The following is a 42,829-nucleotide window of genomic DNA, read 5'->3' on the forward strand; positions in this document are numbered from 1 at the left end:
CCGACGACGGCCTGGTCAAGTCCGTCGACGGGCTCAGCTTCTCGCTGGAGAAGGGCCGGACCCTCGCCATCGTCGGCGAGTCCGGCTCCGGCAAGTCGGTCACCTCACAGGCCATCATGGGCCTGCACCGGCTCGGCACCCGCGGCAAGAACGTGCGGATGTCCGGCGAGATCTGGCTGGACGGCCAGGAACTGGTCTCCGCCTCCCCGGACGAGGTGCGCAAGCTCCGCGGCCGGGAGATGGCGATGATCTTCCAGGACCCGCTGTCCGCGATGCACCCGTACTACAAGGTCGGCGACCAGATCGTCGAGGCCTACCGGGTCCACCACAAGGTGACCAAGAAGGTCGCCCGCGCCCGCGCCATCGAGATGCTCGACCGCGTCGGCATCCCCGAGCCGGCCAAGCGCGTCGACGGCTACCCGCACGAGTTCTCCGGCGGTATGCGCCAGCGCGCCATGATCGCCATGGCGCTGGTGAACAACCCCGAGCTGCTCATCGCGGACGAGCCGACCACCGCCCTCGACGTGACCGTCCAGGCGCAGATCCTCGACCTCATCCGGGATCTGCAGAAGGAGTTCGGCTCCGCGGTCATCATGATCACCCACGACCTCGGTGTGGTCGCCGAGATCGCCGACGACGTCCTCGTGATGTACGGCGGCCGGTGTGTGGAGCGCGGTTCGGCCGACGAGGTCTTCGAGCGGCCGCAGCACCCCTACACCTGGGGTCTGCTCGGCTCGATGCCCCGCATCGACCGCGAGACCTCCGAACGGCTCATCCCGGTCAAGGGCTCCCCGCCGAGCCTCATCAACGTCCCCTCGGGCTGCGCCTTCCACCCGCGCTGCCCGTACGCGGACATCCCCAAGGGGAACGTCACCCGCACGGTGCGCCCCGAGCTGGAGCAGGTGAGCACCGGGCACTGGTCCGCCTGTCACCTCTCGGCAGAGGACCGTGAGCGGATCTGGACCGAAGAGATTGCGCCGAAGCTGTGAGTGAGACCAAGAAGACGGACACCGTCGCCGAGGCCACGGTCCCGAAGCAGGCGTCTGCCCCCGAAGAGCGTGACGTGCTGCTCAAGGTCGAGGGACTGACCAAGCACTTCCCGATCAAGAAGGGCATCCTGCAGCGCCAGGTCGGCGCCGTGAAGGCCGTCGACGGCATCGACTTCGAGGTGCGCAAGGGCGAGACCCTGGGCGTGGTCGGCGAGTCGGGCTGCGGCAAGTCGACCATGGGCCGGGTCATCACCCGCCTCCAGGACCCGACCGGCGGCAAGATCACCTTCGAGGGCCGGGACATCACGCGGCTGAGCACCGGGCAGATGCGCCCGCTGCGCCGCGACATCCAGATGATCTTCCAGGACCCGTACGGCTCCCTGAACCCCCGCCACACCATCGGCTCGATCGTCTCGGCGCCGTTCCGGCTCCAGGGCGTGGAGCCGGAGGGCGGGGTGAAGAAGGAGGTCCAGCGGCTTCTCGAGCTGGTCGGTCTGAGCCCTGAGCACTACAACCGCTACCCGCACGAGTTCTCCGGCGGTCAGCGCCAGCGCATCGGCATCGCCCGCGCGCTCGCCCTGAAGCCGAAGCTGGTGGTGGCCGACGAGCCGGTCTCCGCGCTGGACGTGTCGATCCAGGCGCAGGTCGTGAACCTCATGGACGACCTCCAGGAGGAACTCGGCCTCACCTACGTGATCATCGCGCACGACCTCTCGGTCGTCCGGCACGTCTCGGACCGGATCGCGGTGATGTACCTCGGCAAGATCGTGGAGCTGGCGGACCGTACCTCGCTGTACGAGGCGCCGATGCACCCGTACACCAAGGCGCTGATGTCGGCGGTGCCGGTGCCGGACACGAAGCGCCGCGGTCAGAAGAGCGAGCGCATCCTGCTCCGCGGCGACGTGCCCTCGCCGATCGCCCCGCCCTCCGGCTGCCGTTTCCACACGCGCTGCTGGAAGGCGACGCAGATCTGCCAGACGACCGAGCCGCAGCTCGTGGAGCTGAGGCCGGGTCAGCGGGTCGCGTGCCACCACCCGGAGAACTTCGCCGACCAGGCACCGCAGGACACGGTCCTGCTGTCGGTGGCGAAGAAGGCGTCGGAACTGGTGCCGGACGCGGTCGCCTCCGGCGGTCCCACCGGGAAGGAGCCGGTGGCCGAGGAGGCGGAGGCCGCCGAGGAGACGGCTGCCGCCGAAGCGGCCGAGGTCTCCGAGAAGCCCGAAGCCGCTGAGAAGCCCGAAGCCTCCGAGAAGGCCGAGGCTTCCGAGAAGGCCGAGGCTTCCGATGAGGAGCCGGTGGCCGAGAAGGAATCGGTCTCCGAGAAGGAGTCGGTCTCCGAGAAGGCCGAGGCGGTTGCCGCCGAGGAGTCCGCCGCCGAGGCGGCGGCTTCCGGTGCGAAGACCGGTCCGGGTGCGAAGGTTACGGTCGCGAAGCCCGCGGCCGGCGACGACAGCGCCCCGGAGGAGCCCACCGCCTCCGCCGGCGTCGCCGCCGACGCTCCCGCCGAAGGCCCCGGGGACACCGAGGCCGTCGCCGAGGAGTCGGCACGGCAGGCCGGGTCCGGCTCGCAGGAGTCGACCGACAAGTAGCGCATGACGACTGGTTAAGTCATGTACATGCCTTACGGGAGAGCGCAGAGTCGTCCGTGTCAGACCACTGACCGGCACACGTTCGAGAGGGACGACTCATGGCACTCTCCCGTTCGGCACGTCTGGGGACCCTCGCCACCGCGGCGGTCTCCTTCCTCGTCATCGCCGCCTCGTCCGCCCCGATCCAGGGCGCGCCGGGCATCGGCGATCCCTACTTTCCCCGGCTGGGCAACGGCGGCTTCGACGCCCGCCACTACGATCTGGACATCGCCTACGCACCGGACACCGGCCGCCTGGACGGCCGTACGACCCTGCGGGCGCGGGCCACCCAGAACCTCTCCTCCTTCGATCTCGACCTCCAGCAGCTGGAGGTCACGCGGGTCGAAGTGGACGGCAGACGCGCCGGGTTCACCCGTGACGGCGACGAGATCACCGTCACGCCGCGCCACACCCTGCGCCAGGGACACGCCTTCACCGTCACCGTCACCTACGGGGGCGTGCCCGAGGCCCTCGGCGGGCCGATCGTCTTCGGCTCCAAGTACGGCTGGATGAGGACGGGTGACGGTGTCTTCGTCGCCTGCGAGCCCAACGCCGCCTCCACCTGGTTCCCGTCCAGCGACCACCCCGCCGACAAGGCCACGTACGACATCCGGATCAAGGCGCCCGAGGGCCTGACCGCCGTCTCCAACGGCCGGCTCGTGTCGACGTACGACAGACACGGATCGACGTACACCCACTGGCGGGAGAGCCGGCCGATGGCCACGTACCTCGCCACCGCCACCATCGGGAAGTTCGACGTCCGCACCGGGCGGACCCCCGGCGGCACCCCGATCTACGTCGCCGTCGACCCCGTGCTGAAGAACGGCAGCAGTGTCGACGTGTACGCCGTCACCGCCGCCGCCACCGACTACTGGTCGCAGGTCTTCGGGCCGTACCCGTTCGAGGAGACCGGCGCGATCGTGGACGACATGCCCGAGGCCGGGTTCTCCCTGGAGGTGCAGAGCAAGCCGGCCTACTCGGCCGTGCGCAGCGAGTCGACCATCGTGCACGAGCTGGCCCACCAGTGGTTCGGCGACTCGGTGAGCGTGGCGCAGTGGAAGGACATCTGGCTCAACGAGGGCTTCGCCACCTACGCCCAGTGGCTGTGGGCCGAGCACCAGGGCACCCGCTCCGCCCACGACTCCTTCCGCGCCGGCTACGACTCCCGCCCGGCCGACTCCGCCTTCTGGCAGATCAAGCCGGCCGACCCGCAGCGCGACACCATGTTCGCCTCCGCCGTCTACCAGCGCGGCGCGATGACGCTCCAGGTGCTGCGCGAGCGGATCGGCGACACCGCCTTCTTCAGGCTGCTGCCCGCCTGGACGAAGCTCCACCGGTACGGCAATGCCGACACCGCCGACTTCATCCGTCTCGCCGAGCACGTCAGCAAGCGACAGCTGGACGATCTCTTCGACACCTGGCTGTTCACCCCAGGGAAACCCACCCTGTGAGCCTGGCTTTGTAAGGTTCACGCCTCCTGACAGGAGACAATGTCAGGGTGCAGCTCCAGCAACTCTTCAGTCCCTCCGTCCAGCACACGCTCGATGTGATCGGCATCTTCGTGTTCGCGATCTCCGGCGCCCTGCTGGCCGTCCGGAAGAACTTCGACGTCTTCGGCATCGCCGTCCTCGCCGAGGTCACCGCGCTGGGCGGCGGGCTCTTCCGTGACGTGGTGATCGGAGCCGTGCCGCCGGCCGCCTTCACGGATCTCGGGTACTTCCTGACCCCGCTGCTCGCCACGCTCGTCGTCTTCTTCCTGCACCCGCACGTCGAACGCATCCAGACTGCGGTGCTCGTCTTCGACGCGGCCGGCCTCGGCCTGTTCTGTGTCAGCGGCACGACGAAGGCGTACAGCTACGGCCTCAACCTGACCGCCTCCGCGACGCTGGGCCTGGCCACCGCCGTGGGCGGCGGTGTGCTGCGGGACGTGCTGGCCAACGAGGTGCCCTCGCTGCTGCGCTGGGACCGCGACCTGTACGCGGTCCCGGCGATCGTCGGCGCCACGATGATCGTCCTGTGCATCCACTACGACGTGCTGACCCCGCTCACCAGCGGTCTCGCGGTCGTCACGGCCTTCGTGCTGCGCCTGCTCGCGATGCGGTTCCATTGGCGAGCGCCGCGTGCGTGGAACCGCCGGTCGACGGTGACCGAGGAATAGGGGCGCCGGCGAGGGAGGTGTCGCGTCCCTTGGCGCGGCTCTGGCCCATCTGGAGGGTCAGCCACCGGAAGACGGTGTCGACCTGCGGGCGCCACAGCGCCATGGTGTGCCCGCCCGCGCTGCGCGGCAGCAGGACCACGCGCACGGTGGTGGGCGCCTTGGCGACGGACTCCAGGGCCATGGCCGCCTGGTAGCCGTCGCCGGACTCACCGGACAGGTACAGCGCGATCGGGGGCGGCTCGGCCGCCTTGCGCAGCAGCAGGAAGGGGTTGTTCGCGGCGCGCAGGGCGGGGGTCTGGGCGGCGAGGGAGCTGCGTTCGCCGATCGGGTCGTTGTAGCCGGACAGGCTCACCGCGGCCCGGTACCGGTCGGGGTGTGCCACGGCCAGCTTGACCGCGCAGTGCGCGCCGGCCGAGTAGCCGGCCGTCGCCCAGCCGCGGGGGGCCGGCTGGGCCCGGAAGTTGTCCGTGACCATCTTCGGTACGTCGATGCTGAGCCAGCTGTCGGCGTTGACCTGGCCCGGGACGTTGGCGCAGCCGGTGTCCACGGCGGCCAGCAGATTGGTGCGCGGGGCGACCAGGATGAAAGGGGCCACCTCGCCGCTGCTCATCAGCGGCAGCAGCTGCTCGTGGGCCCGCATCGCCCCGAACCAGGCCTTCGCGGAACCCGGGTAGCCCGGCAGCAGCTCCACCACCGGGAACTTCCTGTGCCGGTAGGCGGGGTCGTCGTACTGCGGCGGCAGCCAGACGTAGACCTCGGCGTTCACCCCGGAGACCCGGCCCCTGAGCTGGGTGACGCGCACTCCGCCCGCCGCGTGCATGCCGGGTCCGTCGGCGGCCGTGAAGGTCTGCCGGACCCTGGGCAGCCGTTTCACCGCGATGCCGCCGGTGCCGTCCCGCCCGAGGTCGGCGGCCTGCTGGACGTGGTCGCCGGTGCCGAGCAGGTCGGCCCAGTTGTCGTACAGGCTGTTGCGGTTGTTGACGAGCACGAAGACCAGCGTGACGGCCGTGGCCTGGGCGAACAGCAGCATCAGCACCCGGGCCGCGGCCCGCAGCGCCTTCGGCCCGCGCATCCGCGACCACAGGAGGAGCGGCAGTATGAGGGCGACCGCGGCCAGCACGACGGTCGTGCAGAGGAACGGAGTCCCGGTGAGGCTCATGTCCCCATAGAGGGAGATCGAGCGCCCGGGGTTGGGGACGTGTCCGGACACTTACCGAGAAATTGCCGGACTCTCACCCGTAGGGAAGATCATGTCATCCGCCGGGATCCAAAAAGCTACCGCTTAGTAGTTTCCTGCTGTACGGTTCACGTATGCCAGAAGCAGCTACCGTCTCCACCGTGCGGGCCGTGATCGGCGACAGCGAGTTCGACCGTGACACCGCGGTCACCCGGCGCGAGCCCGGCGTCTACGACCTCGACCTCTCGGCCGGCTGGACCATCATCAGCGCCGTCAACGGCGGCTACCTGCTGGCCGTGCTGGGCCGGGCCCTGGCGGACGCCCTCCCGCACCCGGACCCGTTCACCGTCTCCGCGCACTACCTGACCGCCTCCCAGCCCGGGCCGGCGGTCATCCGCACCGAGACCGTCCGCGCCGGCCGGTCCCTCTCCACCGGCCAGGCCTCGCTCTTCCAGTACGACGAGGAGGGCAACGAGGTCGAACGCATCCGCGTCCTCGCCTCCTACGGCGATCTCGCCACCCTCCCCGACGACGTCCGTACGACGGCCACCCCGCCCCCGATCCCGCCGCTGGAGCAGTGCTTCGGCCCCGAGGACGGGCCCGCCCCGATCGACGGCAGCTCCGCCATCGCCGACCGGCTGATGCTCAAGCTCGACCCCGCCACCCTCGGCTGGGCGCTCGGCGCGCCCTCCGGCAAGGGCGAGATGCGCGCCTGGTTCGGCCTCGCCGACGGCCGCGACGCCGACCCGCTCTCGCTGCTCCTCGCCGTGGACGCCCTGCCGCCCACCGCCTTCGAGCTGGGCCTGAAGGGCTGGGTCCCGACGGTGGAACTCACCGTCCACGTCCGCTGCCGCCCGGCCCCCGGCCCGCTGCGGGTGTCGATCGCCACCCGCAACCTGGCCGGCGGCTTCCTGGAGGAGGACGCCGAGGTGTGGGACAGCGAGGACCGGCTGGTCGCGCAGTCCCGCCAGCTGGCCCGGGTCAGGCTCGGCTGAGCGGCTCCCGCCCCAGCCAGGCCGCCAGCTGCTCGTAGGGGCCGGCGCCTTCGGGCGCCTCACGCCGGGTGCCGAAGGGGGTCTGCTCGTCGCGGGGCCGCGCGTCGGGCAGCACCGCTCGCGCGTTGGCGAGGGCGAACTCGGCGAGTTCCGGGTCGAGCGCGAACGGGCACCCGACGGCCTCGGCCAGGTCCCAGGTGTGGGTGACGATCTCCATGACGTAGCCCGACAGGGCCGCGTGCCCCGGAACCTCACCCCAGGGCACGCGCACCCGGGCCGCCATCCGCTCGTCGCTCTCCCAGGCCTTCAGGGCGCGCACGCGTACCTCGTCGTAGGCCGCCGCCCAGCCGTCGTCCGCGACGCCCTCGGCGGACGGGTGCACGGCGAGTCCGTCGCCGCCCTCGCCGACGACCGCGATCCGCCGGGTACCGCCGACGATGTGGCCGAGCAGGGCCCGTACGTCGAACTCGGTACAGGGCGTGGGATCGCCGAGCCGCTCGGGGCGCACCGTCTTGATGAGCGCCACCGCCTGCTCGGTGGCACGGGTGTACAGCGGGCGCGGGTCGGTGAAGCCGGTGGTGGTCATGGGATGCCTCTCCCTCGTCGGTAGGTGCGGCCAGCATTCAGGGAAAACCTGACAACTTCCGTCAACATTTGCGCGGGCGTCCGCGCGGGCGGGATCCTGACGCCGTGAAGTCCGACCGCCTGCTGTCCGTGCTGCTGCTCCTGCAGACGCGCGGCCGCGTCCCCGCCCGCGAACTCGCCGACCGGCTGGAGGTGTCGGTCCGCACCGTCTACCGGGACGTCGAGGCGCTGTCCGCCGCCGGCGTCCCGGTGTACGCAGAGCGCGGCCGGCACGGCGGCATCGAGCTCCTCGCCGGCTTCCGAACCGACGTCACGGGGCTGACCACCGACGAGTCCCGGGCCCTGTTCATCCTGGCCGCGCAGGGCGCCCATGCCGCGCTCGGCCTCGACGCCGCCCTCGGCTCGGCGCTGCGCAAGGTGATGGCCGCCCTCCCGGAGCCGCACCGTCCCGCCGCCGAGGTGGCCAGCCGCCGCATCCTGGTCGACGCCACCCGCTGGAAGAGCGGCCCGCAGCAGGCGGTCGACCTGGAGGTGCTCCAGGACGCGGTCTTCTCCGACCGGCGGCTCAGGCTGCGCTACCGGCACAGCGGGGAGCGGGAGCGGCGGACGTACACCGTGGATCCGTACGGCCTCGTCGCCAAGGCCGGTGTCTGGTACCTGGTCGCCGACCGGCGGGGCAGCCCGCGGCTGTTCCGCGTCGACCGGGTGGAGTCGGCCCGGCTGCTGGACGAGCCCGTGCGCCGGCGGGCCGGCACCGAACTCGCCGATGTCTGGGAGGTGCTGCGCCGGCAGGTGGAGGAGCGGGAGAACGGGGTCGAGGTCACCGTGCGGGTACCGCGCGACCTGCTCGACATGTTCCGGCGGGTGGCCGCCGCGCAGCTGACGGATCTGCCCGACGACGACGGCGAGAGCGAGTGGGTCACCGCGCGACTGACCTACCCGGTGCTCAGGGCGGTACGCCAGCTCCTCGCCTTCTCCGACCGGGTGGAACTCCTGGACCCGCCCGAGGCACGCGCCGAACTGCTGGCGGCGGCCGGTTCCGTCACCGCCATGTACCGGGATCCGGGCCCGGCCGGCGACTGAAACGGCGGGCGGCGAGACCCACTTGAGCCGCACCCCGCCCCGCGGGAGCGGCTCGGCGGGATCCGGGTGGGCGGGCGCCGGGGCCGGTTCAGTCGAGCCAGTGGCCGCGGCCGATGGTGATGAGCCGCAGCTGGCGGGTGGCGAGCCGGGTCACCCGCTCCCGCTCCTCCTCGGGGCCCTCCAGCGCCTCCAGGAACAGGGAGGCGGTGATGAGCATCTGGTCGACGTAGAGGTGCGCGAGCATCAGCAGGTCGTCGTCGCTCCAGCCCACCGCCTCCGGGTCCTTGGCCAGCTCGGCCTTCACCTCCTCGGCGAACCGCTGGAGTTGGGCGCGGATGGCCTCGCGCACCGGCTGGACCCCGCCGTGCCGCTCACGGGCGATGAAACGGACATGCGCGGGGTGCGCGGCCACATGACCGGCGATCAGCTCGACGGCCCGCGCGATGCGTTCCTCGCTGTCGCCCGTCGTGGACACCGTCGTCCGCACCATCGGGTGCAGGCTGCCCAGCGCCTCGTCGACCAGGGCCACACCGAGGTCGGCGGTCGAACGGAAGTGCCGGTAGAAAGCGGTCGGGGCGACACCGACGGCCCGGGTGACCTCGCGCAGGCCCAGGCTGCTCAGGCTCTGCTCCTCCAGCAGGGTGAGCGCCGCGTCGAGGAACGCCTGCCGGGTCTTCTGCTTCTGGGCCTGCCGGATGCCGAGAGTGTGACTCATGTCATCCAGTTAACAACTGTTCTCTGGAATTGAAAAGCCGTCGGGAGCGCTAGACTCGAAGTCAGTGAACAACTGTTACTACAACTGTTCACCGAAATTTTACACCGGCTGAACACGAGGCTTTCCGGAGGGGGGATCCGATCCCATGCTGTTCCTCGTCGCCGCACTCATGCTGCTCGGAGTCGTACTGGGCACCGTCGCCCACGCGCCGCTGACCGTCACCGGCCTGCTGGCCGCCGTCATCGCCGTCTGGCTCGGCGTTTTCGCGCTCCGCGAGCGCCACGCCCGCCGTCGGCGCACCTCGGTCGACTGACCGCGCAAGGACCTCTGGAACCGACCGCAGGACAGGACCTCAGGAGCTGAGCACCATGCACCTCACCGCACCGGCCGCCGGCCGCACCGACATCCGTCCCCGCACCCGCGACGCCGACGGCATGGCCGTCGCGTCCTTCATCCTCGGCCTCCTCGGCCTGCTCGTCCTCAACCTCTTCCTCGGCCCGATCGCCATCGTGCTCGCCGTGGTCGCCCTCTGGCGCGACACGGCGCGTCCGGGCCGTGCCTACCTGGGCCTGGCGCTGGGCATCGCCGACCTGGTGGTCCTGGTGACGGCGATGGAGATGTCGGGGACGGTTTCCTGGAGCCTGTGAGAACACCCCGGGCGCCGGGGCGACCCGGGGGAACGCCCCAGGTGCCGGGGGCGGCCCGATCGCGGCCCGAGCCGGCCGCAGGAGAGCCGTAGAATCAGCTCACCATGGCTTACCTCGACCACGCCGCGACCACCCCGATGCTCCCGGAGGCGGCAGAGGCGCTCACCGCCCAGCTGAGCATCACGGGCAACGCCTCCTCCCTCCACGCATCCGGCCGGCAGGCCCGCCGTACGGTCGAGGAATCCCGCGAGTCCCTCGCGGAGGCGCTGGGCGCCCGCCCCAGCGAGGTCGTCTTCACCTCGGGCGGCACCGAGGCCGACAACCTCGCCGTCAAGGGCCTCTACTGGTCCCGCCGCGCCGCCGACCCGGCCCGGACCCGCGTCCTGGCCAGCCCCGTCGAGCACCACGCCGTGCTGGACGCCGTGCACTGGCTCGGCGAACACGAGGGCGCCACCGTGGAGTACCTCCCCGTCGACTCGCACGGCCGGGTCCACCCCGAGGCGCTGCGCGAGGCCATCGCCCGCAACCCCGGCGACGTCGCCCTGGCCACCGTGATGTGGGCCAACAACGAGATCGGCACGGTCATGCCGGTCCGTGAACTCGCGGACGCCGCGGCAGAGTTCGGCGTCCCGCTGCACGCCGACGCCGTCCAGGCCTTCGGCCAGGTGCCGGTCGACTTCGAGGCCTCGGGCCTGGCCGCGATGACGGTGTCGGGCCACAAGATCGGCGGCCCGTACGGCATCGGCGCCCTCCTCCTGGGCCGCGAGTACACCCCCGTACCCGTGCTGCACGGCGGCGGTCAGGAGCGGCACGTGCGCTCCGGCACGCTCGACGTCCCGGCCGTGGCCTCCTTCGCCGTCGCCGGCCGGCTCGCCGCCGGGCAGCGCGAGTGGTTCGCGCGCGAGATCGGCGCCCTGCGCGACCAGTTGGTCGACGCCGTGCGCGGCGCCGTGCCGGACGCGATCCTCGGCGGCGACCCGGCCCCCGAGGGCCGGCTCCCCGCCAACGCCCACTTCACCTTCCCCGGCTGCGAGGGCGACTCCCTGCTGCTCCTGCTGGACGCCCAGGGCATCGAGTGCTCCACCGGCTCCGCCTGCACCGCGGGCGTCGCCCAGCCCAGCCATGTCCTCCTCGCCACCGGCACCGACCCGGACCTGGCCCGCGGCACCCTGCGCTTCTCCCTCGGCCACACCTCCACGGAGGCGGACGTCGAGGCCGTCGCCAAGGCGATCGGCCCGGCGGTGGAGCGGGCCCGGGCGGCAGGGCTCACGTAGCCGCCGGGGCCCGGGTGTGCTCGGCGCGGACCAGGCGCATGTACCGGTCCCAGTCCCAGAACCGCCCCGGGTCCGTGTGGTCCGTGCCCGGCACCTGCACATGCCCGATGATGTGCTCGCGGTCCACGGGTATGCCGTAGCGCCGGCAGACGGCCGCGGTCAGCCGGGCCGATGCCGCGTACATGGCGTCCGTGAAGGACGAGGCGTCCTCCACGAAGCCCTCGTGCTCGATGCCGACACTGCGCTCGTTGTACTCCCGGTTGCCCGCGTGGAAGGCGACGTCCAGCTCCCGGATCAGCTGGGTGACCCGCCCGTCCTTGCGCACGATGTAGTGCGCCGCCGCCCCGTGCCCCGGGTCCTGGAAGACCTTGACCGCCGACGCGTAGCCGCCCTGCGTGACATGGATGACCACCCGGTCGACCCGGTAGTCGGCCGGCCGGTCGGCCGTCCGGTAGTTCGCGGCGGAGGCCGCCACCCAGCGCGCGCCCCGGAAGTCCACCGCGCCCGCCACCCGCGGCTTGTCCACCCCCGGCAGCCGCCACCACAGGCGGGACAGCTCCTCGCGGGCCAGCACGGCCGTGCCCAGCGCGGCCGCGGCCCCGCCGACGAGCAGGGCCCGCCGCCCCAGCCGCCGGTCGCCGTCCTTCGCCGTCACCTCTGTGGTCGCCCCCATGTGATCTTCAACGGATATCCGACGGTTCCGGTTCCCACACCCCCGTACCCTGGAAGGGCTATGACTGACACCCCGCAGCGCACCCGCCCCCTCCGCGTCCTCGCCGCCATGTCCGGCGGAGTCGACTCCGCCGTCGCCGCCGCGCGCGCCGCGGAAGCAGGCCACGACGTCACCGGCGTCCACCTCGCGCTCTCCGCGAACCCCCAGTCCTTCCGAACCGGCGCGCGGGGCTGTTGCACCATCGAGGACTCCCGTGACGCCCGCCGCGCGGCCGACGTCATCGGCATCCCGTTCTACGTCTGGGACCTCGCCGACCGCTTCCGCGAGGACGTCGTCGAGGACTTCATCGCCGAGTACGAGGCCGGCCGCACCCCGAACCCGTGCCTGCGCTGCAACGAGAAGATCAAGTTCGCCGCGCTGCTGGACAAGGCGCTGGCCCTCGGCTTCGACGCCGTATGCACCGGCCACTACGCCCAGGTGATCGTGAACGAGGACGGCTCCCGCGAGCTGCACCGCGCCTCCGACATGGCGAAGGACCAGTCGTACGTCCTCGGCGTGCTCGACGAGAAGCAGCTCGCGCACGCGATGTTCCCGCTCGGCGACACGGTCACCACCAAGGACGAGATCCGCGCGGAGGCCGAGCGCCGGGGTCTGGCCGTCGCCAAGAAGCCCGACTCGCACGACATCTGCTTCATCGCCGACGGCGACACCCAGGGCTTCCTGGCCCAGCGGCTCGGCAAGGCCGAGGGCGACATCGTGGACGAGTCCGGCGCCAAACTGGGCACGCACGAGGGCGCGTACGGCTTCACGATCGGCCAGCGCAAGGGCCTCAGGATCGGCACCCCGGCCCCGGACGGCAAGCCCCGCTACGTCCTCGACATCTCCCCGGTCTCCAACACGGTGACCGTCGGCCCCGCCGGCGCCCTGGACGTCAGCGCCCTCACCGCGATCAAGCCCCGCTGGTGCGGCACCGCCCCCACCGGCCCCGGCACCTACACCGCCCAGCTGCGCGCCCACGGCGGCGAGACCGAGGTGACCGCCGAGCCGGTCGACGGCGAGCTGCGCGTGACGTTCACCGAGCCGGTCCGCGGCGTCGCCCCCGGCCAGGCGATCGTGCTGTACGACGGCACGCGCGTGGTGGGCTCGGCGACGATCGCGACCACCACGCGCGCGACGGCGACGGCGGTCTGAGCGGCCGCGGGCCGCCCGGGGTCTTTCGTTCGGATCAGCCCGGCGCGATCCGAACGAGAGGTCCTAGCCCGCGAAGAACTCCGCCAGCACCGGCCCCAGCACCTCCGGCTCCACCATGTGGGTCTGGCCCGCCAGGACCCGGTGCGTGCCCCGGGGCACGGTCTCCGCGATCTCCCGGGCCGCCGCGCGCATCCACTCCGGGCTCGCGCCGCCCGCGACCGAGAGCACGGGCACGGCGACCGCGGCGAGCCGGTCCCGGGGGAGCAGCCCGTCGCCCATGACCGTGTCGTCGTGAGCGAGGCTGGGGGCGACGGCCTCCATGCCGGCCCACATCGGCGACTGACGGGCGCTACGGATCATCTCCTCGCCCAGGCCCGCAAGGCGCAGGAACAGCTCCACCGCGTCCCCGCGCCGGCCCTCGCCGAGCGCCTGGTTCAGCCGCTCCTTGTAGGCGGCCTCCCGCTCGGCGCCGCCCGCCAGATGGTCGGCGTACGGCACCTCGTACACCGCGGCCCGGCGCACCGGCAGCCCGCTCGCCGCCGCGTGCAGGACCAGCGCGCCGCCCGAGGAGACCCCGAACAGCGCCGCGTCGCCGCCCACCGCGTCGATCAGCGCGGCCAGGTCCTCGACCTCACGGGCGACCGCGTACGGCGCCGTGTCGCCGCTCCCGCCGCGGCCCCGGCGGTCGTAGACGACGGCCGTGCAGCGGTCCGCGAGGCGCTGCGCCAGGGGTGTCACGGTGCCGCCGGTGGACATGGCGCCGCTCACCAGGATCACCGTGGGCCCCTGGCCGATCACTCCGTACGCGAGGGAGGTGCCGTCGCGTGAAGTCGTCTTCTTGTCCATGCCCGTGCAGACTGCCGCACGGCGCGGGGGTCACCGGTCACGACACGTCGGGTTCGTAGAAGCAGTAGTGGTCCTTGATCTCGGCCACGCCGGGCTTCGGATCCGGATAGGCCCAGACGAGGTCGGGCGCGTCCGGCAGCGACCAGTAGGACGCCGTGCCCTTGAAGGGGCAGACGGTGTGCGTGCCGGAGGGCGTCAGCAGATCGAGGCGCACGTCCTCGGCGGGGATGTAGTACCGCACCGGACAGCCCGTCTCGCGCAGCTCCAGAGAGCGGTCGGTCTCCGCGAGCACCTGGTCTCCGCGCACCACGCGCACGTGCCGCTCGCTCTTGTCGATCGTGATCGTGTGTCCTTGGCTCATACCGGATCAGCACCGCAGGGGCCGCGCTTCTTCCCGGCCGGCGCGGTGACCGTACGGTAGAGGCCATGAACATCTGCGTCTTCCTGTCCGCCGCCGACCTCGACGAGCGTTACACGCGCCCCGCGCGCGAGTTCGCGGAACTGATCGGCAAGGCCGGCCACACCCTCGTCTGGGGCGGCTCCGACAGCGGTCTGATGAAGGTGGTCGCCGACGGTGTGCAGGAGGCGGGCGGCAGGCTGCTGGGCGTCTCCGTGGAGTTCCTCGCGAACAAGGCGCGGCCCGGCGCCGACGAGATGGTCATCGCGGCCGACCTCGCCGAACGCAAGAAGCTGCTGCTGGAGAAGGCCCACGCCGTCGTGATCATGGTGGGTGGCACCGGCACGCTGGACGAGGCCACCGAGATCCTCGAGCTGAAGAAGCACGGCCGCACCGAGAAGCCGGTCGTGCTGCTCAACACGGCGGGCTTCTACGACGGCCTGCGCGAGCAGTTCCGCCGCATGGAGGCCGAGGGCTTCCTGCCCCGCCCGCTGGCCGAACTGGTCTTCTTCGCGGACCGGCCGGCCGCGGCGCTGGCCTACCTGGAGGAGCAGACCGGCGCGCACTGATGCGAGCATGGCGGGCATGGCTACTCATGTGATCACCGGGGCCGGTTCCGGCATCGGCGCGGCCGTGACCCGCCGGCTGCACGCGCGCGGGGACGAACTCGTGCTGCACGCGCGCGACGCGGGCCGCGCGAAGCAGCTGGCGGCCGAGTTCCCCGGCGCGCGCACCCTGGTCGGCGACCTCGCGGACCCGGACAAGCTGTCCTGGGCCTTCTCCCACCAGAGCCTCCCGGACCGCGTGGACTCCCTGCTGCACATCGCCGGGGTCGTCGACCTCGGCGACGTCGGTGACCTGACCCCGAAGTCCTGGCGCCACCAGCTGAACGTCAACCTGATCGCCCCCGCCGAGCTGACCCGGCACTTCCTGCCGCAGCTCCGGGCGGCCGGCGGCCATGTGATCTTCGTCAACTCCGGCGCCGGACTGAGCGCCAGCGCCGGCTGGTCCGCCTACGCGGCCTCCAAGCACGGCCTGAAGGCCCTCGCCGACTCCCTGCGCCAGGAGGAGCACGCGGCCGGCGTCCGCGTCACCTCGGTCTACCCCGGCCGCACCGCCAGCCCCATGCAGGCCAAGGTGCACCAGCAGGAGGGCAAGGAGTACGACGCGTCGAAGTGGATCGACCCCGAGTCGGTCGCCACGACGATCCTGATGGCCCTGGACCTCCCGGAGGACGCGGAGGTCAACGACCTGACGGTACGGCCGGGGCGCTGACCCCGGCCGAGGGGTTCCGTAGGCTTCCCTGGTGAGCGAAAACAGCCAGTTCAGGTTCGCCGGCGCCACCGGGGTCGGGTCCCTGCCCGGTGGCGACGCCCGCGAGGCCGCCAAGACCGCCACCGGGTCCTTCGAGGACTTCCCCTTCCTTCCGGAGCTGCCCGCGCGCGGCCCCGGCGCCGACATGATCGGCCGCACCGCCGGGATGCTGGTCGAGCTGTACGCGCGCGTGGAGCCCAGCGGATGGCGCATCGGGGACCGGCCCGGCCGGGACACCAAACGGGCACGGTCCTGGCTGGGCGAGGACCTGGACGCCCTGGAGGAGTACACCCAGGGCTACGAGGGCGACCTGAAGGTGCAGGCCGTCGGGCCCTGGACGCTGGCCTCCGCCCTGGAACTGAAGAACGGCGAGGCCGCCCTGTCGGACCCCGGCGCGTGCCGGGACCTCGCCGCCTCGCTCGTCGAGGGGCTGCGGCTGCACCTCGCCGAGATGCGGCGCCGCGTCCCGGGCGCCCGGCTCGTCCTCCAGCTCGACGAGCCCTCCCTCACCGCCGTCCTGCGCGGCCGGGTCCGCACCGCCAGCGGCTACCGCACCCACCGCGCCGTGGACCGGCAGCTCGTGGAGTCGACGCTGCGGGACGTCGTCGCGGCACACGGCGACGGACCCGTGGTCGTCCACTCCTGCGCCCCCGACGTGCCGTTCGCCCTGCTGCGGCGGGCCGGTGCGGCGGCCGTCTCCTTCGACTTCGCACTCCTCACCGAGCGTGACGACGACGCGATCGGCGAGGCCGTCGAGGCCGGCACCCGGCTGTTCGCCGGTGTCGTCCCGGGCACGGACGGCCCGTTGTCGGACCCTGCCGGTAGCGTCATGGGTGTCAGGACGCTGTGGCGCAGGCTGGGGCTGCACCCCGGGCTGCTCGCGGAGGCGGTGACGGTGACCCCGGCGTGCGGTCTGGCGGACGCGTCACCCGCCTGGGCACGCCAGGCGCTCGCCCACTGCGTCCGGGCGGCGAGATCCCTCGCGGACAACCCAGAGTAACGGGAGGACAACACGGTGGCCGGCGACAAGCAGCAGGCGGAGACGGCAGTGCCCGCCGAGGCACGTGACAGGCACGCGCAGCTCGCTGAGCAGATCGAGGAGCACCGCTTCCGGTACTACGTGAAGGACGCTCCCGTCATCAGCGACGCCGAGTTCGACACCCTCCTGAAGACCCTGGAGGCCCTGGAGGAGAAGCATCCGGAGCTGCGCACCCCGGACTCGCCCACCCAGAAGGTCGCGGGGTCGTACGCGACGGAGTTCACGGCGGTCGAGCACCGCCAGCGGATGCTGTCGCTCGACAACACCTTCAACGACGACGAACTGGCCGCCTGGGCCGAACGCATCGCGAGGGAACTGGGCGGCCAGACCTACCACTTCCTGTGCGAGCTGAAGGTGGACGGCCTGGCGGTCAACCTCACCTACGAGCACGGGCGCCTCACACGCGCGGCGACCCGCGGCGACGGCCGCACCGGCGAGGACATCACGCCGAACGTCCGCACCATCGCGGAGATCCCGGACCGCCTCCAGGGCGACGAGGTGCCCGACCTGGTGGAGATCCGCGGCGAGGTCTACTTCCCGATGGAGAAGTTCCTCGAACTGAACGAACGCCTGGTCGCGGCCGGCGACAAGCCCTTCGCCAACCCGCGCAACGCCGCCGCCGGGTCGCTGCGCCAGAAGGACCCGCGGGTCACGGCCACCCGCCCGCTGCACATGGTCGTCCACGGCATCGGCGCCCTGGAGGGCTACACGGGCATGACCCGCCTCTCCCAGGCGTACGACCTGCTCAAGACCTGGGGCCTGCCCACCTCCCGGCACAACCGCGTGGTCGACGACCTCGACGGCGTACGGAAGTTCATCGCGTACTACGGCGAGAACCGCCACTCCGTCGAGCACGAGATCGACGGTGTCGTGGTCAAGCTGGACGAGATCCGGCTCCAGGGGCGGCTCGGCTCCACCGCGCGGGCCCCCCGCTGGGCGATCGCCTACAAGTACGCGCCGGAAGAGGTCAACACCAAGCTCGTCGACATCAAGGTGGGCGTCGGCCGCACGGGCCGCGTCACCCCGTACGCCCAGGTCGAGCCGGTCACGGTCGCGGGCAGCGAGGTGGAGTTCGCCACCCTGCACAACCAGGAGGTCGTCAAGGCCAAGGGCGTGCTCATCGGTGACACGGTGGTCATCCGCAAGGCCGGTGACGTCATCCCGGAGATCCTCGGCCCGGTGGTCGACCTGCGGGACGGCGGCGAGCGGGAGTTCGTGATGCCCGGCGAGTGCCCCGAGTGCGGCACGGCGCTGCGGCCCATGAAGGAGGGCGACATCGACCTCCGCTGCCCCAACGCCCGTACGTGCCCCGCCCAGTTGCGGGAGCGGGTCTCGTACCTGGCGGGCCGCGAGTGCCTGGACATCGAGCACTTCGGCGCGGTGGCCGCCGCGGCGCTCACCCGTCCGCTGGAGCCGGCGGACCCGCCGCTGGTCGACGAGGGCGACCTGTTCGACCTGACGGTGGAGAAGCTGCTGCCGATCAAGGCGTATGTCCTCGACCCCGACAGCGGCCTGCCCAAGCGCGACCCCAGGACCGGTGAGGAGAAGGTCGTCACGGTCTTCGCCAACCAGAAGGGCGAGCCGAAGAAGAACACCCTCGCCCTGCTGGCGAACATCGAGGCGGCCAAGTCCCGTCCGCTCGCCCGTTTCCTGAACGGGCTGTCCATCCGGCACGTGGGACCGGTGGCCGCGCAGGCCCTGGCCCGCGAGTTCCGCTCCGTCGACCGCATCGAGCAGGCGACCGAGGAGGAGCTGGCCGCCACCGACGGCGTCGGCCCGATCATCGCCGCCGCGCTCAAGGAGTGGTTCGCCGAGGACTGGCACCGCGAGATCGTCCGCAAGTGGAAGGCCGCGGGTGTCCCGCTGGAGGAGGAGTCGTCCGGCGAGGACGAGGGGCCGCGTCCGCTGGAGGGGCTCACGGTCGTCGTCACCGGCACGCTGGAGAACTTCACCCGGGACGGCGCCAAGGAGGCACTGCAGAGCCGGGGCGCGAAGGTGACCGGTTCGGTCTCGAAGAAGACCTCGTTCGTCGTCGTGGGTGACAACCCCGGATCGAAGTACGACAAGGCCATGCAGCTGAAGGTTCCGGTTCTGAACGAGGACGGTTTCGGCGTCCTCTTGGAGCAGGGCCCCGAAGCGGCGGCCGAAGTCGCGCTTCCGACCGGGGAGTAGCGGTTGAAGGCCACCCGATCGGCGCATATCAGTTGCATACGGGTGGCCCGGGCGCATTCGGGCAACCGTCGGAGACCGCTGCCCGTGGAAGCCTTCCGCGGCCTACTGTTGAGGTGTGCGCCTGCCGTGCCCAGCTGCGGCTGGGGCATCTCCGTGCCCTCCAGAGGCCGGGGGAGGGTTTCTTCGACGCGGCGCTGCTGATGGTTGTCGGGCATCGGGCCGCGTGGCGTGGGCACCGCCGGCTGTGAGAGGGACGGGAATGGAACCGACCGAGAGCGTCGCCCCGGACTCACGGCTGCGCCTGCGCCGCCGCGTGGGCGCGTGGCGCGGGAACCGGTGGACCGGGCGGGCCGACGGGCGCCGGGGCGCGCGGCCGCGCCCCGCCGGCCCGGGCACCGCCATCGAAGCCCCGAACCCCCTGCCGCCGGCCATCGCGCCCGCCCCCGCGCTGTCCGACGCCGACGCCGACACCGGCCGGCAGCTGTCCTGGCCGGCGCTGCCCGCGGTCATCGTCGCCGCCGCGGGACTCGCCCTGGCCGCCGGCTTCTACCGCGCCTACACCGGCCACCACGCCCTCTTCCCCTCCGGCACGGTCGGCTGGGCGCTGGCCCTGCTCACCGGCGTCATCGTCGGTCACCTGGTGATGCTGGGCCGCGCCCGCTGGTGGGGCGGCACCGGATCGGGCGCCGCCCTCACCCTCGCCGTCCTGCTGCTGTACGGCTGGCTGCCGGCGGGACTGGTCAGCCTCACCGTCGTCGTCCTGGTCGGCATCGCCCGCCGGCACCACTGGCGGCAGGGCGTGCTGCACGGCGCGGTGGACGTCCTCGGCATCGGTGTCGGCGCCCTGCTGCTCGGCGCGTTCGGCCGGGTCCCCGGCGTGGAGGAGCCCTGGCGGCCCGGCACCTGGACCGTCACCACCGTCCCCGAGGTCGTCCTGGTCGCGGTCGCCTATCTCGCCGTCAGCCGCGGCCTGCTGTGGTACCTGCACGCGCCGCGCGGCGGCGGGGTGCCCACCGTCGCCCGCACCGCCCTGGTCAGACAGGGACTGGTCGCCGTCGCACTGCTCGGCATCGCGCCCCTGGTGTGCGTCGTCGCCGACGCCCAGCCGGTCCTGCTCCCGCTGTTCGCCATCCCCCTCATCGCCCTGGACTCCACGCTCTGGATGGCCCGCGCCCGCGCCGAGGAGCAGCTGCGCGACCCGCTGACCGGGCTGCCCAACCGGCAGTGGCTGCTGGAGCGGATCTGGACCGCCCTCGACGACGCCGAGCGCATCGGGGCCCGCGCCGCGCTCATGCTGATCGACCTCGACCGCTTCCGGTCGGTGAACGACACGCTCGGCCATCTGGCCGGCGACCGGCTGCTGCTCCAGATCGCCGACCGGCTCCGGCTGGCCCTGCCGCGCGGCGCCGAGGCCGCCCGGCTCGGAGGGGACGAATTCGCCGTCTTACTGCCCGTAGCCGACTCCACCACGTCGGCCACGCGCGTCGCCCGCGGACTCGTCACCGCCCTCAGTTCCCCGCTCGACCTGGACGGGCTGACCCTCGTCCTGGAGGCCAGCGCCGGCGTCGCGGTCTTCCCCGATCACGCGCTCGACGCCGAAGGGCTGCTGCGCCGCGCCGACGTCGCGATGTACCAGGCGAAAAGGGACCGTACGGGCGTCGAGGTGTACGAGTCCAAGCGGGACTCCAACACCCCGGACCGCCTCGGCCTGCTGGGCGACCTGCGCCGCGCCCTGGACGCGCACGAGGTGCAGCTGCACTACCAGCCCAAGGTCCGCTTCGACGGACAGGTCGCCGGCCTGGAGGCGCTGGTGCGCTGGGTGCACCCCGAGCGAGGGAAGGTTCCGCCGGACGAGTTCATAGCGATAGCCGAGTCCTCGGGGCTCATGCCCCACCTCACCGAGTACGTCCTGGAGACCGCGCTCGGCCAGGTCGCCCGGTGGCGCGCGCAGGGCCTGCGGGTGCCGGTCGCCGTCAACGTCTCCCCGCGTGACGTCCACACGCCCGGCTTCGCCGGCTCCGTCGCCGCACGGCTGGCCCGGCACGGTGTCCCCGCCGGGGCGCTCCAGCTGGAGATCACGGAACACGTCCTGCTGGAGGATCCGCAGCGGGCCGCCGACACCCTCGCCGGGCTCACCGGGCACGGCGTGAAGATGTCCCTGGACGACTTCGGCACCGGGTACTCGTCCCTGGTGCACCTGCGGCGGCTGCCCGTCAGCGAGCTGAAGATCGACCGTTCCTTCGTGGCCCGGCTGGCCGTCGACGCCGAGGACGCCGAGATCGTGCGCTGCACCGTCGACCTGGCCCATTCGCTGGGCCTGCTCGTCGTGGCCGAGGGCGTGGAGGACGACGAGACCTGGGAACGCCTGCGGGACCTGGGCTGTGACGCCGTACAGGGCTGGCTGGTGGCCGCCGCGATGCCTCCCGAGGAGGCGACCGCGTGGCTGCTGGCACGGGGTTCCCGCGGGTGGCAGCGCCCGCCCGCCGCGCTGCCCGCCGCCGAGTAGTCCGCCCGCCCGCCCGTTCGCCCGGCCGGGCGGTGTCCCTCGGCGTGTTCAGCCGCCCGTGAAGTGGCCGATCAGCAACGCCAGACGTTGCTCGTGCGCGGGTTCTGGCAGTCTGCCGCTGCGCGTCAGCGTCGCCAGGCCGTGCAGAGCCGCCCAGAACGTCTCCGTGAGCAGGCCGGGGTCCTCGCCGTCGGCCGCGATCGGCTCCACGGCCGCCAGCAGCCGGCCGAACGCCTCGCGCAGCGGTTCCGGTGCCTCCTGCGTGGCGAACGGCAGGGGCACCAGATGCGTGAACATCGCGTCGTAGAGGGCGGGCCTGCGGCGCGCGAAGGACGTGTACGTCTCCGCCACCGCCGCCAGCGCCTCCCGTACGCCCGGTGCCGCCGCGCGGGCCTGGCGCAGCTCCACCGCCAGGTCGGCGCAGCCCTGCACCGCGACCGCCGCCATGATCGCCTCCTTGCCCTTGAAGTGGCTGTAGAGGACCGGCTGGCTGTACTCGATCTCGGCGGCCAGCCGGCGCGTGGTCACCGCGTCCCAGCCCTCCGTCTCCGCCAGCTCCCGTGCGGCCGTGACGATCAGCCGCTCGCGTTCCGCTCGTTCGCGCTCCCGGCGCGCCTGGATCGACATACCAGCGATTCTAGCGTTGCTAGCCAATCTGCCGATGCTCTGCTAGCTTCGCTCCTGTCCCTAGCGCTGCTAGATCGGAGGAAGACGTGACCGTCACCGCCTACACCCTGGCCGTCCTGCTCGACCTGTTCTGCGTGTTCCTCGGCTACCGGTTCTGGTTCCAGCCCGGCCCCGCGGCGGCCGGGTACGGCGTCCCGGCCGGCCCGGGCGGAGACGCCCGCGCCTACCTGTCGGTCAAGGGGCTCCGGGACGGCACCTTCGGTCTGACGGGGCTCGCCCTGCTCGCCTTCGCGGGATCCCGCGCCGAGGCCTGGTTCATGGTCTGCGTGGCACTCGTCCCGCTCCTCGACACCCTGATAGTCCTGCGGAACGGCGGCGCGAAAGCCGTCGCCTTCGGGATCCACTTCGCCACCGCGATCGTTGTACTGATCAGTGCCGGACTGCTCTTCGCGGTCTGACGGCGTCCACCGGACTGCTCTTCGCGGTCCGACGGCATCCACCGGACTGCTCTCACGGTCCGACGACATCAACAGGGGGAGCGTCACCATGTCGCTGTTCGTGCCCAGGTTCGACGACACCGTGCTGGTCCGGGACGCGGAGGCCGAGGTGCTCGGCGGCGCCCCGGTCGGCGTCAAGCTGCTGGCCGACAGCAGTGCCAGCGGTGGCGCGCTGTCCACCGTGCGGGTCACCCTCGCCGAGGGCGCAGACGGCGCCCGCCCGCACGTCCACCGCAACTCGGCCGAGATGTTCTACCTGCTCGACGGCGAGGCCGAGGTCCTCTCCGGCGACGACGTCGTCACCGCCGAACGCGGTGATCTGATCATCGTCCCGCCGGACCGCCCCCACGCCTTCGCCGCCGCCCCCGGCAGCACCGCCGATCTGCTCATCGTCATCGCCCCGGGCGTCGAGCGCTTCGGGTACTTCCGCCACCTCCAGCGCATCCGCCTCGGCGAGGCCACCCCGCAGAGCCTGCTGGAGGTCCAGGAGCTGTACGACAACCACTTCCTGAAGAGCGAGGCCTGGGACGGCCGCCATCGGTGAGCCGCCGGTGAGCCGCCGGTGAGGACGGTGCAGGACGGTGCCCGGGGAAACCGTTTCACGGGCACCGGCCACCGCCCCATAGGATTGGGCCCAAACCACACACACTCACCCCAGAGGATCGCTGCATGCCGAGCATCACGCGCGAGGAGGTCGCCCACCTCGCCCGGCTGGCGCGTCTGGAGCTGAAGCCCGAAGAACTCGACCACTTCGCAGGCCAGCTGGACGACATCATCGGCGCGGTCGCCCGCGTCAGCGAGGTCGCCGACCAAGACGTACCGCCGACCTCGCACCCGCTCCCGCTGACGAACGTCATGCGGCCGGACGAGGTCCGTCCCTCGCTCACCCCCGAGCAGGCGCTCTCCGGCGCCCCCGCCCAGGAGCAGCAGCGTTTCAAGGTGCCGCAGATCCTGGGGGAGGAGTGACCACCATGACGGACAGCAACATCATCAAGCTCACGGCCGCGCAGATCGCCGAGAGGATCGCCTCCGGCGAGCTCACCGCGGTCGAGGTCACCGAGGCCCACCTCGCCCGCATCGAGGCCGTCGACGAGAAGGTGCACGCCTTCCTGCACGTCGACCGCGAGGGCGCCCTCGCCCAGGCCCGTGCCGTGGACGAGAAGCGGGCCCGCGGCGAGAAGCTCGGCCCGCTGGCCGGCGTCCCGCTCGCGCTCAAGGACATCTTCACCACCGAGGGCGTGCCCACGACCGTCGGCTCGAAGATCCTCGAGGGCTGGATCCCGCCGTACGACGCGACGCTCACCAAGCGGCTGAAGGCCGCCGACGTCGTCATCCTCGGCAAGACCAACATGGACGAGTTCGCCATGGGGTCCTCCACCGAGAACAGCGCCTACGGCCCGACCGGCAACCCCTGGGACCTCACCAGGATCCCCGGCGGCTCCGGCGGCGGTTCCTCCGCCGCGCTCGCCTCGTACGAGGCCCCGCTCGCCATCGGCACCGACACCGGCGGTTCCATCCGCCAGCCGGCCGCCGTCACCGGCACGGTCGGCGTGAAGCCGACCTACGGCGCGGTGTCCCGCTACGGCATGGTGGCGTTCTCCTCCTCCCTCGACCAGGGCGGCCCCTGCGCCCGCACGGTCCTGGACGCGGCCCTGCTGCACGAGGTGATCGCCGGGCACGACCCGCTGGACTCCACCTCCATCGACGCGCCGGTCCCGCCGGTGGTCGAGGCCGCCCGCAACGGTTCCGTCGCCGGCATGCGCGTCGGCGTGGTCAAGCAGTTCCGCGGCGAGGGCTACCAGGCCGGTGTCATCCAGCGCTTCGACGAGTCGGTCGAGCTGCTCAAGGGGCTGGGCGCCGAGATCGTCGAGCTGGACTGCCCGTCCTTCGACCTCGCCCTGTCGGCGTACTACCTGATCGCGCCGTCCGAGTGCTCCTCCAACCTCGCCCGCTTCGACGGCCTGCGCTACGGCCTCCGCGCGGGTGACGACGGCGGCCACTCGGCCGAGGAGGTCACCTCCCTCACCCGCGAGGCCGGCTTCGGCCCCGAGGTCAAGCGCCGCATCATGCTCGGCACGTACGCCCTCAGCTCCGGCTACTACGACGCGTACTACGGCAGCGCCCAGAAGGTCCGCACGCTGATCAAGCAGGACTTCGACAAGGCGTTCGAGCAGGTCGACGTGATCGTCTCGCCGACGACCCCGACGACCGCCTTCGCGATCGGCGAGCGCGCCGACGACCCGATGGCGATGTACCTCGCGGACCTGTGCACCATCCCGACCAACCTGGCGGGCAACGCGGCCATGTCCCTTCCCTGCGGTCTCGCCCCGGAGGACAACCTCCCGGTCGGCCTCCAGATCATCGCCCCGGTGATGAAGGACGACCGGCTGTACAAGGTGGGCGCCGCCGTCGAGGCCGCCTTCGTGGAAAAGTGGGGCCACCCGCTGCTGGAGGAGGCACCGTCGCTGTGAGCGCACTGACCAAGGCCAAGGGCTTCAAGAAGTCCAAGTCCGGTACGTACCTGTCCATGGCCGCCACCGCGTTCGGCGCGTTCGGCGCCGTGAAGCAGATCAAGAAGGCCCGCGCCGAGAACGACACGCTGCGACTCGTCGACGCCGTCGTCACCGCCGCCGGCATCGCCACCGGCCTCGCCATCCTCTACCGCGAGCTGAAGCGGCTGGGCGACGACGACGTCCTGCTGGGCTGAGAGGGAAGTTTCACCGTGACCACCACGACCGACCTGGTGTCGTACGAGGACGCGCTGGCGTCGTACGACCCCGTCATGGGCCTCGAGGTCCATGTCGAACTCGGCACCAAGACCAAGATGTTCTGCGGCTGTTCGACCGCGCTCGGTGCCGACGCCAACTCGCAGACCTGCCCGGTCTGCCTCGGCCTGCCGGGCGCGCTCCCGGTCGTCAACGCGACCGGCGTCGAGTCCGCGATCAAGATCGGTCTCGCGCTGAACTGCGAGATCGCCGAGTGGTGCCGCTTCGCCCGGAAGAACTACTTCTATCCGGACATGCCGAAGAACTTCCAGACCTCCCAGTACGACGAGCCCATCGCCTTCAACGGCTACCTCGACGTGCAGCTGGAGGACGGCGAGACCTTCCGCGTGGAGATCGAGCGCGCCCACATGGAGGAGGACACCGGCAAGTCGACGCACGTCGGCGGCGCGACGGGCCGTATCCACGGCGCCTCGCACTCCCTCCTCGACTACAACCGCGCGGGCATCCCGCTCATCGAGATCGTCACCAAGCCGATCGAGGGCGCCGGCGAGCGCGCCCCCGAGGTGGCGAAGGCGTACGTCCGCGAGCTGCGCGAGCTGATCCGTGCCCTCGGCGTGTCCGAGGCCCGCATGGAGATGGGCCAGATGCGCTGCGACGTGAACCTGTCGCTGCGTCCCCACGGCACCGAGAAGTTCGGCACCCGCTCCGAGACGAAGAACGTCAACTCGCTGCGTTCCGTGGAGCGTGCGGCCCGCTTCGAGATCCAGCGGCACGCGGCCGTGCTGTCCTCGGGCGGCACGATCATCCAGGAGACCCGCCACTTCCACGAGGACACGGGGTCCACGACCTCGGGCCGCGTGAAGGAGGAGGCCGAGGACTACCGGTACTTCCCGGAGCCCGACCTGGTCCCCGTCGCCCCCTCGCGCGAGTGGGTGGAGGAGATCCGCGCGGCCCTGCCCGAGCTGCCGCTGGCCCGCCGCACCCGGCTGCTGGCCGAGTGGGGCATCTCGGCCACCGACATGCAGGCGATCCTCAACGCCGGTGCGCTGGACCCGATCGTCGCCACGATCGACGCCGGTGCCGACGCCGCCTCCGCCCGCAAGTGGTGGATGGGCGAACTGGCGCGCAGCGCCAACGAGTCCGGCAAGTCGCTGGACGAGCTGGCGATCACGCCGCAGCAGGTGGCCCGGGTCACCGAGCTGGTCGCGAAGGGTGACCTGAACGACAAGCTGGCCCGCCAGGTCATCGAGGGCGTCCTCGCGGGCGAGGGCACCCCGGACGAGGTCGTCGACAAGCGCGGTCTGAAGGTCGTCTCCGACGACTCCGCGCTCGGCACGGCGGTCGACGAGGCCATCGCCGGCAACCCGGGCATCGCGGACAAGATCCGCGGCGGCAAGGTGGCCGCGGCCGGCGCCCTGGTCGGCGCGGTCATGAAGGCCACGCGCGGCCAGGCCGACGCGGCCCGCGTCAAGGAGCTGATCCTGGAGAAGCTGGGCGTCAGCGAGGGCTGAGCCCGCACCGCACCGTACGGCCCCGGAGGCAACCCTCCGGGGCCGTGTGCACGTTCTCTCCTCGACGAGCTGTCCGGGGGCGTTCTGCGGAGGCGTTCTCCGGGGCGGTACGCACGACGAGTCCGGGTTTCTCCTCGACGGACTCGGAGGCACACCCTCCGGGCCGTGAGCCTGCGGCCGTTGGCTGGCGGCCGTCCGCAGCGGCCGAAGGCACCGCCCCGCGCCGGGTTCCTCCCACCGGAGGCGGTACGCTCGCCCGCCATGAGTGGACGCACCGATTCCGACACCGAGCCCGTGATAGCCACGGATACCCAGACCGCCCGGGCCGCCGAAGCCGCCGAGGGCACCGCGGACGCCGTTGTCGGCGCGGATGCCCGGGACACCAGGGACACCGTCGAGGCCGGACTCGGCGAGGACGGCGAGGACGGCGAAGCCGGACGGGACGGCGAGGAGTACGTCGGGGACGCCCGGCGGGCCCGCTGGATCGCCGTCGGCACCGGCGCGCTGTTGACGCTGGCCGGGCTGGCCGCCGCGCTGTTCCGGGCGGCCGGTTCCGCCCCCGCGCTCGCGTCCGCCGCCTATGCCCTGGGCGCCGCCGTGTGCGCGGCCGCAACGGTGCTCGGGTCCAGGGGCCGCACCCGCAGGGCCCTGTGGCTGCTGATCGCCGGGACGATGATCATGGCGTTCGGAGACCAGTTCGACTGAGGTTCCGCCGCCGCCCCGGCCGGACGGCCGACTCCGCCGTCGTCCCGGACCCTGCCGCGCATCGGCTCGGGATCGGCATCCGCGGGACCGCCGGGATGCCGTGCCGCGTATGAGAGGCTCGCTCGGTCCCGGCTGACGAGCTTGCGGCATGTGGACGAAGCGCGGCCGGTGCACGAGCGACGGCCGGTGCACCGGCCGCGTCCGGTACGCGGATCGCGGCCGGTGGACGAACTGTGGCCGGTGGACGAATTGCGGTCAGTGGACGAACTGCGGTCAGTGGACGGACCGTGGCCGGTGGACGAACTGCGGAAGGAAGAACGGCACGATGTACGCGACATCGCTCGGTGACGACGGCGCCGAACTGCGGCCCCTCGAGGTGTGGCACGCAGGGGAGCTTCTCGACAACATAGACCGGGGACGGGAGTTCATCGGCCGGCACATCGGCCTGGCGGACGCGGTGTCCGATCTCGACGGCGCCCATGCCTGGCTGAAGTCGTACGCCGACAAGCGCGGCGCCGACGCCGGCAGCCTGCACGGGCTCTGGCTGGACGGCAAGCTCGTCGGCGGCCTGCTGTTCCGCGTCTGGGACACCCCGAGCGGGGTCTGCGAGGCCGGCTGCTGGCTGGAACCGGCGGCGGCCGGACGCGGGCTGGTCACGCGCGGCCTGCGGGTCCTGTTCGACTGGGCCTTCGAGGAGCGCGGCATGCACCGGGTGGAGTGGCATGTGTCCTCGGCCAACGAGCCGAGCATCAGCGTGGCCCGGCGCCTGGGCATGACCCGCGAGGGCGTGCTCCGCGAGAACTACCCGCACCGGGGCGTGCGTACCAGCACCGAGATCTGGGCGGTGCTCGCCGCCGAATGGCGTGCGGCACGCGCGCGTACCGCGCAGGACGATCACTGACACGGTTTTCGATCATTAAGGGGCCTCTCAGACGGCGTCCGTACGGTGCCAGGCATGGCAACGAAGACAGCGGACGGCGCCGAGGCCGGCACCGAGGCACACAAGGACGACGAGACGACGGCGGCGGCCGGTGCCGCCGAGGAGGCACGGACTCCCGAAGCCACGGAGACACGGGCTCCCGAAGCCGCGGAGCCCGGGGAACGAGCCACCGAGGCGACTGCGGACGCGGCACACGCTGAGCACGCCGCGGACGCCGCGGACGCCGCGGACGCCGCGGACGCCGCGGACGCCGCGGACGCCGCGGACGCCGCGGACGCCGCGGACGACGCGGACGGCGACGGGACCGGCGCCGGAGGGAAGGCGCCCTCCGGGGTCGGCCAGGGCGCCGGAGCCGTCGTGTCGGCGGCGCTGGGCCTGGTTTCGCTCAGCGGCGGCTGGATCGGCACCGTCGCATCCGCCCGCGAGCAGCTCGTGGGCCAGCTCCAGACGTCCTCCACCGCGAGCGTCGCCAAGCAGGTCAAGGAGGTCTACGGCGACGCCTGGCACACCACCGCCCTGTGGGCCGGCCTGTTCGCCGTGGCCGCGCTGGTCACCGGCGTGGTCGTGCTGGTCCGGCCCGCGTTCGGCGCCCCCGGCCGCCCGCAGGCCGCCTGGATCAAGTCGGTCGCCTGGGCGGGCGTCTCACTGGGCGTCATCGGGCTCCTCCTGGCCGTCCTGAAGTACTCGGACGCACTGCTCGCACTGCCGTCGGCCGGCTGAGAAACCGCAGCTCCCAGGGGCCTTAGGGAATCCTCGTCCACCTCAGGGACGTCCTAAGGCCCCTTACGCGCGCGTGCGGCCCGCCCGCCGCCCGAAGATGCGGAACTCTCCCGATGTGGCAGACCCCCCTGGGAGACGAAAGTGGAGGCATCGCGGAAAGCGACGCACGACACCGACTCTCCCGAAGGACACGCCATGTACGAGTTCGAACTGCACCGGCTCCGGTCCGCCGACCTGCGCCGCACGGCCCAGCAGGAGCGCCTGGCCCGTGAGGCCGTGCGTTCCCGGCGCGCCGCCCGCCGCTCGGGCGGTGCCGGCGACGGCACCCCGGTCGCCGAGTCGCATACCGACCGCCCCCGCAGGCTCCGGTTGCCGCACACCGCGTGACCGCGGGGGCGGAGAGCGGCCGTACGGGGGTCGGGCGCTCGTGGCCACAGGGTCGTACGGCTCTCCAGCAGAGCCGTACGGCCCTTTCCCCTGTGGGTACGGCACGTCCGAAGCCGAAGCCGAAGCCGGCGCCGAACTCGACGCCAGAGCCGAGCCCGACACCGGAGCACAAACCGCAGCTGAATCCGAAACCGAAACCGGGGCCGATGCCCAAGTCGGGGCTGGAGCTGGAGCTGGAGTTGGAGCCGGAGCCCGAACCGCAGCCGAATCCGGAGGCGGAGCCCGCGCCGGAGTCGACGCCGACCCGGCCGAGTCCCGGTACGGCCGGTACGACCATCACACGGGGCCTGTGGAAAACCGGTGCCGGGCCGTCCCGGCAACGTGCGATGCTCGGGCCCGTGGAGACCAGGTCCGTCAGTCCCGTGTTCGTCGGCCGCACCGAAGAGTTGGCCACGCTGAACGACGCGCTCGCCCGCGCCTGCGCGGCCGAGCCGCAGGCGCTGCTGCTCGGCGGTGAGGCGGGCGTGGGCAAGACCCGCCTCGTGGAGGAGTTCGCCGCGGCCGCGGCCGGCCGCGGCGCCGTCGTCGCCGTCGGCGGCTGCGTGGAGATCGGTGCCGACGGGCTGCCGTTCGCCCCCTTCTCCACCGCGCTGCGGGCCCTGCGCGACGCCCTGCCCGGGGAGTTCGCCGCCGCGGCGGCCGGCCAGGAGGAGGAACTGGCCCGGCTGCTGCCCGACCTCGGCGAGGCCGCCCCCGGCCGCCACGACGAACAGGGCATGGCCCGCCTGTTCGAGCTCACCGCCCGGCTGCTGGAACGGGTCGCCGCCGGCCACACCGTCGTGCTCGTCCTGGAGGACCTGCACTGGGCCGACGCCTCCACCCGCCACCTGCTCGCCTACCTCTTCCGCACCCTGCGCGCCGGCCGTCTCCTCGTCCTGGCCACCTACCGCTCCGACGACATCCACCGCCGCCACCCGCTGCGCCCCCTGCTCGCCGAACTCGACCGGCTGCGCACCGTCCGCCGCATCGAACTCGCCCGCTTCACCCGCGAGGAGGCCGGCCGTCAGATCGCCGGCATCCTCGCCGCCGAACCCGACCCCGCCCACGTGGACGAGATCTACGCACGCTCCGACGGCAACGCCTTCTTCATCGAGGAACTCGCCGTCGCCGCCTGCGAGGGCAGCTGCACCGGCCTCACCGACTCCCTGCGCGACCTGCTCCTGGTCCGGGTCGAGGCGCTGCCCGAGAGCGCCCAGCGCGTCGCCCGGATCGTCGCCGAGGGCGGCTCCACGGTGGAGTACCGGCTGATCGAAGCCGTGGCCGGGCTCACCGAGGACGACCTTATCGAGGCGCTGCGGGCCGCCGTCGGCGCCAACATCCTCACCGTCACCCGCACCGGCGACGGCTACCGCTTCCGGCACTCCCTGGTCCGCGAGGCCGTGGCCGACGACCTGCTGCCCGGCGAACGCTCCCGGCTCAACCGCCGCTACGCCGAGGCCTTGGAGGCCGACCCGGCACTCGTCCCCGCCGACGCCCGCGTGATGCGCCTGGCCAGCTACTGGTACCAGGCGAACGACGCCGCGAAGGCCCTGCCCGCCGTCCTGGCCGCCACCGTCGTCGCCCGCCGCCGGCACGCGTACACCGAGCAGCTCGGCCTGCTGGAACGGGCGATGGAACTGTGGGACGGCGCCCCGGAGGAGGTGCGCTCCGCCCTTCGCCCCGTCGACTACGCCGAGGTCTACCCTCCGTGCGGCTGCGACCCGGCCACCACCCCGCTGCGCTACCTCGACCTGATGGCCGAGGCGGCGGTGGCGGGCCGCTTCGGCGGCGAACGCGAACGCGCCCTGAAGATCACCAAGCGGGCCCTGCGGCTGCTGGAGGAGGAGCGGGACCCGCTGCGCGCCGCATGGTTCTGGGTGCAGCGCTCCCGGCTGGTACAGGCCCTGGCCCGCGGCGACGGCCGGCAGGAACTGGCCACCGCCCAGGACCTGGTGCGCGGCCTGCCGCCGTCCGAGGTGCACGCCGAGGTGCTGGCGGTCGCCGCCAACTGGTCCATGCAGCACCGGCCCGGCCCCGAGGCGCTCGCCGCCGCCGAACGGGCCGTGGAGTACGCGCGGATGGTGGGCGCCCGCGAGACCGAACTGCACGCCCTGCTCACCCTGGCCGGCCTGACGGTGGAGTCCGGCGACCCGGAGGCCGGCCTCGCGCAGCTGCGACAGGTCCTGCGGGACACCCGGGCGGAGAACGTGCACCCCGTCACGGGCCGCGCCTACGTGAATCTGCCGTCCGCGCTCCAGAGCGTCGGCCGGGACCGGGAGGCCGTCCCCCTGTTGCGCGAGGGCATCGACTTCTGCCGCCGGTACGGCCTGCTCGACTCCGGGGCCTGGGCCTGGGGCAACCTGTCCGACGCGCTGTACTCGCTGGGCCAGTGGCGGGAGGCCGCCGAGGCCGCCGTGCACGCGACCCGGGTCGGCCACAGCGCCAAGCCCCGCGCCGCGGGCGCCCTGCGCCTGGCCCACCTCGCCCTGGCCCGCGGCGACCTCGCCGAGGCCGGCCGGCAACTCGCCGACGCCCGCACCTGGTACGGCACCCACGACCGCCGGCCCCAGCAGGACCTGCCGCTGGCCCGCATCGCCCTCGGCGTCGCCGCGGCGGAGGGCCGGATCGCCGACGCCCGCGCGGCACTGCTCCCGGCACTGGACGCCGGATTCCCGCCCGGCACCCACCGCCACGCCTGGCCCCTGCTGCTGGCCGCCGCCACCGCCGAGGCCGACGCCCGTACCCTGCCCGCCGCCCGGCCCGGCCGTTCCGAGACCCTCGACCGCGTCACGACGGCCGTACGGACCCTCACCACCGGCGTCCCCCTCTGGCAGGCCTACGGGCAGTGGACCCGGGCGGAACTCCGGCGCGCGGCAGGCCGGGACACCGTCGACACCTGGTCCCCGGTCGTCACCGCCTTCGAGTGTCTGGACCGTCCCTACGACCTCGCCCGGGTCCGCCACCGCCTCGCCGGGGCGCTGCTGGCCGAGGGCGGCGACGACGAGCGCGACCGCGCGGTGGAGCTGCTCCGGCTGGCCGCGGCGGTCGCCGCCCATCTGGAGGCCCGTCCGCTCGCCGAAGCGGTGGCGCGGCTCGCCCAGCGCGCCCGCCTCACCCTGGGCGGCGCCTCGGGGCAGGTCCCGGCCCCCGCCGACCCCGTGGCGGCGCTCGGCCTGACCAACCGGGAGCGGGACGTCCTCGGCCTGGTCGCGGCCGGCCGCACCAACCGCCAGATAGCCGAGGAGCTGTTCATCTCCCCGAAGACGGCGAGCGTCCACGTCTCCAACATCCTGGGCAAGCTCGGCGTCTCGGGCCGGGGCGAGGCGGCGGCGGTGGCGCACCGCCTGGGCCTGTTCGTGGCCGGGACGTCTGCTGCCGTGGCCGGGACGTCTGCTGCCGTGGCCGGGACGCTCGCTGCCGAAGCGCCGGGCTGAGACCTAGGCTGGAGAAAACGGGCAACAAGGGGGAGCCGTGTTCAACGTCTTCGAGGAGCTGTTCTCGCCCGGCCGCAAGCACACCCGGGACGAACAGAACCGGCTCGAACTGACCCGTGAGGACGTCGGCGACAACGATCCCGGCCGTGGCCCCATCGACCTCGCGTCGGGCAAGGCGGTGATACGCCTGCCGGAAACGTCGCGCGACGAGGACGAGCCCGAAGCCGGCTGAGCGCGGCGACGCGGCGACGCCCCGGCAAGACGCAGCCGGCAAGACGCGGGCCGGGCTGGCGGCGGCCGGAAAGGCGCGGGCCGGGTCGGCGGCGGCACGATGACGCACCGGCGACGCGCGGTCGCGTGCGATGGCGGCGCTCATCTCACCCGCAGCTCCAGGATCCGGTCGTCGCCCTTCTTCGGCTCGCCCCGGCCGTCCGTGTTGCTGGTGACCAGCCACAGCTTGCCGCCGCCCGCCGGTGCCACCGTGCGCAGACGGCCGTAGGCGCCGGTGAGGAAGGCCTGCGGGGCCGCCGCGGCCTGCGTGCCGCGCAGCGGAACCCGCCACAGGCGCCGGCCCTTCAGTCCCGCCATCCAGATCACGCCGTCCGCGTAGGCGACGCCGCTGGGGGAGGCCTCGTCGGTGTGCCACTGGGCGAGCGGGTTGTGCAGGCCGGTGCCGGAGGACTCGCCCTCGGCCTCGGGCCAGCCGTAGTCGTCACCGGGCTTGATCGCGTTCAGCTCGTCCCAGGTGTCCTGCCCGAACTCCGAGGCGAACAGCCGCTGCCGGTCGTCCCAGGCCAGGCCCTGGACGTTCCGGTGGCCGTACGAGTACACGGGGGAGCCGGGGAACGGGTTGCCCGGCGCCGGCTCGCCGTCCGGGGTCAGCCGCAGGATCTTGCCGCCCAGCGACTTCCGGTCCTGGGCCAGCCCCCGCTGCCCGCTCTCGCCGGTGCCCGCGTACAGCATGCCGTCAGGGCCGAACGCGATCCGGCCGCCGTTGTGGATGACACCCTTGGGGATGCCCTTGAACACCGTGTCCGGAGCGCCCAGTTGCTCACCGGCCGGCTTCCGCTCGTCGTACAGCATGCGGACGATGCGGTTGTCCGAGGCCGAGGTGAAGTAGGCGTAGATCATGTGGTCCGAGGCGTAGTCGGGGGAAAGGGCGATGCCCAGCAGACCGCCCTCGCCGGCCGGGGAGACCCCGGAGACCGTGCCCAGCTCGGTCTTCTTCCCCGTCTTCTCGTCGATCCGCGTGACCGTCCCGTCGTCCCGGGAGGAGACCAGCAGACCGCCGCCGGGCAACGCGGCCAGTCCCCACGGTGTCTTCAGGCCCTCGGCCACCGTGCGCAGCACCTCCACCGACCCCTTGGCCGGGGCCGCCGACTCGGTGCCCGGCGCGGGAGCGGTGGCGCCGGACGTGGTGGCGGCGGGCCGCGCGCCCGGCAGCTCCCCGCCACCGGAGGAGCAGCCGGCCGTCAGCAGCAGGACGGTCGCGGCCAGCACGGCCGGTACGGCTCGACGTCGCACGATCATGGTCCCTTCGAGGCGGCGGTGGAACGGCACCCTCTCCCTCTCATACACCGTCGGCGCCCGCCGGGTTCCCGCTACCGGGCAACCGATGACCGGGAACCTCAGTCCCACGACCCCTGGGCCGCCGGCAGCCGGGCCACCTCCGCCAGGTCCTGCGCGGTCAGCCGCAGGCCGGCTGCCGCCGCGTTCTCGGCGGCCCAGTGCTCCCGCTTGGTGCCCGGCAGCGCGATCACATGACGGCCCTGCGCCAGCACCCAGGCCAGGGCCACCTGCGCCGGGGTGACGTGCTCGCCGTGCCGGCGGGCGACCCGGCGCAGACCCGCGACGATCGGCTGGTTGGCCGCCATCATCTCGGCGGTGAACCGGGGATGCCGGGCGCGCAGGTCGTCCCGTTCGAAGCCCTCGCCCGGCGTCAGCGTGCCGGTCAGGAACCCGTTGCCCAGCGGCATCGCCGCCAGGAAACCCACCCCGCGCGCCTCGCACCAGGGCAGCAGCGCCAGGAGCGCCTCCGGGGACCACACCGACAGCTCCGCCTGCACCGCGCTCACCGGGAACACCTGCTGCACCCGCTGCAACTGACGCAGCGTCGTGTCGTACAGCCCGCCGCCCGCGCGGCGCCCGCCCCGCGCACCCACCGCGCACAGGCCCAGCGCCCGCACCTTCCCCGCCCGCACCAGGTCCGCCATCGCGCCCCACGTCTCCTCGACGGGCACCTCGGGATCGGCCCGGTGCAGTTGGTAGAGGTCGATCACGTCGGTCTGGAGCCGGCGCAGCGAGGCGTCACAGGCCCGCCGCACATAACCCGGGCGGCCGTTGGCCACGATGTGCTGCTCGCCCACCAGCAGCCCCGCCTTCGTGGACACGAAGGCGTCCCGGCGCCGCTCCCTGAGCACCCGGCCCAGCAGCAGCTCGTTGGTGAACGGACCGTACATGTCCGCGGTGTCCAGGAGGTCGCAGCCCAGATCCAGCGCCCGGTGCACGGTTCTGACCGACTGGTCACCGCGCTGTCGCGATCCGCTGTACGCCCAGCTCATCGGCATGCATCCGAGTCCGACGGCCCCCACCGCGAGTCCCCCCGCGCCGATCGTCCTGCGCTCCACCTGCTCGTGAACCTCCCTCTGCCCGGCCACCAACCTAACCTCTGCACCCACGGCGGCCTGACATAGCCTCCTTGCATGACTTCAGACGTCTGGCTTCCCATTCCGCCCGAGGGGATCGACGGTCTGCCCGAGGGACCCCGGTACCTGTTCTGGGACGGCGGTGACAACGGTGACCAGCCGTTTCCCGGAGACCCCGCGGAGTGCGCCGTGTACGTGGTGCCCTACATGAAGCGGCTGTCGGTCCGGGTGGCACCGCTGGAGCACCTGACGAACGTCCGGCTCATCCAGACGCTGACCGCCGGCGTGGACGACATCACCGCACGGCTGTCGGCGATCGCGCCCGGTGTCCGGCTGTGCAACGCCCGCGGGGTGCACGAGACGAGCACGGCCGAGCTGGCGCTCACGCTGACCCTCGCCGCGCTGCGCGGCATCCCCGGGTTCGTCCGCGCCCAGCGCCAGGAGCGCTGGGCGCCCGGCTTCCACCAGTCCCTCGCCGACAAGAACGTCGTGATCGTCGGTTACGGGGCCATCGGCGCAGCCATCGAGGACCGGCTCGTCCCGTTCGAAGTGGCGCGGGTGGCGCGCCTCGCGCGCTCCCGGCGCACCACGGCGCGCGGTCTTGTGCACCCGATCACCGATGTGCTCTCACTGCTTCCGGAAGCGGACGTCGTGATCCTCTGCACGCCGCTCACCGAGGACACCCGGGGGCTTGTCGACGCCGACTTCCTCGGCCGGATGAAGGACGGGGCGCTGCTGGTCAACGTCGCGCGCGGCCCCGTGGTCGACACCAAGGCGCTCCTCGCCGAGCTGGAACGGGGCCGGATCACCGCCGCCCTGGACGTCACGGACCCCGAGCCGCTGCCCCCGGGACATCCCCTGTGGCAGGCGCCCGGCGTGCTGATCAGCCCCCATGTCGGCGGGCCCTCCTCGGCCTTCCTGCCCCGCGCCAAGCGGCTGCTCGTCGACCAGTTGACCCGGTTCGTCCACCAGGAACCACTGCGGAACGTGATCCTTACCACCGGACCCGGAACGGCGGGAGCAACCGGGCGGTAGTCCGCTTCCGGCACCCTCCGCAATCTTTCGGACGCGCCCCGTGCGCGCATATCCCCTGGTCGTCACGGAGAGTAGAGACACTATGTCCCTGAGTGACGATCCTGGTGTATCGTCCCGACAGGGGCTGCGCCGCTGACCATTCGGCGCCGGGGATGGACATTTCAGATTTTGTGAGGGGGGCGACGGGCGATGCACGGCCTATGGACGAACGATCCGACGCGGCGGAGCCGCCGACGGCGACCCTGGCGCACGGCCACGCGGCGACGCGGCCACCACACCAGCCACCACAGCCACCACCAGCGCAGGCACAGCGGCCGTCGCAGGCATGCGCACCCGGCGCACCGGGTCCGTCGGGACCCGGGAGCGGCGCTTACCGGGAGGCCCCGGTGAGCGCCCCGCCCTCCGCGACGACCACCCTCGACGACGCGGTGCGCGCACCGCATCCGCACGAGGCGCCGCCGTCCCGCCGGCCCGTCCTGGGCGACGGCACCCGGCTGATGGAACAACTCGTCCTCGCCCTGGTCTGCGCGGCCTACGCCGTCGGAGCCGCGTTCGACTGGGGAACGGACCAGGTCGCACTGGTCATGGGCGACTTCGGACTGAGCGCGGCGGCGGGTACCGCCGCCGTCTCCTGCTTCCTGTACGCCCGCAGCCGGCGCGTGCGCTTCCGCTCGGCCTGGCTGCTGTTCGCCCTCTCCTCGGCCATGGCCGCCCTGGGCAACGCGGTCTGGGGGTGGTACGAGGTCGTGCTGGGCCGGGCCGTCCCCAGCCCCAGCTACGCCGACCTGTTCTTCCTGTGCTTCGCGCCGCCCGCCATCGTGGGCCTGCTGGTGCTCGCCAAGCGACCGGTGACCAGGGCGGGCTGGATCTGTCTCGGGCTGGACGCCTGGCTGATCGGCGGCTCGCTGCTGACCCTCTCGTGGAGCCTCGCGCTCGCCCAGGCGGCCCGGTTCGACGGGTCGAGCGTGGCGCACGCCGCGCTGTCGCTGGCCTACCCGCTGCTCGACATCGCCCTCGTCAGCATGGTCCTCGCCCTGCACTTCCGCCGTGCCCCGGGCAACCGTACCGCCGTGAACACCGCGATCGGCGCGCTCGCACTGACCGTCATGTGCGACGCCCTGTTCACCTCGCCGCTGCTGCACAGCAGCTACCGCTCCGGGCAGCTGCTGGACGCGGGCTGGTTCGCCGGTTCGCTGCTGCTCGCCTACGCGCCCTGGGCCGCGCCCCGGCGCCGGGGCGCGCAGGAGGCACGCGCGGGCGACGGGCACACGCGCGTGGTGCACGAGCACGTGCCGGGCCAGCGGAGTCCGGGCCACCACCACACACCGTCGTCCGCGCCGGGCGGCGAGCCCAGCCGGTACCCGGCCGGCCGGCCGCTCACCGGCTCCCTCGCCGCCCTCACCCCGTACCTCGCCGCCGCCGTGTGCACCCTGGGCATCCTGTACAGCGTCCTCAACGGCCGCAGACCCGACCACGTCGTGCTGATCACCGCGGGCGCCGTGGTGCTGGCACTCGTCATCCGGCAGGGCATCATGCTGCTGGACAACATCACCCTCACCCAGGAACTGGCGCAGAAGGAGAACCACTTCCGCTCCCTGGTGCAGGGCTCCAGCGACGTCATCATGATCGCCGCGCCGAACGGCATCCTCCGGTACGTCTCCCCGGCCGCCGCCGGGGTGTACGGCCGGCCCGCCGAGGACCTGGTGGGCACCGAGCTGGCCGGCCTCATCCACCCGGAGGACCTGGGCTGCGTGGTGCACGAGGTGCGCCGCTTCCTCGCCGCCAGCCCGCTCCAGGAGCCCACCACGCGCATCGAGTGCCGGTTCCGCTCCGGCGAGGGCGGCTGGCTCAACGTCGAGTCGACCGTCAACCGCCACCACGGCGGGCTCATCTTCAACAGCCGGGACGTCACGGAGAGGGTGCGCCTCCAGGCGCAGTTGCAGCACAACGCCGAACACGACCCGCTGACCGACCTGCCCAACCGCGCGCTGTTCACCCGGCGCGTGCAGCAGGCCCTGTCCGGCCGCCGGGCCACCGACCGGGGCGCCGCCCTGCGCGGCACGGCCGTGCTCTTCATCGACCTGGACGGCTTCAAGGCCGTCAACGACACCATCGGGCACCAGGCCGGGGACGAACTGCTCATCCAGGCCGCGCGCAGACTCCAGGACGCCGTCCGGCACGGGGACACCGCCTCCCGGCTCGGCGGGGACGAGTTCGCGGCCCTGATCGTCGGGGACGGCACCCGGGACCGCGCCGCCCGGGAACGGAACATCCTGGAGCTCGCCGACCGCCTCAGGGTGACCCTCTCCCAGCCGTACGCCATCGACGGCAACGACGTCCGGGTCAACGCGTCCATCGGCGTCGCCTTCGCCGAACCGGGTCTGGGCGCGGGCGAGCTGCTGCGCAACGCCGACCTGGCGATGTACCGCGCGAAATCGGCCGGAAAGGGCCGGGTCGAGCTGTACAAACCGCAGATGCAGCAGGACGTCGTCCGCAAGGCGGAGCTGGCCACGCGCCTGCGTGCCGCGCTCCACGACGGCGAGTTCACGCTGCTGCACCAGCCCGTGGTGTGTCTTCAGAACGGGCGTGTCACGGCGGTCTCCGCGCAGGCGCGCTGGCGCTCCTCCCAGGGGGTGCTGTTCACACCGGCCGAGTTCATGCGGGTGGCCGAGGACGGCGACAAGACCGCCGAGCTGGACCGCTGGATCCTCCAGGAGGCCGTGGAGCAGGCGGCCGAGCGGGCCACGACCGGGCTCGTCGTGCCGGTGGCGGTGCGGATGGGCGCCGGGCGGCTGCTGGACCGCTCGACGCCGCTGGGCTCGGTGGAGGCGCTGCTCACCCGGCACGGGCTGCCGCCCGGGGCGCTGGTCATCGAGCTGTCCGACACCGACCCCCGGGTCTCCCTGGACGAACTGGAGCGGCGGCTGACCGCGCTCAGCAGGCTGGGGGTGCGGATCGCGCTGGACGGCTTCGGCAGCGGCTACGCGGCCATCACGGCCCTGCGGCGGCTGCCCGTGGACATCCTCAAGCTCGACCGCAGCCTGGTCGAGGGCGTGGTCGAGTCCGCGCGGCTGCACAAGATCACCAGCGGTCTGCTGCGGATCGCCGGCGATCTCGGGCTCCAGTCGGTGGCGGAGGGCGTCGACCTGCCCGAGCAGGTGGTCGCACTGCGCGCCATGGGCTGCACCCACGGACAGGGCATGGCGTTCGCCGGTCCGCTGGACGAGTACCGGCTGTGCCGGGCGCTCGGATCCGGCCACTACCCGGTGCCGCACGCCCCGGTGGAACCGGCGTTCGTAGGCAGTGTGCGCGAGCCGAAGGGGGTGTACACCGGGAGTGTCCCCGCTGTCTTCGGAGGCGGCAGTGCCCTTCGCTCACATTCTGAGACTCCCGTCCCACCCACTTGACACGTGGTGCGTGCCGGGGGGAGGGTCAGTGCCATGCGCACCCGAATTCTCGTACTTGGAAAGCGCGTCGGCTGAGCTGGGACCCACCGGAGGACGATCCGGAATCCCCAGCGACCTATCCGGCGCGCTCCCCTCGCTTGCCTTGCGGCACGAGGGGTTTTTTGTTGCACGAGTGCCTTTCGTGCAGCGCTTGAACTCCGTACAAACCTCGCAAAAACCCTCAGCATCGAGAAGAGAATGCCGATGACCGAGCAGGCCACCGGGGCCCACCATCCGCAGCCGCGGCCCCGTTCCGGAGGACAGCAGTCCGCCCCCGTCGAGCACGTCACGGGTGCGCAGTCCCTCATTCGCTCCCTCGAGGAGGTCGGCGCGGACACGGTATTCGGCATTCCCGGCGGCGCGATCCTGCCGGCCTACGACCCGCTGATGGACTCCACCCGGGTGCGCCACGTCCTGGTGAGGCACGAGCAGGGCGCCGGCCACGCGGCCACCGGCTACGCGCAGGCCACCGGCAAGGTCGGCGTCTGCATGGCCACCTCCGGGCCGGGCGCCACCAACCTGGTCACGCCGATCGCCGACGCGCACATGGACTCGGTGCCGATGGTCGCGATCACCGGCCAGGTCGCCTCGAAGTCGATCGGCACGGACGCCTTCCAGGAGGCGGACATCGTCGGCATCACCATGCCGATCACCAAGCACAACTTCCTCGTCACCAAGGCCGAGGACATCCCGCGGACGATCGCGCAGGCGTTCCACATCGCCTCCACCGGCCGCCCGGGCCCGGTCCTGGTCGACATCGCCAAGGACGCCCTCCAGGCGAAGACCACCTTCACCTGGCCGCCCACCATGGACCTGCCCGGCTACCGCCCGGTGACCAAGCCGCACGCCAAGCAGATCCGCGAAGCGGCCAAGCTGATCACCTCCGCCAGGCGACCCGTCCTCTACGTCGGCGGCGGCGTCATCAAGGCGCAGGCCACCGCCGAGCTGAAGGTCCTCGCCGAACTCACCGGAGCGCCCGTCACCACCACCCTGATGGCGCTCGGCGCGTTCCCCGACAGCCACCCGCTGCACGTGGGAATGCCGGGCATGCACGGTGCGGTCACCGCCGTCACCGCGCTGCAGAAGGCCGACCTGATCGTCGCCCTCGGAGCCCGCTTCGACGACCGCGTCACCGGCAAGCTGGACAGCTTCGCCCCGTACGCCAAGATCGTCCACGCCGACATCGACCCGGCCGAGATCGGCAAGAACCGCGCGGCGGACGTGCCGATCGTCGGCGACGCCCGCGAGGTCATCGCCGACCTGGTCCAGGCGGTGCAGAAGGAGCACAGCGAGGGCCACAAGGGCGACTACACCGCCTGGTGGAGCGACCTGAGCCGCTGGCGCGAGACCTACCCGCTCGGCTACGACCAGCCCGAGGACGGCTCGCTCTCGCCGCAGCAGGTCATCGAGCGCATCGGGCAGCTCGCGCCCGAGGGCACGATCTTCGCGGCGGGCGTCGGCCAGCACCAGATGTGGTCCGCGCACTTCATCCAGTACGAGCAGCCCGCCACCTGGCTGAACTCCGGCGGCGCCGGAACGATGGGCTACGCGGTCCCGGCCGCGATGGGCGCCAAGGCCGGCCGGCCCGACCGCACGGTGTGGGCGGTCGACGGCGACGGCTGCTTCCAGATGACCAACCAGGAACTGACCACCTGCGCCCTGAACAACATCCCGATCAAGGTCGCCGTCATCAACAACGGCGCCCTCGGGATGGTCCGCCAGTGGCAGACCCTCTTCTACAACCAGCGCTATTCCAACACCGTGCTGCACAGCGGTCCGGAGGACATCAACCCGGAGGCCAAGGGCACGCGCGTGCCGGACTTCGTGAAGCTGTCCGAGGCGATGGGCTGCGTGGGCCTGCGCTGCGAGCGCCCGGAGGACCTGGACAAGGTCATCGCGGAGGCCAACTCCATCAACGACCGCCCGGTCGTCATCGACTTCATCGTCCACGAGGACGCGATGGTCTGGCCGATGGTCGCCGCCGGCACCTCCAACGACGAGATCATGGCCGCCCGGGACGTCCGCCCCGACTTCGGCGACAACGAAGACGACTGACCCTCGACCGGCAAGGAAGAGCAGAACACCATGTCCAAGCACACGCTCTCCGTCCTGGTGGAGAACACGCCGGGCATCCTCGCCCGGATCGCCGCCCTGTTCTCCCGGCGCGGCTTCAACATCGACTCCCTCGCGGTCGGTGTCACCGAGCACCCCGACATCTCCCGCATCACCATCGTGGTGGGCGTGGAGGACCTCCCGCTGGAGCAGGTCACCAAGCAGCTCAACAAGCTCGTCAACGTGCTGAAGATCGTCGAGCTGGAGCCCGGTCAGGCCGTGCAGCGCGAACTCGTTCTGGTGAAGGTCCGCGCCGACAACGAGACCCGCTCCCAGATCGTGGAGATCGTCCAGCTGTTCCGCGCCAAGACGGTCGACGTCTCCCCGGAGGCCGTCACCATCGAGGCCACCGGATCCAGCGAGAAGCTGTCCGCCATGCTCAAGATGCTGGAGCCGTACGGCGTCAAGGAGCTGGTCCAGTCCGGCACGATCGCGATCGGCCGCGGCGCCCGCTCCATCACGGACCGTTCGCTGCGCGCTCTCGACCGGACGGCGTAAGACTGGGAACGGGCGGCCGGGGACCAGCGACCGCCCGTATGCCGAGACCCCCGAACTTCCTTCCCGCCCGCCGTCATACGGTGGGAGCACCACCTGCACACAAGGAGAGAACCCAAAG

40 protein-coding genes (1 of these 40 running past the window's edge) are annotated in these 42,829 nt (G+C 72.3%); 31 read left to right on the forward strand and 9 right to left on the reverse strand.

Annotated elements, in window-relative coordinates; translation table 11 throughout:
• The 4 genes from JK361_RS34680 to JK361_RS34695 all read left to right on the forward strand — a co-directional run.
• On the forward strand, positions 1-989 hold the 3' portion of the coding sequence (locus JK361_RS34680) for an ABC transporter ATP-binding protein (protein ID WP_201826013.1). 106 nt of this gene lie to the left of the window's left edge; 989 of the gene's 1,095 nt are visible here — the last part of the coding sequence; the start codon falls outside the window, past its left edge; it ends in the stop codon at positions 987-989.
• Complete coding sequence (locus tag JK361_RS34685; RefSeq protein ID WP_201826015.1) at positions 986-2,578, forward strand: ABC transporter ATP-binding protein; 1,593 nt, start codon at positions 986-988, stop codon at positions 2,576-2,578. The genes JK361_RS34680 and JK361_RS34685 overlap by 4 nt, the downstream gene beginning before the upstream one ends.
• 98 nt (positions 2,579-2,676) lie before the next feature.
• Positions 2,677-4,068 carry a M1 family metallopeptidase gene (locus tag JK361_RS34690; RefSeq protein WP_201826016.1) on the forward strand — a complete coding sequence of 464 codons (1,392 nt, stop codon included), beginning with the start codon at positions 2,677-2,679 and terminating at the stop codon, positions 4,066-4,068.
• 47 nt (positions 4,069-4,115) lie between these two features.
• Positions 4,116-4,775: a trimeric intracellular cation channel family protein gene (locus JK361_RS34695; RefSeq protein ID WP_201826018.1), complete on the forward strand. Its 660-nt coding sequence runs from the start codon at positions 4,116-4,118 to the stop codon at positions 4,773-4,775.
• On the opposite strand, the gene JK361_RS34700 is transcribed toward JK361_RS34695, so the two are convergent.
• The gene (locus JK361_RS34700; protein ID WP_201826020.1) at positions 4,684-5,934 is read right to left on the reverse strand and encodes an alpha/beta hydrolase; all 1,251 of its coding nucleotides are present in this window, start codon (positions 5,932-5,934) and stop codon (positions 4,684-4,686) included. The two genes, JK361_RS34695 and JK361_RS34700, sit on opposite strands and share 92 nt — an antisense overlap.
• Positions 5,935-6,086: 152 nt before the next feature.
• On the opposite strand from JK361_RS34700, the gene JK361_RS34705 reads away from it, so the two are divergent.
• Positions 6,087-6,947: a thioesterase family protein gene (locus tag JK361_RS34705; protein ID WP_201826022.1), complete on the forward strand. Its 861-nt coding sequence runs from the start codon at positions 6,087-6,089 to the stop codon at positions 6,945-6,947.
• Here the strand turns inward: JK361_RS34705 and JK361_RS34710 are convergent.
• Positions 6,934-7,533, reverse strand: a complete 600-nt coding sequence (locus JK361_RS34710; protein WP_201826024.1) for a TIGR03086 family metal-binding protein — start codon at positions 7,531-7,533, stop codon at positions 6,934-6,936. The two genes, JK361_RS34705 and JK361_RS34710, sit on opposite strands and share 14 nt — an antisense overlap.
• A gap of 104 nt (positions 7,534-7,637) precedes the next feature.
• On the opposite strand from JK361_RS34710, the gene JK361_RS34715 reads away from it, so the two are divergent.
• Positions 7,638-8,615 (forward strand): helix-turn-helix transcriptional regulator, encoded by a 978-nt coding sequence (locus JK361_RS34715; RefSeq protein ID WP_201826026.1) that lies wholly within the window; start codon positions 7,638-7,640, stop codon positions 8,613-8,615.
• A gap of 88 nt (positions 8,616-8,703) precedes the next feature.
• Here the strand turns inward: JK361_RS34715 and JK361_RS34720 are convergent, their stop codons facing one another.
• Positions 8,704-9,330: a TetR family transcriptional regulator gene (locus JK361_RS34720; protein ID WP_201826028.1), complete on the reverse strand. Its 627-nt coding sequence runs from the start codon at positions 9,328-9,330 to the stop codon at positions 8,704-8,706.
• Between the two features lie 145 nt (positions 9,331-9,475).
• Between JK361_RS34720 and JK361_RS34725 the strand changes: the two genes are divergently transcribed.
• The 3 genes from JK361_RS34725 to JK361_RS34735 all read left to right on the forward strand — a co-directional run bounded on the left by JK361_RS34725 (position 9,476) and on the right by JK361_RS34735 (position 11,251).
• Entirely contained in the window at positions 9,476-9,643 is a 168-nt protein-coding gene (locus tag JK361_RS34725; RefSeq protein ID WP_201826030.1) for a hypothetical protein, read from the forward strand.
• A gap of 55 nt (positions 9,644-9,698) precedes the next feature.
• A complete protein-coding gene (locus JK361_RS34730; protein ID WP_201826032.1) occupies positions 9,699-9,977 on the forward strand; it encodes a DUF4190 domain-containing protein in 279 nt (92 codons plus the stop codon).
• 104 nt (positions 9,978-10,081) lie between these two features.
• Complete coding sequence (locus JK361_RS34735) at positions 10,082-11,251, forward strand: cysteine desulfurase family protein (protein WP_201826034.1); 1,170 nt, start codon at positions 10,082-10,084, stop codon at positions 11,249-11,251.
• On the opposite strand, the gene JK361_RS34740 is transcribed toward JK361_RS34735, so the two are convergent.
• Positions 11,244-11,924 carry an N-acetylmuramoyl-L-alanine amidase gene (locus JK361_RS34740; protein ID WP_201826036.1) on the reverse strand — a complete coding sequence of 227 codons (681 nt, stop codon included), beginning with the start codon at positions 11,922-11,924 and terminating at the stop codon, positions 11,244-11,246. The genes JK361_RS34735 and JK361_RS34740 overlap by 8 nt on opposite strands.
• A 60-nt stretch (positions 11,925-11,984) precedes the next feature.
• Between JK361_RS34740 and mnmA the strand changes: the two genes are divergently transcribed.
• Positions 11,985-13,115, forward strand: coding sequence for a tRNA 2-thiouridine(34) synthase MnmA (gene mnmA / locus JK361_RS34745; protein ID WP_201826038.1), 1,131 nt, complete (start codon positions 11,985-11,987; stop codon positions 13,113-13,115).
• Positions 13,116-13,178: 63 nt separating this feature from the next.
• Here the strand turns inward: mnmA and JK361_RS34750 are convergent, their stop codons facing one another.
• Positions 13,179-13,961 carry an alpha/beta fold hydrolase gene (locus tag JK361_RS34750; RefSeq protein WP_201826040.1) on the reverse strand — a complete coding sequence of 261 codons (783 nt, stop codon included), beginning with the start codon at positions 13,959-13,961 and terminating at the stop codon, positions 13,179-13,181.
• Between the two features lie 37 nt (positions 13,962-13,998).
• Entirely contained in the window at positions 13,999-14,322 is a 324-nt protein-coding gene (locus JK361_RS34755; RefSeq protein WP_201826042.1) for a DUF427 domain-containing protein, read from the reverse strand.
• A 65-nt stretch (positions 14,323-14,387) separates the two neighbouring features.
• Here JK361_RS34755 and JK361_RS34760 point away from each other — a divergent pair, with 65 nt between their 5' ends.
• From JK361_RS34760 to JK361_RS34780, 5 genes are all read left to right on the forward strand, one after another.
• Positions 14,388-14,927 carry an LOG family protein gene (locus tag JK361_RS34760; RefSeq protein ID WP_201826044.1) on the forward strand — a complete coding sequence of 180 codons (540 nt, stop codon included), beginning with the start codon at positions 14,388-14,390 and terminating at the stop codon, positions 14,925-14,927.
• A gap of 7 nt (positions 14,928-14,934) precedes the next feature.
• Positions 14,935-15,633 (forward strand): SDR family oxidoreductase, encoded by a 699-nt coding sequence (locus JK361_RS34765; protein ID WP_201826046.1) that lies wholly within the window; start codon positions 14,935-14,937, stop codon positions 15,631-15,633.
• A gap of 31 nt (positions 15,634-15,664) precedes the next feature.
• On the forward strand, positions 15,665-16,672 hold the full coding sequence (locus JK361_RS34770; protein WP_201826048.1) for a methionine synthase: 1,008 nt from the start codon (positions 15,665-15,667) through the stop codon (positions 16,670-16,672).
• A 15-nt stretch (positions 16,673-16,687) separates the two neighbouring features.
• Entirely contained in the window at positions 16,688-18,883 is a 2,196-nt protein-coding gene (gene ligA / locus JK361_RS34775) for an NAD-dependent DNA ligase LigA (protein ID WP_201826050.1), read from the forward strand.
• Positions 18,884-19,142: 259 nt separating this feature from the next.
• On the forward strand, positions 19,143-21,389 hold the full coding sequence (locus JK361_RS34780) for a putative bifunctional diguanylate cyclase/phosphodiesterase (protein WP_201826053.1): 2,247 nt from the start codon (positions 19,143-19,145) through the stop codon (positions 21,387-21,389).
• 48 nt (positions 21,390-21,437) lie between these two features.
• Here JK361_RS34780 and JK361_RS34785 read toward each other — a convergent pair whose 3' ends face one another.
• Entirely contained in the window at positions 21,438-22,016 is a 579-nt protein-coding gene (locus tag JK361_RS34785; protein WP_201826055.1) for a TetR/AcrR family transcriptional regulator, read from the reverse strand.
• A gap of 86 nt (positions 22,017-22,102) precedes the next feature.
• Here JK361_RS34785 and JK361_RS34790 point away from each other — a divergent pair, with 86 nt between their 5' ends.
• From JK361_RS34790 to JK361_RS34845, 12 genes are all read left to right on the forward strand, one after another.
• Positions 22,103-22,474, forward strand: coding sequence for a DUF4267 domain-containing protein (locus tag JK361_RS34790; RefSeq protein WP_201826057.1), 372 nt, complete (start codon positions 22,103-22,105; stop codon positions 22,472-22,474).
• An 88-nt stretch (positions 22,475-22,562) separates the two neighbouring features.
• Complete coding sequence (locus JK361_RS34795) at positions 22,563-23,057, forward strand: cupin domain-containing protein (protein WP_201826059.1); 495 nt, start codon at positions 22,563-22,565, stop codon at positions 23,055-23,057.
• Between the two features lie 125 nt (positions 23,058-23,182).
• Positions 23,183-23,479 (forward strand): Asp-tRNA(Asn)/Glu-tRNA(Gln) amidotransferase subunit GatC, encoded by a 297-nt coding sequence (gatC, locus tag JK361_RS34800; RefSeq protein WP_184970566.1) that lies wholly within the window; start codon positions 23,183-23,185, stop codon positions 23,477-23,479.
• Between the two features lie 5 nt (positions 23,480-23,484).
• Positions 23,485-24,984, forward strand: a complete 1,500-nt coding sequence (gene gatA, locus JK361_RS34805) for an Asp-tRNA(Asn)/Glu-tRNA(Gln) amidotransferase subunit GatA (RefSeq protein WP_201826061.1) — start codon at positions 23,485-23,487, stop codon at positions 24,982-24,984.
• On the forward strand, positions 24,981-25,220 hold the full coding sequence (locus JK361_RS34810) for a hypothetical protein (protein WP_201826063.1): 240 nt from the start codon (positions 24,981-24,983) through the stop codon (positions 25,218-25,220). Before gatA ends, JK361_RS34810 begins: the two co-directional genes overlap by 4 nt.
• A 15-nt stretch (positions 25,221-25,235) precedes the next feature.
• A complete protein-coding gene (gene gatB / locus JK361_RS34815; protein WP_201826065.1) occupies positions 25,236-26,750 on the forward strand; it encodes an Asp-tRNA(Asn)/Glu-tRNA(Gln) amidotransferase subunit GatB in 1,515 nt (504 codons plus the stop codon).
• Positions 26,751-27,011: 261 nt separating this feature from the next.
• Positions 27,012-27,455 carry a hypothetical protein gene (locus tag JK361_RS34820; RefSeq protein WP_201826067.1) on the forward strand — a complete coding sequence of 148 codons (444 nt, stop codon included), beginning with the start codon at positions 27,012-27,014 and terminating at the stop codon, positions 27,453-27,455.
• A 325-nt stretch (positions 27,456-27,780) separates the two neighbouring features.
• Positions 27,781-28,356 (forward strand): GNAT family N-acetyltransferase, encoded by a 576-nt coding sequence (locus JK361_RS34825; protein ID WP_201826069.1) that lies wholly within the window; start codon positions 27,781-27,783, stop codon positions 28,354-28,356.
• Between the two features lie 54 nt (positions 28,357-28,410).
• Complete coding sequence (locus tag JK361_RS34830; RefSeq protein ID WP_201826071.1) at positions 28,411-29,115, forward strand: hypothetical protein; 705 nt, start codon at positions 28,411-28,413, stop codon at positions 29,113-29,115.
• A 195-nt stretch (positions 29,116-29,310) separates the two neighbouring features.
• Complete coding sequence (locus JK361_RS34835; RefSeq protein WP_201826073.1) at positions 29,311-29,502, forward strand: hypothetical protein; 192 nt, start codon at positions 29,311-29,313, stop codon at positions 29,500-29,502.
• A gap of 386 nt (positions 29,503-29,888) precedes the next feature.
• Positions 29,889-32,975, forward strand: coding sequence for a helix-turn-helix transcriptional regulator (locus tag JK361_RS34840; RefSeq protein ID WP_201826097.1), 3,087 nt, complete (start codon positions 29,889-29,891; stop codon positions 32,973-32,975).
• Positions 32,976-33,012: 37 nt separating this feature from the next.
• Positions 33,013-33,207: a DUF6191 domain-containing protein gene (locus JK361_RS34845; protein ID WP_201826075.1), complete on the forward strand. Its 195-nt coding sequence runs from the start codon at positions 33,013-33,015 to the stop codon at positions 33,205-33,207.
• Positions 33,208-33,347: 140 nt separating this feature from the next.
• On the opposite strand, the gene JK361_RS34850 is transcribed toward JK361_RS34845, so the two are convergent.
• Together JK361_RS34850 and JK361_RS34855 are read right to left on the reverse strand one after the other, a co-directional pair.
• Positions 33,348-34,505, reverse strand: a complete 1,158-nt coding sequence (locus JK361_RS34850; RefSeq protein ID WP_201826077.1) for a PQQ-dependent sugar dehydrogenase — start codon at positions 34,503-34,505, stop codon at positions 33,348-33,350.
• A gap of 98 nt (positions 34,506-34,603) precedes the next feature.
• Positions 34,604-35,602, reverse strand: coding sequence for an aldo/keto reductase (locus tag JK361_RS34855; RefSeq protein ID WP_201826079.1), 999 nt, complete (start codon positions 35,600-35,602; stop codon positions 34,604-34,606).
• A gap of 75 nt (positions 35,603-35,677) precedes the next feature.
• On the opposite strand from JK361_RS34855, the gene JK361_RS34860 reads away from it, so the two are divergent.
• The 4 genes from JK361_RS34860 to ilvN all read left to right on the forward strand — a co-directional run bounded on the left by JK361_RS34860 (position 35,678) and on the right by ilvN (position 42,711).
• A complete protein-coding gene (locus JK361_RS34860) occupies positions 35,678-36,655 on the forward strand; it encodes a 2-hydroxyacid dehydrogenase (RefSeq protein ID WP_201826081.1) in 978 nt (325 codons plus the stop codon).
• A gap of 386 nt (positions 36,656-37,041) precedes the next feature.
• Positions 37,042-40,062: a putative bifunctional diguanylate cyclase/phosphodiesterase gene (locus JK361_RS34865; protein ID WP_201826083.1), complete on the forward strand. Its 3,021-nt coding sequence runs from the start codon at positions 37,042-37,044 to the stop codon at positions 40,060-40,062.
• Between the two features lie 243 nt (positions 40,063-40,305).
• Entirely contained in the window at positions 40,306-42,156 is a 1,851-nt protein-coding gene (locus JK361_RS34870; protein ID WP_201826085.1) for an acetolactate synthase large subunit, read from the forward strand.
• 30 nt (positions 42,157-42,186) lie between these two features.
• Positions 42,187-42,711 carry an acetolactate synthase small subunit gene (ilvN, locus tag JK361_RS34875; RefSeq protein WP_201826087.1) on the forward strand — a complete coding sequence of 175 codons (525 nt, stop codon included), beginning with the start codon at positions 42,187-42,189 and terminating at the stop codon, positions 42,709-42,711.
• Positions 42,712-42,829: the final 118 nt, after the last annotated feature.

This window comes from Streptomyces musisoli, from assembly GCF_016741855.1.
GTDB classification, from domain to species: Bacteria; Actinomycetota; Actinomycetes; order Streptomycetales; family Streptomycetaceae; genus Streptomyces; species Streptomyces musisoli.

Excerpts from the sequence above, each read along its gene's own strand:
- JK361_RS34690 (WP_201826016.1), top strand. The coding sequence starts at position 2,677 with ATGGCACTCTCCCGTTCGGCACGTCTGGGGACCCTCGCCACCGCGGCG.
- JK361_RS34795 (WP_201826059.1), top strand. The coding sequence starts at position 22,563 with ATGTCGCTGTTCGTGCCCAGGTTCGACGACACCGTGCTGGTCCGGGAC.
- JK361_RS34825 (WP_201826069.1), top strand. The coding sequence starts at position 27,781 with ATGTACGCGACATCGCTCGGTGACGACGGCGCCGAACTGCGGCCCCTC.
- JK361_RS34710 (WP_201826024.1), bottom strand. The coding sequence starts at position 7,533 with ATGACCACCACCGGCTTCACCGACCCGCGCCCGCTGTACACCCGTGCC.
- JK361_RS34860 (WP_201826081.1), top strand. The coding sequence starts at position 35,678 with ATGACTTCAGACGTCTGGCTTCCCATTCCGCCCGAGGGGATCGACGGT.
- ilvN (WP_201826087.1), top strand. The coding sequence starts at position 42,187 with ATGTCCAAGCACACGCTCTCCGTCCTGGTGGAGAACACGCCGGGCATC.
- JK361_RS34830 (WP_201826071.1), top strand. The coding sequence starts at position 28,411 with ATGGCAACGAAGACAGCGGACGGCGCCGAGGCCGGCACCGAGGCACAC.
- JK361_RS34735 (WP_201826034.1), top strand. The coding sequence starts at position 10,082 with ATGGCTTACCTCGACCACGCCGCGACCACCCCGATGCTCCCGGAGGCG.
- JK361_RS34725 (WP_201826030.1), top strand. The coding sequence starts at position 9,476 with ATGCTGTTCCTCGTCGCCGCACTCATGCTGCTCGGAGTCGTACTGGGC.
- mnmA (WP_201826038.1), top strand. The coding sequence starts at position 11,985 with ATGACTGACACCCCGCAGCGCACCCGCCCCCTCCGCGTCCTCGCCGCC.
- JK361_RS34840 (WP_201826097.1), top strand. The coding sequence starts at position 29,889 with ATGCTCGGGCCCGTGGAGACCAGGTCCGTCAGTCCCGTGTTCGTCGGC.
- JK361_RS34820 (WP_201826067.1), top strand. The coding sequence starts at position 27,012 with ATGAGTGGACGCACCGATTCCGACACCGAGCCCGTGATAGCCACGGAT.
- JK361_RS34760 (WP_201826044.1), top strand. The coding sequence starts at position 14,388 with ATGAACATCTGCGTCTTCCTGTCCGCCGCCGACCTCGACGAGCGTTAC.
- JK361_RS34785 (WP_201826055.1), bottom strand. The coding sequence starts at position 22,016 with ATGTCGATCCAGGCGCGCCGGGAGCGCGAACGAGCGGAACGCGAGCGG.
- JK361_RS34705 (WP_201826022.1), top strand. The coding sequence starts at position 6,087 with ATGCCAGAAGCAGCTACCGTCTCCACCGTGCGGGCCGTGATCGGCGAC.
- JK361_RS34740 (WP_201826036.1), bottom strand. The coding sequence starts at position 11,924 with ATGGGGGCGACCACAGAGGTGACGGCGAAGGACGGCGACCGGCGGCTG.
- gatA (WP_201826061.1), top strand. The coding sequence starts at position 23,485 with ATGACGGACAGCAACATCATCAAGCTCACGGCCGCGCAGATCGCCGAG.
- JK361_RS34730 (WP_201826032.1), top strand. The coding sequence starts at position 9,699 with ATGCACCTCACCGCACCGGCCGCCGGCCGCACCGACATCCGTCCCCGC.
- JK361_RS34720 (WP_201826028.1), bottom strand. The coding sequence starts at position 9,330 with ATGAGTCACACTCTCGGCATCCGGCAGGCCCAGAAGCAGAAGACCCGG.
- JK361_RS34850 (WP_201826077.1), bottom strand. The coding sequence starts at position 34,505 with ATGATCGTGCGACGTCGAGCCGTACCGGCCGTGCTGGCCGCGACCGTC.
- JK361_RS34780 (WP_201826053.1), top strand. The coding sequence starts at position 19,143 with ATGGAACCGACCGAGAGCGTCGCCCCGGACTCACGGCTGCGCCTGCGC.
- JK361_RS34750 (WP_201826040.1), bottom strand. The coding sequence starts at position 13,961 with ATGGACAAGAAGACGACTTCACGCGACGGCACCTCCCTCGCGTACGGA.
- gatC (WP_184970566.1), top strand. The coding sequence starts at position 23,183 with ATGCCGAGCATCACGCGCGAGGAGGTCGCCCACCTCGCCCGGCTGGCG.
- JK361_RS34835 (WP_201826073.1), top strand. The coding sequence starts at position 29,311 with ATGTACGAGTTCGAACTGCACCGGCTCCGGTCCGCCGACCTGCGCCGC.
- JK361_RS34755 (WP_201826042.1), bottom strand. The coding sequence starts at position 14,322 with ATGAGCCAAGGACACACGATCACGATCGACAAGAGCGAGCGGCACGTG.
- JK361_RS34870 (WP_201826085.1), top strand. The coding sequence starts at position 40,306 with ATGACCGAGCAGGCCACCGGGGCCCACCATCCGCAGCCGCGGCCCCGT.
- JK361_RS34700 (WP_201826020.1), bottom strand. The coding sequence starts at position 5,934 with ATGAGCCTCACCGGGACTCCGTTCCTCTGCACGACCGTCGTGCTGGCC.
- JK361_RS34765 (WP_201826046.1), top strand. The coding sequence starts at position 14,935 with ATGGCGGGCATGGCTACTCATGTGATCACCGGGGCCGGTTCCGGCATC.